The 41,356-nt window shown below is 68.9% G+C and carries 43 protein-coding genes; 20 read left to right on the forward strand and 23 right to left on the reverse strand.

Annotation, left to right across the window (positions count from 1 at the left end):
• Positions 1–213 (forward strand): hypothetical protein (locus tag ACWEJ6_RS36725; protein WP_452429791.1); only part of this gene is annotated, 213 nt, incomplete at its 5' end.
• Here the strand turns inward: ACWEJ6_RS36725 and ACWEJ6_RS36730 are convergent.
• Entirely contained in the window at positions 210–1,226 is a 1,017-nt protein-coding gene (locus ACWEJ6_RS36730) for a hypothetical protein (RefSeq protein WP_452429793.1), read from the reverse strand. The genes ACWEJ6_RS36725 and ACWEJ6_RS36730 overlap by 4 nt on opposite strands.
• Before the next feature lie 410 nt (positions 1,227–1,636).
• On the opposite strand from ACWEJ6_RS36730, the gene ACWEJ6_RS36735 reads away from it, so the two are divergent.
• The 6 genes from ACWEJ6_RS36735 (at position 1,637) to ACWEJ6_RS36760 (ending at position 6,425) form a co-directional block, all read left to right on the forward strand.
• Positions 1,637–2,884, forward strand: coding sequence for a hypothetical protein (locus tag ACWEJ6_RS36735; protein ID WP_452429795.1), 1,248 nt, complete (start codon positions 1,637–1,639; stop codon positions 2,882–2,884).
• A 201-nt stretch (positions 2,885–3,085) separates the two neighbouring features.
• Complete coding sequence (locus ACWEJ6_RS36740; RefSeq protein WP_452429797.1) at positions 3,086–4,090, forward strand: DUF932 domain-containing protein; 1,005 nt, start codon at positions 3,086–3,088, stop codon at positions 4,088–4,090.
• Between the two features lie 209 nt (positions 4,091–4,299).
• Positions 4,300–4,761: a hypothetical protein gene (locus ACWEJ6_RS36745; RefSeq protein ID WP_452429799.1), complete on the forward strand. Its 462-nt coding sequence runs from the start codon at positions 4,300–4,302 to the stop codon at positions 4,759–4,761.
• A 98-nt stretch (positions 4,762–4,859) separates the two neighbouring features.
• A complete protein-coding gene (locus ACWEJ6_RS36750; protein ID WP_452429801.1) occupies positions 4,860–5,390 on the forward strand; it encodes a hypothetical protein in 531 nt (176 codons plus the stop codon).
• A gap of 67 nt (positions 5,391–5,457) precedes the next feature.
• Complete coding sequence (locus ACWEJ6_RS36755; protein ID WP_452429803.1) at positions 5,458–5,967, forward strand: hypothetical protein; 510 nt, start codon at positions 5,458–5,460, stop codon at positions 5,965–5,967.
• A complete protein-coding gene (locus ACWEJ6_RS36760) occupies positions 5,964–6,425 on the forward strand; it encodes a hypothetical protein (protein WP_452429805.1) in 462 nt (153 codons plus the stop codon). The genes ACWEJ6_RS36755 and ACWEJ6_RS36760 overlap by 4 nt, the downstream gene beginning before the upstream one ends.
• 151 nt (positions 6,426–6,576) lie before the next feature.
• Here the strand turns inward: ACWEJ6_RS36760 and ACWEJ6_RS36765 are convergent, their stop codons facing one another.
• Positions 6,577–7,230, reverse strand: coding sequence for a hypothetical protein (locus ACWEJ6_RS36765; protein ID WP_452429808.1), 654 nt, complete (start codon positions 7,228–7,230; stop codon positions 6,577–6,579).
• Between the two features lie 247 nt (positions 7,231–7,477).
• Positions 7,478–7,744, reverse strand: a complete 267-nt coding sequence (locus tag ACWEJ6_RS36770; protein ID WP_452429810.1) for a hypothetical protein — start codon at positions 7,742–7,744, stop codon at positions 7,478–7,480.
• On the opposite strand from ACWEJ6_RS36770, the gene ACWEJ6_RS36775 reads away from it, so the two are divergent.
• Entirely contained in the window at positions 7,739–8,170 is a 432-nt protein-coding gene (locus ACWEJ6_RS36775; RefSeq protein ID WP_452429812.1) for a hypothetical protein, read from the forward strand. The genes ACWEJ6_RS36770 and ACWEJ6_RS36775 overlap by 6 nt on opposite strands.
• On the opposite strand, the gene ACWEJ6_RS36780 is transcribed toward ACWEJ6_RS36775, so the two are convergent.
• The 11 genes from ACWEJ6_RS36780 to ACWEJ6_RS36830 form a co-directional block, all read right to left on the reverse strand.
• Positions 8,167–9,129, reverse strand: a complete 963-nt coding sequence (locus ACWEJ6_RS36780) for a C40 family peptidase (RefSeq protein WP_452429814.1) — start codon at positions 9,127–9,129, stop codon at positions 8,167–8,169. The genes ACWEJ6_RS36775 and ACWEJ6_RS36780 overlap by 4 nt on opposite strands.
• Positions 9,126–10,073, reverse strand: coding sequence for a replication-relaxation family protein (locus ACWEJ6_RS36785; protein WP_452429816.1), 948 nt, complete (start codon positions 10,071–10,073; stop codon positions 9,126–9,128). Before ACWEJ6_RS36785 ends, ACWEJ6_RS36780 begins: the two co-directional genes overlap by 4 nt.
• A 52-nt stretch (positions 10,074–10,125) precedes the next feature.
• On the reverse strand, positions 10,126–10,581 hold the full coding sequence (locus ACWEJ6_RS36790; protein WP_452429818.1) for a hypothetical protein: 456 nt from the start codon (positions 10,579–10,581) through the stop codon (positions 10,126–10,128).
• Positions 10,582–10,687: 106 nt separating this feature from the next.
• A complete protein-coding gene (gene ltrA / locus ACWEJ6_RS36795) occupies positions 10,688–12,475 on the reverse strand; it encodes a group II intron reverse transcriptase/maturase (protein WP_452429820.1) in 1,788 nt (595 codons plus the stop codon).
• Between the two features lie 660 nt (positions 12,476–13,135).
• Complete coding sequence (locus ACWEJ6_RS36800; RefSeq protein ID WP_452429822.1) at positions 13,136–15,247, reverse strand: hypothetical protein; 2,112 nt, start codon at positions 15,245–15,247, stop codon at positions 13,136–13,138.
• A complete protein-coding gene (locus ACWEJ6_RS36805; RefSeq protein ID WP_452429824.1) occupies positions 15,244–17,094 on the reverse strand; it encodes a VirB4 family type IV secretion system protein in 1,851 nt (616 codons plus the stop codon). The genes ACWEJ6_RS36800 and ACWEJ6_RS36805 overlap by 4 nt, the downstream gene beginning before the upstream one ends.
• Entirely contained in the window at positions 17,091–18,053 is a 963-nt protein-coding gene (locus tag ACWEJ6_RS36810; RefSeq protein ID WP_344219852.1) for a PrgI family protein, read from the reverse strand. Before ACWEJ6_RS36810 ends, ACWEJ6_RS36805 begins: the two co-directional genes overlap by 4 nt.
• Positions 18,050–19,513, reverse strand: a complete 1,464-nt coding sequence (locus tag ACWEJ6_RS36815) for a conjugal transfer protein TrbL family protein (protein ID WP_452429827.1) — start codon at positions 19,511–19,513, stop codon at positions 18,050–18,052. The genes ACWEJ6_RS36810 and ACWEJ6_RS36815 overlap by 4 nt, the downstream gene beginning before the upstream one ends.
• A 293-nt stretch (positions 19,514–19,806) precedes the next feature.
• Positions 19,807–20,226: a pilin gene (locus ACWEJ6_RS36820; RefSeq protein ID WP_452429829.1), complete on the reverse strand. Its 420-nt coding sequence runs from the start codon at positions 20,224–20,226 to the stop codon at positions 19,807–19,809.
• A 344-nt stretch (positions 20,227–20,570) separates the two neighbouring features.
• Positions 20,571–21,467 carry a hypothetical protein gene (locus ACWEJ6_RS36825; protein WP_452429831.1) on the reverse strand — a complete coding sequence of 299 codons (897 nt, stop codon included), beginning with the start codon at positions 21,465–21,467 and terminating at the stop codon, positions 20,571–20,573.
• Between the two features lie 265 nt (positions 21,468–21,732).
• Entirely contained in the window at positions 21,733–22,197 is a 465-nt protein-coding gene (locus ACWEJ6_RS36830; RefSeq protein ID WP_344219844.1) for a hypothetical protein, read from the reverse strand.
• Positions 22,198–22,814: 617 nt separating this feature from the next.
• Between ACWEJ6_RS36830 and ACWEJ6_RS36835 the strand changes: the two genes are divergently transcribed.
• The 5 genes from ACWEJ6_RS36835 to ACWEJ6_RS36855 all read left to right on the forward strand — a co-directional run bounded on the left by ACWEJ6_RS36835 (position 22,815) and on the right by ACWEJ6_RS36855 (position 26,413).
• Positions 22,815–23,753: a hypothetical protein gene (locus tag ACWEJ6_RS36835; RefSeq protein ID WP_344219842.1), complete on the forward strand. Its 939-nt coding sequence runs from the start codon at positions 22,815–22,817 to the stop codon at positions 23,751–23,753.
• The gene (locus ACWEJ6_RS36840; protein ID WP_344219840.1) at positions 23,753–24,691 is read left to right on the forward strand and encodes a TRM11 family SAM-dependent methyltransferase; all 939 of its coding nucleotides are present in this window, start codon (positions 23,753–23,755) and stop codon (positions 24,689–24,691) included. The genes ACWEJ6_RS36835 and ACWEJ6_RS36840 overlap by 1 nt, the downstream gene beginning before the upstream one ends.
• Positions 24,692–25,002: 311 nt before the next feature.
• Positions 25,003–25,278 (forward strand): helix-turn-helix transcriptional regulator, encoded by a 276-nt coding sequence (locus ACWEJ6_RS36845; RefSeq protein ID WP_344219838.1) that lies wholly within the window; start codon positions 25,003–25,005, stop codon positions 25,276–25,278.
• Between the two features lie 41 nt (positions 25,279–25,319).
• Positions 25,320–25,646 carry a hypothetical protein gene (locus ACWEJ6_RS36850; RefSeq protein ID WP_344219836.1) on the forward strand — a complete coding sequence of 109 codons (327 nt, stop codon included), beginning with the start codon at positions 25,320–25,322 and terminating at the stop codon, positions 25,644–25,646.
• Positions 25,622–26,413 carry a tyrosine-type recombinase/integrase gene (locus tag ACWEJ6_RS36855; RefSeq protein ID WP_344219834.1) on the forward strand — a complete coding sequence of 264 codons (792 nt, stop codon included), beginning with the start codon at positions 25,622–25,624 and terminating at the stop codon, positions 26,411–26,413. The genes ACWEJ6_RS36850 and ACWEJ6_RS36855 overlap by 25 nt, the downstream gene beginning before the upstream one ends.
• A gap of 100 nt (positions 26,414–26,513) precedes the next feature.
• Here ACWEJ6_RS36855 and ACWEJ6_RS36860 read toward each other — a convergent pair whose 3' ends face one another.
• Together ACWEJ6_RS36860 and ACWEJ6_RS36865 are read right to left on the reverse strand one after the other, a co-directional pair.
• On the reverse strand, positions 26,514–27,602 hold the full coding sequence (locus ACWEJ6_RS36860) for an IS630 family transposase (protein ID WP_452429835.1): 1,089 nt from the start codon (positions 27,600–27,602) through the stop codon (positions 26,514–26,516).
• Complete coding sequence (locus ACWEJ6_RS36865) at positions 27,520–28,056, reverse strand: GNAT family N-acetyltransferase (RefSeq protein ID WP_344219830.1); 537 nt, start codon at positions 28,054–28,056, stop codon at positions 27,520–27,522. The genes ACWEJ6_RS36860 and ACWEJ6_RS36865 overlap by 83 nt, the downstream gene beginning before the upstream one ends.
• Before the next feature lie 140 nt (positions 28,057–28,196).
• On the opposite strand from ACWEJ6_RS36865, the gene ACWEJ6_RS36870 reads away from it, so the two are divergent.
• Positions 28,197–28,694, forward strand: coding sequence for a tyrosine-type recombinase/integrase (locus ACWEJ6_RS36870; protein WP_452429876.1), 498 nt, complete (start codon positions 28,197–28,199; stop codon positions 28,692–28,694).
• Between the two features lie 692 nt (positions 28,695–29,386).
• On the opposite strand, the gene ACWEJ6_RS36875 is transcribed toward ACWEJ6_RS36870, so the two are convergent.
• From ACWEJ6_RS36875 to ACWEJ6_RS36890, 4 genes are all read right to left on the reverse strand, one after another.
• The gene (locus ACWEJ6_RS36875; RefSeq protein WP_344219826.1) at positions 29,387–29,707 is read right to left on the reverse strand and encodes a hypothetical protein; all 321 of its coding nucleotides are present in this window, start codon (positions 29,705–29,707) and stop codon (positions 29,387–29,389) included.
• 31 nt (positions 29,708–29,738) lie between these two features.
• Complete coding sequence (locus tag ACWEJ6_RS36880; protein ID WP_344219824.1) at positions 29,739–29,945, reverse strand: hypothetical protein; 207 nt, start codon at positions 29,943–29,945, stop codon at positions 29,739–29,741.
• A 63-nt stretch (positions 29,946–30,008) separates the two neighbouring features.
• Positions 30,009–30,218 (reverse strand): hypothetical protein, encoded by a 210-nt coding sequence (locus ACWEJ6_RS36885; protein ID WP_452429838.1) that lies wholly within the window; start codon positions 30,216–30,218, stop codon positions 30,009–30,011.
• A 58-nt stretch (positions 30,219–30,276) separates the two neighbouring features.
• Positions 30,277–30,753 carry an ATP-binding protein gene (locus tag ACWEJ6_RS36890; protein ID WP_344219819.1) on the reverse strand — a complete coding sequence of 159 codons (477 nt, stop codon included), beginning with the start codon at positions 30,751–30,753 and terminating at the stop codon, positions 30,277–30,279.
• A 259-nt stretch (positions 30,754–31,012) separates the two neighbouring features.
• On the opposite strand from ACWEJ6_RS36890, the gene ACWEJ6_RS36895 reads away from it, so the two are divergent.
• Together ACWEJ6_RS36895 and ACWEJ6_RS36900 are read left to right on the forward strand one after the other, a co-directional pair.
• Complete coding sequence (locus tag ACWEJ6_RS36895) at positions 31,013–31,843, forward strand: helix-turn-helix domain-containing protein (RefSeq protein ID WP_344219817.1); 831 nt, start codon at positions 31,013–31,015, stop codon at positions 31,841–31,843.
• Positions 31,831–32,046 (forward strand): DUF397 domain-containing protein, encoded by a 216-nt coding sequence (locus ACWEJ6_RS36900; protein WP_033411412.1) that lies wholly within the window; start codon positions 31,831–31,833, stop codon positions 32,044–32,046. The genes ACWEJ6_RS36895 and ACWEJ6_RS36900 overlap by 13 nt, the downstream gene beginning before the upstream one ends.
• A 277-nt stretch (positions 32,047–32,323) precedes the next feature.
• Here ACWEJ6_RS36900 and ACWEJ6_RS36905 read toward each other — a convergent pair whose 3' ends face one another.
• Positions 32,324–33,526 carry a cytochrome P450 gene (locus tag ACWEJ6_RS36905; RefSeq protein ID WP_026215209.1) on the reverse strand — a complete coding sequence of 401 codons (1,203 nt, stop codon included), beginning with the start codon at positions 33,524–33,526 and terminating at the stop codon, positions 32,324–32,326.
• Between the two features lie 31 nt (positions 33,527–33,557).
• On the reverse strand, positions 33,558–34,385 hold the full coding sequence (locus ACWEJ6_RS36910) for a TetR/AcrR family transcriptional regulator (RefSeq protein ID WP_020547430.1): 828 nt from the start codon (positions 34,383–34,385) through the stop codon (positions 33,558–33,560).
• A 152-nt stretch (positions 34,386–34,537) separates the two neighbouring features.
• Here ACWEJ6_RS36910 and ACWEJ6_RS36915 point away from each other — a divergent pair, with 152 nt between their 5' ends.
• Genes ACWEJ6_RS36915 through ACWEJ6_RS36930 form a run of 4 tightly spaced genes read left to right on the forward strand, consistent with a single transcriptional unit; the run spans position 34,538 to position 38,944 of the window.
• Positions 34,538–34,996 (forward strand): (2Fe-2S)-binding protein, encoded by a 459-nt coding sequence (locus ACWEJ6_RS36915; RefSeq protein ID WP_344219917.1) that lies wholly within the window; start codon positions 34,538–34,540, stop codon positions 34,994–34,996.
• Positions 34,993–35,982: an FAD binding domain-containing protein gene (locus tag ACWEJ6_RS36920; protein WP_020547428.1), complete on the forward strand. Its 990-nt coding sequence runs from the start codon at positions 34,993–34,995 to the stop codon at positions 35,980–35,982. Before ACWEJ6_RS36915 ends, ACWEJ6_RS36920 begins: the two co-directional genes overlap by 4 nt.
• On the forward strand, positions 35,979–38,249 hold the full coding sequence (locus ACWEJ6_RS36925; RefSeq protein WP_452429842.1) for a xanthine dehydrogenase family protein molybdopterin-binding subunit: 2,271 nt from the start codon (positions 35,979–35,981) through the stop codon (positions 38,247–38,249). The genes ACWEJ6_RS36920 and ACWEJ6_RS36925 overlap by 4 nt, the downstream gene beginning before the upstream one ends.
• Positions 38,246–38,944 carry a TetR/AcrR family transcriptional regulator gene (locus ACWEJ6_RS36930; RefSeq protein WP_020547426.1) on the forward strand — a complete coding sequence of 233 codons (699 nt, stop codon included), beginning with the start codon at positions 38,246–38,248 and terminating at the stop codon, positions 38,942–38,944. The genes ACWEJ6_RS36925 and ACWEJ6_RS36930 overlap by 4 nt, the downstream gene beginning before the upstream one ends.
• Here the strand turns inward: ACWEJ6_RS36930 and ACWEJ6_RS36935 are convergent.
• Positions 38,937–41,356: alpha-amylase family glycosyl hydrolase (locus ACWEJ6_RS36935; protein ID WP_452429844.1), on the reverse strand; the 2,420-nt coding region annotated here is incomplete at its 5' end. The genes ACWEJ6_RS36930 and ACWEJ6_RS36935 overlap by 8 nt on opposite strands.

Below are 41,356 nucleotides of genomic sequence, written 5' to 3' on the forward strand. Positions count from 1 at the left end.
CTTCCGATCTGGACGGCCACGCGCCTGCTGCGCAAGTGGTTCGGCGACACCGGGCTCAACCTGCCGACCTCGAGGCCGCCCGCCGCCCGCCGCCCGCCGCCCGCCGCCCGCGTGATCGCGCGTGATGGGGCGCTGTACGCGGGGCATGGGCGGGCCCCGGTACCGCTGCTGGGCGGTGCCGGGGCCGTTCCCATGCCGGGGACCGGTTGTTAGGCCGGAGCATGTGTGTCGTTCATGTCGGCGGGGCCTGTGGCGTCCATAGTGGCGGTGGTGTTGTCCTGGCCGGGGTCGAAGCCGCCGAGGCTGTCGGTCAGGTAGGCGGCGATAGCGTCATAGTCCGGGTGGTGACCGGGGTCGCCGGTTGCGCCGTTGGCGTCCGGGTAGTGGCTGCTGAAATTGATCATGTCCTCGTGGGTGCAAATTTCGAGGAGTGAGTCGTCGTCGCGGTCATGGCGGCTGATGACGGGCTGGGTGTGGTCGTCGTGCCACATGAGGGCCCAGCCGGGGCCGTGGGCGGCCAACGCGCGGACGTCGGCCGGTTCCACGGTGATGTAGCGGGGGGTTCCGGGAAAGCCCGTGTCGTGGGCGTGGCGGTAGCCGGGGGCGGTGTGTGGGGGGATGCCTCCGGCGGCGGCAATCAGGGCGGCGACAGCGGCGGGCGGCGTTTGGCGGGGCACGGTCACCGTGAACATGGGCCCGCTGTGTGTCATTTGGCCGCCGGGGTGGGGACCCGTGATGGTGATCGTGATGGGTGCGGTCGAGTCGGCGGCGTACGGCATGGTGATCGATGCGGTCACACCGGTGCGGGTGATCCGGTAGTCAGTGGTGATGTGGCGGCCGTCGGCGTCGGGGCGGCTGGCCTGGTGGCGATGGATGCCGTAGGGGCGTAGCGCGGTGGTGTAAGGGCCGGTGGCCGCCATCATGTGGGCGGTGCGCGGCCATTGCCGCAGGCGGATACGGGCCCGACCGGTGATGACGGCGGCGACGGTGACAGCGAGGGCGGCGGGGCCGTCCGGTTGGCCGTGCCGCGCGTGCTGACCGTGGACGGCGATGAAACCGGTGTGGTCGATGATCTCGAAAACGTCCCCGTGATCAGCCAGGTCGGCGGTGGCGGCGAACACGTCGTGTCCGTCCCACATGAGCGCCCATTCGGGGCCGTAGGCGGCCAGGCCGCGTAGGTGGGCGGCGTCCACCGTGATGTCGTCGGCGGCCATCGTGGGTGCCATGCGGTTTTCCCCTTCGTTTCCCCGGCGCGTCAGCCCGGGTCGTTTTCGGCGGCGATTCACCGCCTAATTCCATGGACGCTCCATCGCGAATGAATGTCAACCCGGAAGCGCATTAGTGTCTGAGATTCCACAACCGGGAATCGGGCAATCAGGGGTCGTTCGCCGTCGTTCGGTGAAATGCGTGAAGAGTCGGGCTGGCTACGGATGTCAAGCCGATAGGGCGATCCGTCTTCGAGATGTTTTCGCAGATCAACGATTGTTTATGAGGGTAGCCTCTCCAGCCGTTCCGGTGACGGAAAATGTTCCCGGATCGGCTTGCCAGTCGTTATCTATGCGAGGGATGGTCGTCGCACAAACAAAAACACCGGCCCGGAACGGGGTCGGGGAACGCGACTGGAAAGGGACGCGGCATGGCTATTACTACGCCGGAAAACACCGGCACCGAAAACATTCCCGCTGACACCGACGCCGCCATCAATAACGCGGACGCCGCCGTCCCGGCCCCCGACGCCGCGCCCCTGACCGCCCCTGACCGCCCCAGCACCGCCGCCCCGGACACCGACCCCACGGCGGGCACCGATACCCGTGCGGAGGCGGTGTGGGCGGCGCTGAACGCCGAGCCGGGCGCGACCGCCACGGTGATCGGGGCGGCGGCCGGGCTGAGCCGGATGGTAGCGGGCAAGATCCTCAACCAGCTCGAAGCAGACGGGCGCGCCCGCCGCGAGCCGGGCATGAACGACGGTCAGAGGCGAGGCCGCGCCGCTGACCGGTGGTACCCGATCACCACCGACACCACCGCAGCGGACACGTCCGCCTCGGACACCCCGGCCACCCCGGATGCCGAAACGCCGGGCACCGCACCCGCCGTGCCGGACGCTGACACCCCCGACGCTGACACCCCGCAGGGTGACACCGTAGAAGCATCGGAGGAGGAGACGCTTCCGGCCGCCAGCGGTACGGCCGCCCCCGCCCCGGTGGCCGAGCCGAGCGACGAAGAGGGGCCGGTTGAGGAGTCACATGGTCAGCCGGACGGGCTGACCGATGACGAAGCGCCCGATGAGGGTGCAGACCAGGACCACGGCGAACACGTCTCGGTCCCCGACGCTGACGCGTCCGAGCCGGTGTCTGAGCCGGTGACGGATGATCCGGCGTGGGCACGCGTCAGGGCCGAACTGGCGGAACTGACCGACCTGCTCGGCGGGGTCCCCCTGGCCAAAGACGACGGTAACGCCCTGATGGCGTTGGGGTGCCTGGAGATGGCGATGGCCAAGGTCGCCTCGGTGCACCGTGACGCCCGGGCGGTGTTGACCGGTATCGACGCCGCCCCGGCCCGCGCCGTGCCGGGTGCCCGGTCGGGCGGTGCCAGCGGCGGGGCAGGGGGCGGGGTGCGGCCGGGGGCGTTGCGGGATCGGGTGCACGCCCACCTGCTCGAGTACCCGGGCAAGGACTTCACCCCGTACGAGATCGGCAAGGTGCTCGACGCCTCATCCGGTGCGGTGGCCAACGCGTTGGACCGGCTGGTCAACCTCGGACAGGCGGAGCTGACCTGTGAGCGGCCCCGCCGGTTCGCCCTCGCCCCCACCGAGAGCGTCACCGAAGCCCGCGCCGAGGCGGCAGGTGGACCCGGCGACACCGCCCTCGACGGCTACGGCGGCTGAGCAGGGCGTGCGGGCGGGCGGCCCTGCCACCGGCCCGCCCGCCCGGACCCCGCAGGCCGGTAGGTCGTCCAACCGACGCCCACAGCAACCTGCCCGCCCCGCACGGCCCGCCCGCGCCGACACCGACCGCACCACCCCAACCGCCATCGCGTCCGCTTCGCATGCCCAACCACAACAACCACACATCAGAAAGGCCCTGTCATGGCTCACGAAATCGAGATCTTCGCCAACGGTTCGGCCGGGTTCGCCGCCGCCGGGAAGCCCGGTTGGCATGGGCTCGGCTACACCGCGCCCGGCCCGATGACCGCCGAGGAGCTCCTGTCGAACGCCCAGCTCGCCGGGTGGAACGTGCGCAAGGTGCCGGTCGGTCAGGTGACCGACCCCGTCACCGGACAGCCGGTCACCACGGACGAGGACTTCCTGGTGGTGCGTACCAACCCGGTCACCGGTGCGCCGGAACGGCTCGGCCGGGTCGGCCGGGAGTATGAGGTGCTGCAGAACGAGGAGGTGACCGCGTTCCTGCAGACGCTGGTGGATGAGTCCGGGGCGGTGTTCGACACCGGCGGGTCGCTGAACAACGGGCGGCGCATCTTCGTCACCATGCGGCTGCCCGAGCCGCTTATGGTCGGCGGGTTCGATCAGATCGATCTGTACCTGGCGGCGTTCTCCCGGCATGACGGGTGGGGGTCGTTCGTGACCGTGGCGACCCCGGTGCGGGTGGTGTGCGCCAACACCGAACGCGCCGCGCTGGCCAATCACGCCTCGAAGTTCACCGTCCGGCATACCGGCAACGTGGCCGGGCGCATCGCCGAGGCCCGCGATGCGCTGAAGCTCACCTGGAAGCACGGGGAAGCGTTCGCGGCCGAGGCCGAGAAGCTTCTGTCGACCCCGATGGATTTCGCCGAGTTCCGCCAGTTCACCAACGTCCTGTACCCGATCCCGCCGGGTGCGAAGGACCTGGCGCGCAAGAACCGCGAGCTGACGCTGCGCCAGTTGGAGCACCTGTTCGCCCACGCGCCCACGCAAGAGCCGATCCGCAACACCCGCTGGGCCGCCTACAACGCGGTGACCGAGCGGCTGGACCACCGCAGCCCGGTGTTCGGCAGCCGCGACGTGGCTGCCGTGCGGGCGGAGCGGGCCCTGCTCGACGACCACGACCACGCCAAGATCAAGACCCGCGCGTTCCGGCTGCTGTCCACCGCCTGACCTGTAGTCCCGGGCATCCGGTACGGCCCCGGCGCGGGGCCGTACCGGGCACCACGCCGCTACCCGGCGGCGTGCCGGGACGCGACCCGCCCTCCGAGAACGGATCGGCGGCCACACCGGCCGCCCGGCCGGGGATCGGACAACCGCGAGCAGCCGATACCCCGCCCCGCGCCGCGTACGTCATCAACCGCTTACCGAAGGAGGTCCTCATGGGACGACTCGAAGATCTGGCCGTTCACTATGCCAACGCCGCCCGCTGGGAACTGAGCGAGGCACTCACCCGCATCGCCACCCTGGACGAGGAGGGCACGTTGCACGACAAGGACCTGGGCCGCATCGCCTACGCCTACCAGCGGATGTCGTGGTGGCAGCAGGTCACCGACCTCACCCACGGCCGAGAAGAGCCGATCGACGGTGCGACCGCGCTGCTCACCGTGCGGCAACGGGCCCAGGACCTGCTGATCAACGCCCGCCCGGTGAACAACGGCGGCTTGTTCGTCCTGGCCATGGCCGAGGCCCGCAGGGGCGGCGCCCGGGCCTTTCTCGACGCGACCGAGAAACTCGCCGACGCGCTGGCTCTCCTATCCGATCACGACATTCACCCGGCCGGGGAACCTTCTCCAGCCCCGTTCACGACCGGGCAGGCCCCGGCCGGGAGGCGTCGTCCGTGATACCGCGCCCGGTGGCTGCCGCATGCCGCCAGCCGGGCGGTTACCCCATGACCCCACCCCTCACTCATGCCTGTCACTCAACGAAAGGACGACACCCGATGGATGACCCCTGCCAGCCCAGCCCGCTGCCCCCGCCCCGTCAGCCGGGCAGCGCCACCGGTCATGACGAGAAGGCGTGGCCCTCGTGCGATCAGCTGACCACCGAGAAGATCACCGCCACCCGCCACGCCTGCTACACGGTGGCCGCCAAGGCGATCTTCGCCTTGCAGAACGGGCAACGGCTGACCGGCGAGCAGCTGTTCGTCACCGCCCACGCCCAGGCAGCACGCGCCTGGTGGGAGCTGGTGCATGAGGAGATCACCGGCAAGAAGCTGACCTCCGATCACGCGCTACGCCGGGTGCGCTCCTGGGCCCGCCACTATCTCACTGGGGAACCTCCGGCCACCCGGCCCGGCACGTTGTTCGATCACGCCCTCGCCCACGCCGCCCGCATGGCCGCCCGTGACTTCCTCAACGACAGCGGCCATCTACTCACTCAGCACCTCATCCACCAGGCAACCAACCCGGCCACGCCCGCCGACCACCCCAACGGTCCGGCCCTGCCATCCACGACGTCTGCAGCGCTATGAGCGAGCAGCCGATCGCCTGCGCGCATTGCGGCGCTGGCGACACCTCCAAGGAAAGGACACCAAGGTCATGAGCAACTCTGAGCAGCTTCCCGCTACTGGCGCACCACCCGAAGGAGGGCCGAGTCGATGGGAGGTGATCATCGAGCAGGCTCGTAGCGCCCGCCAGGATCACACCGACGACATCTTCCGGCGTCTGGGCCGGGGCGAGCGGCTGAGCGCCGAGCAGGTCTACGACCTCCTGCACGCGCACACGCTGTGCACGTGGTGGCTGCTGGTGGCCCGGCACATCGAGCACGCCGACAGCGGCGGCCTGCGCCCTGCCCAGGCCATCGCCAGGTTCATCTCCTGGATCGCCCCCTACGCCAACAACCCCACCCCACCCGAACCCGCGACGGACACACCGAGCCCCGGCGCGGACGTCGAGCGCGCACTGGCTCTGGACCACCTCGAACGCAGCCTGGCGCTGATCCGGCACGACGCCGCTCACACCTTCCTCAGCCAAGCCGAGACACTCGCGCTGGCCTGCTCCCGCCAACAGACCCCCACTGCTTCGACCGGACAGGAGGCCACGGCATGACCCACCCCCACCACGCCGCCACCGGCGACCGCACCGGCCGCGCTCCAGAGCGTCTCCCCAACGGGCCGGAGCCGAAGCGGACAGACAACTCGCGTCTGGAGATCTTCCAGATGCTCGGCTGGAGCTGGGACATCACCGCCGCCAAGAAGCTCACCCAGGGCCGAACCCCGGACGGGCTGATCATGACCGAATGGTGGGCGGCCATGCTCAACCTGATCGCCATCGACGCCGAGCACGCGGCCCAGGTGGATCTGTCCGAGCCGCTGATCGCCGCCACGGTCCCGACCGGCGGCATCCTGATCATCGACGGCTGGCACCGCCTCTGCAAGGCCGTGACGATCGGCCTGCCGGAGCTGCACGCCGTGGTGCTCACCGCCGAGGAGGAACGCGCCTGCCGCATCTGCGGCGGAGAAGAACCGCTAGGAGAGGAAGAAGACGACGTGCCTGATAGCGCCTGAGCCGGTGGCGTAGGTGGCATGCCCCGCCCAGCACAAGTGAAGTGTGCTGGCCGGGGCACACCTCCTGCACCACCGGATCAGGGTCGCCTACTCGAACCCTTCCCCATGACCGGAGGGTGCTTACCCGCCATGATGAGCGCGATCTTCTTCCTCACCTTCTCGGGCGTGGGTCTCGCATCAAGTACGGGTTCGGCCCCAGGCCGAGCGGGCTCACGTAGGGGGCGGGCTGGTCCGGCTCCGGCTCGGGTTCGATCTTCTTGAAGAGCGGGCCGCCGCCGTCAGGGGCGTCGGCCGGGCGCGGGTAGAGGGCGTGGCCGATGAGCCGCAGTACGGACTCGATGGGCAACAGGTAGTCGATCAGACTGGTCTCATCGTCATCGGACAGCGTGGGGTCGCGGGGTCGGTTGCGGTTGTGCAGATCGACTTGCCCGGCCTTGGCGAGATGGTCGTAGAGGCGCCCTTCCAGCCACCCGGCCTCGCTGCTGTTGAGCGTCTCATTCTCGTTGGACTCGTAGCGGACGAGCAGCGCCCGATACCAGTGGGCGCGGTCCCTGAGCTGCTGCAGAACGCGGTGGCGCAGTCCTGGGGTGGCGGCCTTACCGACGTAAGCTCCCCAGCGTCCTTCGGCATCGGGACGGTCGAGCAGAAGGTAGACGCCGGGCACGTTCCAGCCTTGATCGAGGCGGTTGGCGTGGTCGCGGTCGAGCAGGAGCATGCCGGCAACCTTGTGCTTGGCGCGGATCTTCATCGGGTTGTTCAAGTCGTAGGAGAGGCTGACCACAAGCTGGGACGGGGCGAACCGCATCGCACACACCAGGCGTCTCCTTCACCTGCACAACCGCTGCCTGTCTTCCCGGACAGTATCGGTTACATAGCCGTACGTGACTGCGGTTTGAGGAGACAAACGTGCAGCTCACCTACTGGTTAGCCGTCATGGACTCGCATGTTCGAAGGGCGGCATCGGGGCGGGTGCTTGATCGGATGGCACACCGGGTGGGGATGGTGGCGTGGAGGTCGCCATCGTTGGACCATGGGTGAGGTGTTCACGACGGTCACGGTCGGGGAGTGATCGTCTCATGGTGGAGCTGCTTATGTGTAACGTTGAGGAGGAGCGACCGGGGGATCCGGACTGGCGTGATCGGGCTGCGCAGCGCCGTGACCGGCATGCTCGGGAACGGGATCGTGTTGCAGCAGGCCGCGATGAGGCCGGACGGCGGCGGGACAGCGCGGCTGTAGAACGGGATCAGGCTGCTGACGAACGTGGGCATGACGCCGATCGCAGGCAGGATGCGCGGGATGAGGACGATCGGCGTGTGCATGACCTCCTGTGGGCGGCGGAGCTACGCGACCGGGCGGCCGAGCAGCGGGACCGAGCAGCCGGTGAGCGGCAGAGCCGCCTGGCCGATTATGGAGGCGAGGTCGCGCACGAGTTGAGGCTGCTGGCCAGAGAGCGGAGGCTGGCGGCGGCCGAGCGTGCCGAGGACCGTCAGGGCAGAGACGAGCTTCGCAAAATGCTGCTGGGCATGCGTGATGAGCGGTTGGACGCTGAGCGCGATCTGGAGCGGGAGCAGGATCAAGCTGCCGAAGACCGGCAGGCCAGCTCCGACGATCGGAAGGCGTCTGCTGACGATCGGCTGGCCAGCGGCCGTGATCGGCGTATGGCGGTACTGGACCGGCTGGAGGCGAGCACCGACCGGCAGGTCGCCTCCGGGCAGCGCACCCGGAAGAGGATCCGGTTCGACTAGAGACTGGCCGCCAGTCGGGGGCGGGCGAAGCCGATCAGGTCTTCGCGCTGGTACGGGCCTATTTGGACGACGGTGTGCCGGGTGGGGGCGTGGATCATCTGGCCGCCGCCGATGACGAGGCCGACGTGTCCGGGGCCGTCTGCTTGCATGCGAAAGAAGGCGAGGTCGCCTGGTTGTTCCTGTCCGGCGGGGATGGGTGGTGCGTGTCTCCATTGGTCGGCGGCGACGCGGGGGATGGTGATGCCGGCTGCTTGGTAGGCACGCATGGTCAGGCCGGAGCAGTCGAAGGCGGCCGGTCCTTCGGCTCCCCATAGGTACGGCTTGCCGAGTTGGGCGTGGGCGTACGTGAGTACGGCGGCGACTTGTTCGCCCGGGATGAGCGGGACGCAGGTCCCGGTGAGGGTGTCCACGAGGCGTTGGGCGAGGGGCTCCCACTGAGCGTAGGCGTCGGGGCGGCCGGAGCGCTGGACGGCTTGGGCAGCTCGGGTGAGGGGGAGTTGTTCCCAGCGCGTCACCTTGAGCAGGTGGTCGTAGAAGGTGCCGGTGGCGTGGCGGGGGTCGAGGATTTGCTCGGGTGTTCCCCAGCCTTGCGAGGGGCGCTGCTGGAACAGGCCCAGGCTGTCGAGGTGCCCGTAGCGGAGGTTACGGAGCTGGGATTCTTGCAGGGCGGTGGCGATCGCGATGACGGCTGCCCGGGCGGGCAGGCCGCGCTCCTTCGCGAGTTGGACGATGAGCGCAGCGTTGCCCTGCTGCTCGGCGTTCAGGTCGAGCACCGGCACCGCGTGTGGTGCAGAAGGAGCCGCGACCGGGCTGCCTATCTGGCTGCTCGCTGTGCTGGACGGAACCGCGCAGGCGACGCTACCGGGCGTTCCGGAGGTGGTCAGGATGCTGGTGGCGGCTGCGACGAACGCCGAGACGAGAAGCAGCAGGAGGGCGGCGCCGGCCGCGGCGGCCTTCACCTGCTCTGGTCTTGTTGCGGGAACAGGTTGTCGAGGGAGTCGTCGTAGGCATCGTCGGTAGCGGTGGCGGGAGTCTGTGGGCTGCGGCCAAGAACAAGGTGTGGCCACGCCTTGAGGAGTTCAGCGAGTCGCATGCGTGCCTGCCCGGTCTGGCTCGGAAGGGGGAGCCAACAGGGCCCGGCGGGACCGTCGTCGAGTTCGGTCTGGACGGCGGTGGCGATGGGTGTCTCGGTGGCCTTGATGACGGCGCGGAGGTTGGTTTCGCGTTTCCGGCTGGGCAGCCAGAAGAGCACCGGGGTGGTGATCTGGGTGGCCTCGGCGAGGTCGGCGTAGGTGGCGAGTTTGTCGGCGACCTTGGCCAGGGTCATGCTGCCGGTGTCGTGTTCGAGGAAGAAGTCGATCTGGCGGCCGTTTTCGGACCAGCAGCCGAAGGCGTCGGGACGAGCGAGGCCGCCCCAGATGTTGGCGCACTGCTTTTCCGACAGCCACGCCCGCAGACGAGTTCCCGGGGTGTGGCGGGTCAGGTGGTGCAGGTCGGTGAAGAAGTCGTTGACGCCGATCTGGTGGCCGCTCTTGTCCGAGACGGAGATCGACATGGCAAGGTCGGGGTGGTAGCCGAGCTCTTTGACGGTGGTGTGGCTGCGCAGGGCGAGGAGTTCGGCTCCGGCGCGGCCGAGGACCCAGTGGCAGGGGGCGGAGCCGCCGTAGGGGGTCCAGGGCCGGTAGCGGGTGATGGTGTGCAGCTTGTGCAGGATGCCCAGGCGGCGGCGGGTGGGCTGCGGCTTGGTGAAGAACATCCGCTGGAGCTGGTGGGTGGTCAGGACACGGTGGTGCAGGAGGTGTTCCAGGATCTGGTAGTCGCGGGGAGTGAGCCGGGCGGCGACGGTGGCCATGGCGGTAGCGTCGAAGCGTGGCAGGCCGAGCGGGATGCGAGCTGCTGGCATGGCGGAATCTCCTCAAGGTGATCGGTACTGGGCGAGTGGACTGAGTGGCGGGTCAGGCGGGTTCTTCGTGCTGGCCGGGAGATTCGCTGCGCAGGTCGGTGCGCAGGTCGGGTGCGGGGCCGATCTGCCGGCGTGGCCTGCGGGCGGGCCGCTGGAGTGCGCCGTCCGGCTGGGTGAACTGCTCGCGGGATGCCTGCCGGATCTCATCCGCGCGTCCCTCGATCAGGCCGGGCAGGGGGCGGGTGCGCAGGGTGAAGGCGGAGATCTGCTGGCCGTCGATGACGAGGCGGGCGGCCGTCTGGTACGCACCCAGGTGGGTGAGGTCGTGCGGGCTGATCAGCGGCGCGGTGTGGTGCTTCAACTCGTTGGCGTCCTTGGGCGAGGCATTGAAGTAGATCTTGTTGCGCGCGTCGGCGGACAGTGCCTCGCGCAGATCGCTCGGCAACTGGTCGAGGTGCTGGTGGGCGAGCACGAGAGAGAGCCGGTAACCGCGCGCCTCAGCCAGCACGTCGTTGATGTGGCCGGGCAGTCGGGTAGCCCCCGCCCCTCTCGGGTGCGAGGGCCCCCTCAGAACCGGACGTGCGGCTCTCACCGCATCCGGCTCAAGCAGGCCGCTATGGACGCGCATGGTGGGTCTCCCTGGGTCCGTCAGGAATGTTCCGGGCGTGGTTTTGCCGGTGGCATTCCGAGTGGATGAGCATGGGGTTGGCAGAGTTACTGGATCCGTCCTTGGATGTGAGGATCAGGTGGTGTTTTCTGATCGTTCGGGAACTGGCCCAGAACCAGGCCGCCCATTCACGGACGGATTCCGGCTCGTAGCCAGCCCCGGCGATCAGGTCCAATCCGCAGAGCGGGCACAGGCCCTTTTGCTTGGCAGCCAGGGCCAGGTTGTGCTTGTCGGCCTCTGGGTGCTTGCGCTTTCGGACGCGTGCCTTCCAGTACCCTTCGAGCTCCGGGTCATCTTTCGATGCCCGGCCCTTAACAAGGGCGTGGCGCTCGATGTGGGTCCATGCGAATCGGTACAGGTACCGCCCGGTCTCCTTGTCAGTGAAGACCCATTTGTCTTGCCGTTCGGGGTTGGAGCACCCGTAATACTTGGCGCGAGTCCACGCCACTGACTTACTGGAGTGCTTGCGTCTGGCCCACCGGTACATGCGGTAGTGCACGTAGTGATCCAGGGTTGTGAAGGTCTCGGTCGAGACCACGCCCCTGTAGTAGGTGGACCACCCCTTGATCAAGGGATTCAAGGCACGAATCACGTCGTCGCACGGTGCCGTGCGCAACCGTTTCACCGTGTCCCGAATCTTGTCCTTGACCTTTTGTATCGCCGCCTTACTCGGCTTGATCATCAGCTTGTCGCCGTAGCGCCGGACGTTGAACCCGAGGAAATCGAAGCCATCTTCCAGGTGGACGATGCGCGTCTTTTCCTCGTTGAACGCCAGGCCCTTGGGCTCCAGCCAGGCCGCCAGCCGCTCCTTCACCTGCTCGGCCTCCTCCTTGGTGGTGCACAGCACCACGAAGTCGTCGGCGTAGCGGATGAAAGCCGGAGCGCAGGCGACCCAGCGCTGTCTGACCGTGCCGTCTTCGATGTCTCCAGCGGCGGTCCCCATGCCGTGCAGGACGATGTTGAGCAGCAACGGGCTGATCACTCCGCCTTGAGGGGCTCCCTCATCGGTCGGGGCGAATCGTCCGTGCTCCAGCACACCGGCCTTCAGCCAGCGGCGGATCTCGGCTGCTGCCGGGAACCCGCCAAGGGCTTCCATCAAGCGATCGTGGTTGATCCGGTCGAAGGCGCTTGTCAGGTCCGCGTCCAAGGCCCAGCGTCGCCGGGCCTTCTTGCCCGCCGTGAAGTTGTACATCGCGGCGATCGCGTCATGACAGCTGCGTCCGGGGCGGAAGCCGTAGCTGCGCCCTTCGAAGCGTGCCTCCCACTCAGGTTCCAGGGCGTTCTTCACCCTGGCCTGCTGCACTCGGTCCCGGATGACCGGGATACCGAGCGGCCGGGTCTTGCCGTTCGCTTTCGGGATGTGCACCCGCCGCACCGGCCTGGCCGCGGGCCCGGGCTGCTCGGCCAGTGTCCTGGCCAGCCTGCCCCGGTCTTGCGGCCGTAGCGCGAGTTCCCCGTCTACCCCGGGGGTGCGGCGTCCCAGGCTCCGCTGCGTTACGCTCCTGACGCTGGTCAGCGTGTTGGAGCGCGAGCGCAGCATGAGCTTTTGGAGATTGCGGACCTTCTTCAGGTCCCCCTCCTGCGACGCCTTGAAGATCCTCTGGCGCAGTCTCCGTACGTTGCGCTCGGCGTGGGCCCAGTTGATGCTGTGCCAGTACCGTGCGTCGTCCAGCGCTTGGTTCCCCGAAGGCACGCCGGCCTTCTCCGCCGTTGTTGTTTCGACTTCGTCCGCCATTGCTTCCTCCTTCGGTATCTAACTCCGGCGCTGGTTCCGGTTTCTTTGCTTCGGTTCTTCAAAGGCCCACCAGACCCGCGTGGGCTCCCTTTCGGGCCCGGACACTCGGTCCGATATCCGCCGGGTTATGCACGGAGGCTGAGGCGCCTGGTTCCGTGTTTTTCCCTGGGCTTTCGCCCTAGCGGCGTTTGCTTTTCGGGTCTTCCTACTCCCGCAGAGGAGTTCTGCTTTCGTTGCCGTCGGCTTACCAGAACGCATCCGTTCTGGACCTCTACGGGGTTTTCCTGTTCCGCTTGTGCCAGTTGCGATCTGGGAGGACGCCCTCTTTACCCCGGGACCGGTGGTGGTCACGCAAAGAGAGAAAATCGCCTCTCTTTGCCACCTGAGCCTTTCAGCTCCGGGTCCTTCCCGCCGAATGCTCACCATTGACGCGGGTCAACTTTCACGAGGCCTCTTCGAGGGTTCACTTTCGTTCGTCCTTCAGATCTTCTCCTTGCCCTGTTGCCGATGATGGCCCATCGACTCTTGGGGCTTTGTGTCAGGCGGCTTAGCACGGGTCCGTTACCAGTCCCGCACTCGCCTTAGGAGACCCGCCCATATTGACCACTGAGCGGGGAATTACCTTCTCCTCTCCGGTAATTCACTGGCTACAAGCGACTTTCAGGCCGCACGGTTCAAGAAGTTGTGGCACTCGTCGATGACGAGCGAGGCGTCGGGCCGGTCAGTTTCGGGGAGTTCGGAGCGGCGGGTGGCGGCTTGCCAGGTGTGGGCGAGCAGGATGGAGCCGAACAGCCGGGCGGCATCGTCGCCGAGGATGCCCTTGGGGAGCCGGGCCAGGATCAGTCCGCCTCGGTCAAGGAGCCTGCCGATGGGAACTGTGGTGTCCGGGCTGGCCAGCGCCTGCCGGACGAACGGACGTAGCAGGACGGCGCGGAGCTTGTTCATCACCGGGCCGATGACGGTGGCCTGTCCTGCGGGGGTGAGGGCTTCGTAGGAGTCCCAGAATCCGCCCAGCAGCCCGTCATCCAGCTTGGCGATGATCCGCGCGCGGAACGCCTGATCGGTCAGCAACCTCGGTACCTCGCCCAGGGTCGCCCTGCGGCCCAGGACGGAGGTGAGGGTGAGGCAGGTGGAGCGCAGTAGGTCGTCCACGCGTGGTCCCCAGGCTGTGGAGAAGCATCTGTGGAAGATGGTGACGACGGAGTCGACGGCGAAGGCGGGGTCGTGTCCGGCGAGGATGTTGATCGACGGTGGCGGCGCCAAGTCTTGCGGGTCGAACACGACCGTCTTTCCCACGGCCCGTGCTGGAAGGCGGTTGAGGATGTCGGTGATCAGGTCGCCTTTCGGGTCGATGACCAGGGCGCCTCGTCCGGCGTGGGCGTCGGCGAGGACGAGGTTGGCCAGCAGGGTGGATTTGCCGACGCCGGTGCCGCCGAGCACGTGGGTGTGGTGCCGCCCATCGGCCACCGGTAGCGCGACGGGGCGTTGTGGGCCGCTATCGGCGTCGCCCAGGATGCGTGCCGTACCACTGGCCGCGTGGCGGGGAACGGCAGGGGAGGGGGCGACAGGGCGGGCTCCGGCGAGGGTGACGCCGGGGGCGTCGATGTCCCACGGTAGGTGGGCGAGCGCGGCCAGCTCGGCGACCGACAGCAGGTAGCCGTGGTCGAGACGGCGTGAGCTGATCGCGTGGCCGGGTCGCCAGAGGCGTGCTCGGCGCAGGTACTGGTGACTTCCGGTGAACAGGGCGAAGACGCCGGCCAGGGTGTGAGCTTGACCTCGTAGCCACCCGACGGCGTGGCTGGAAGGAGCCGCAGCATCAGGACGAACGTCCATCGGCTGCTGGGCTGCGGTCGCCGCGCTGGGTTGGCGGCTGGTGGAGACGGCATACCGGATGGCCACCTCGTAGCGGGGCTGTCCGGCCTTGGCGAGGATCGCGCGGACCTGTTCGGCGCGTTCGGGATAGTCGCGGGCCAGCTCGCTGGGCCGGTGGTCGCGGCTGTCTGCAGGCATGGGGAGGACGGCGTCGAAGAAGCGGCCGACATGGTTGCGGCTGCCTCCTCCGCGTAGGTGAGCGGCGGCCCGGTAGGCGTGGCGGAGCCGTCGGCCGGTGATGGGGCGGGCGAGGATCTGCACGACGGCGTGCTCGCCCTCGCGCAGGCCGCCCATCGCTTCAAGCAGGGATCGGACGGGGTCGTGGTCGTGGCTGGTGGTGAGCGGGAAGTGCTCGGGCCCGGCCAGGACGAGCCTGCCGCCCGCGACCTGCGAACCTTCGGGCAGGGGCGAGGTGGCGGGGGAGGTGGTGGTGGTCGCGCCGGGCCAGGCTGCTTGGATCGCCTTTTCCACGATGCCGGGCGGTACGGTGCCGGGCACCCACAGCCGGATACGCACCCCGGCGTCGCTGCCGTGGTATTCCCACACCAGATGCGGCTGCCCGTCGAAGAACCGTGCCCAGGCGGGCCGGAGCAGGCCGACCAACTGCCGCCACAGCACCAGCGCTCCTTCAGGGTCGCTACGCGGCGGCGAAGAGATCTCAATCAGCCGAGCCTGCGGGGTCATGTCGGCGTGACGGGCCCAGCCGAGCAGGTAGCGCACCGCGTAGTCCGTCGCCCACACGAGGGCCAGGACGGCGAGCAGATGGGGCCCGTGGGCGAGGGCGAACTCGGGCAGCCGCGCGGGCAGTTCGGCCAGGAAGTCGAGCGCAGCCTTGACGTCGTGCTCGTCGATCCCGCACAGCAGGCACGGGCTCTCAGGATCAGTGATGGTGAAGTTCACAGCGGGTCGCCCTCCTCATCGTCCAGGTGCTCATGGCCGTTCGTGGTCTTGGTGACGCTGGTTGGCTGAGGTGGGGGTGCGGGCTGGACGGATGAGGACTCCTCGAGTCCGGCCAGGAACTGCGGGTCAGTGGTGACCAGCTCCGTCTCGGTGGGTGAGGCGATGACGTGGAAGGCGGCTCGGCTGGCGGGGCCGGCGATGAGGAGCGCCTCGCCTCGCTCGGCGGTGAGCAGGAACTGCCGCTCGCCGTCGGTCAGATCGAAGGCGTCCCCGACCGCGCCGATGGCCTGCGGCGCCTGGCGGAGCAGCACCTGATTGGCGGCGTTGGCGACGATCGCCTGTCCCAGCTCCGAGCCGAGCAGGTCGGCTGCGTCCTGGGTGATGACAGCGAGCCCGGCCCAGTGCTTACGGGCGGCCTTCGCCATCCGGAACAAGAACCGCGCGCCTTCGGGCTCCTTCATCAGCAGCCAGGCTTCGTCCACGACGACGAGGCGCTTTCTGCGGTCGCGGGGGTTGGCCACCCGCCGCCAGATCGCATCCAGGGCGAGCAGGGTGCCGACCGCTTTCATCTCCTCGGGCAGGTCCCGCAGCGAGAACACGGTCAGGTGTCCGGACGGATGGGTGGTGGTGGGGCCGTCGAACAGCTCGCGGTAGGAGCCTGTGACGTAGGGGGCGAGCTGCGCTGCAAGCTCCGCCCCGGTAGAACTGGCTGACTTACCGCTTTCGGTAAGAGCGGATACCAGATCGGTGAGCAGGGGTGCGGGCCGGGTCCAGGTCGCGGGGTCGCGGGTGATTCCAGCAGCGGCGTAGGTGGCGATGATCGCCGAGTCCAGGACGGCGCGCGTTTGCGCGGTGAGCTGGCCTCCGAGCATGGTGGCGATCAGGGTCTGCAGGAACATCGCCCGGCGTGAGAGTGCGTCGTCGCGGGGGCCGTGGTTGGCGGGCAGGTCGAAGGGGTTCCACCGGACTCCGGCTGCGCCGAGGTTCAGGCAGGTGCCGCCGACCGCGCGGGTCAGGCGGGCGTATTCGTCTTCGGGGTCGACGACGGCGACCTCGACCCCTTGGTAGAGCAGGCGGAGGGTTTCGAGTTTGGTGAAGAAGCTCTTGCCCGCGCCGCTTCTGGCCAGGACGACGGAGTTGTGGTTGTCCTGGGCGTAGCGGTCCCACAGCACGATGCCGGAGCCGGTGGCGCTCAGCCCGTACAGCACGCTCGTCTCACTCGCCTCGGTGGCGAGGTCGGGTGAGGTGAACGGGAAGGCCGCTGCGAGCGCGCTGGTGTCGAAGGTGCGAGTCAGGTTCAGAGAGTCGACGCCGAGTGGCAGGGTCGTCGTCCACGCCTGCAGCGCGCGGAACGTGGCTGGTTGCGCGTCGAGCAGGAGCGAGGAGGCGAGCGCCCGCACGCGTTCGACCTCGGCGGCCAGCTCCGGCTCGGTAGGGGCGTGGATGGTGAGGTACAGGCCGACCTTGAACAGGCGGCCGTGGCCTCGGGCGAGGCTGTCGGCCAGGTCGGTGGCATCGTCGGCGGCGGCCTCGGCGGCGAAATCTTGAAGGCGGCCGTGTTGGGCGTCGGCGCGGCTGGCCGATTCCAGGCGGGCGAGCTGGCGGCGCAGCCGCATCGCGGCGACCTGCTGCGGGATAGGTTCGATGTGCAGGGACACGTCGAGGTGGTCGGGGCAGGTGAGCAGGGGTTCGAGCCAGCCCGCGCCGACCTCGCGCGGGTAGCCGGTCACGGCGAACGTCGCGGCCACGGCGCTGGGCAGGGTGAGGGTGCGAACACCTACGCCAACAGCGGCGGGATGGGTCAGTGGGCTCGGCTGCTGCTCTCGGGTACGGCGGCGCAGTCTCATGGCGTGCTCCTGGTCGAGGTGATGAGTTCGTCTGACAGTGCCTGTCCGGCGGGATGACGGGCTCCGGGGTCGAGGCACTCGGTGAGCGCTTGGGCGGCCTCATCGGCGGTCAGGACGCGGGTGGTCACGCCGAGTGAGGCCAGGGCGCGTTCGGTTTCTGCCGCCCGGCGCAAGACCACCGCCGCGGAGGCGTCCCGCCGTACAGCCCGGCGGCCCCGGCCAGAGAGCGCATGATCGCGGAGCACGACGAGGACCTGCCGGGTCAGCAGCTCACGCGTTGAGTTCAGCTCGGCCAGGTAGGCGGCGTGTTCGCGCGCTGCCTGGGCCAGCGCCGGAAGCGGCAGGACCTCGGCGTGGGCCTCGACAGTCTGGACGAGGTCGGACAGGTCCGCCGGCCTGGCCCGCGCAAGGAGCTGGACAGGTGCTTCGAGAGAGTTCAGCCACCTGCCGAACCCGCCGACCAGCGCGGCCTGCTCGCCGGTGGTACGCAGGTGAAACGACAGGGTGCCGGTCTCGACCAGGACGGCGACGCCGCCGTCGGCGAGTTCGAGCGCGCCGTCGGTCCGGATCGCCTTGACCGGAAGCCTCAAAGGGACGGGCAGCTTACCGCGCAGGCGGCACCACCTCGGCGGCCCGCTGACTCCGTCCGGTGCGGCGACCAGCTTCTTGGAGGTCCGGGCGAACAGGACGGCGGCGAGGGCGAACCGGTCCAGGCTCAGCCCATCTCGTCGTCCGAGGGCGATGGCGAGGCCGAGGGCGATGAGCGGGAGCAGGATCGCCGCCAGGATGACGACGGGCAGGAGCTGGTGGAACAGGTAGTAGACGGCGGCGGCGATGCCGCCGGTCAGGGCGACGATGAGGAGCTGGCGGAAGGTGAGCCCGTAGGCGATCTTGTCGGGTTGGTTGATGTCGGCCGGAATGCGGGCCAGCAGCGGCGGCGGCTCTGCCTCGTGCTTCATCGGGTCTCCCCTGGAGGCTGGCGCTGGGCGCGGGTGGTGCGGCGGGGTGGCGGGTCGAGCCGCAGGCGGAGCTGGCCGGGGCGGGGCGGCCGGGTGGGCATGCCGGGTAGCCGGTCCTGCACCCACGGCGGGCGGGGCCGAATCCACGGCATCATCGGCGCCCCCGCCGCCGACGACGGCGCCGATGATGCCGAAGGTGTGCGTGACGGCGCAGCACCCGCTGGTGCGGGTGGGCGTGGAACGCGGGTGACCGGGAACGGCAGCGCGAGCTGCGTGCCCTGCCGGGCCCGCCTCGCCGAGGCGGCAGCCGCTTCGGGCGTGGGCGCGGATGGGGTGGACGCCGGCAGGTTGAGCGGGAGTTCGAGCTGCTGCCAGGACGGCGAACGGTTGGGCATGGCGGCTCCCGTCTTCGGGCCGGTTGGAGGCTTAGGCGCAGTTGGGCTGCCGGGCTTCGGGCTTCGACCGGGGCCGCTCTTGCCATTGCCTGGACGGCCGTGCCGGTGGGCTGCTGCCGTACCGCTTGTGCGGGCAGCGGCGGCCCGGCCGGTCTTGCCGAGGCTGCGGGCGGCGCCGAGGGTCTTGTAGACGATCACGGCTTTGACGAGGCGTTTGAGCATGGTGGGCTGGCCCTGCTGCCAGATCGTCTTGGCGACCCAGCCGGGGATCTTGATCAGGACGAACAGGACGCCGATCAAGATGAGGACGTCCAGCGCCCGGTTGGCGGTAGGCCGGACCATCGCCTCGACCGCGTCCCCGGTGCTGGGGGTGGCGGGGGCGAGCCGATAGGCGGCGGCCGAATCGGTGAGCACCAGCTTGAACGCCAGGATCAGCCCGATGGCCTGCAGGATCTGGATGGCGAGCAGGCCGAAAAAACTACGCCACCACAGGCGCGCGATCCCTTCGGTCTGCGGCAGCGCGTGACACAACAAGGCGAGCGGCGCGGTGATGATCAGGAACAGCAGCAGGGTGACGCGGATGACCCCGATGAAGGTCAGGAGCAGCCCCATCAGCACGGCGGTGCCGATCAGCAGGACGAGGAACAGCACGGTGCCAGTCGGGTCCTTGATCAGAGCGTCGACCTTGGCGGCGATCAGGTTCCCGGCCCGCTGGCCGTCGACGCCGTCGCCGAGCAGCGCCGTCACCATGGCGTTGGTGAGCTCGATCGCGTACTGGCAGATCGTGAGCGAGGCATTCAACGTGATCACTGCGACGATCAGGCGTGGGACGATCTCGCCCGGTGTGGCGGAGTTGCCGGGGCTGGTGCCGTGGGCCATCACGATCACGCCCCCGGCAACCACCATGAGCACCAGCAGCGCGTTGGCGACGAGCCGGACATGCCCGGACAGCTCCCGGACCCGCTCCAGCATCAGCGGCGGCGGAGCGGCCAGCAGGACACTGCCGACCGTGACGAAAGCAGGGTTGATCGCGTCGGTCACGAGGCTGGTGAACCAGCCGTTCATCGCTTGATTGAGCTTGCAGCCGACATCCATCCACCCGCACTCAGGCACCTCACCCGGCGGTGTTGTAGGCGACGTTGTGGGTGGTGTGGTGGCGGGCGGAATCCAGGTCACCTGCGGCGACGGAGCCGGACTCGGGCTCGTGGTGGCCGAAGGCGCCGGAGCGGGTTCGGCGCGGGCCGGCAGAGGCGTGGCGAGCCCGGTTACGGTGGCGGCGAGCAGGAAGCTCACGCAGGCCCGAACCAGCCAGGCCGCCGGCCGCCTTCCTGCTCCGCCCGGTTCATGGCGGCAGAGCATTACGCGCCCACGATGCCTTTGAGGATGGTCACCAGCAGCGGGGCCAGGGCGGCGATGCCGTAGCCGAGAGCGGCGTAGCGCAGGCCCTTCTTGGCGGCTTCGACTTCGCCGGGGTCGCCGCCGGCCAGGATGTAGCGCACGCCTGCGACGGTGAGGAACAAGGTGGCGAGTGCTACGAGGAGGCCGACGATGACGTTGCGCAGGTTGTCGATCACCGCGTTCAGCGAGGACGGAGCCGCTGCCGCGCTGACCGAGTCCAAGCCGGTGACGTCGGCGTAGGCGGCAGCGAAGGCGACGGCATGAACGAGTACGTAGTCGAGCAGGGTGCCCATGACGAGACCGCCGAGAACGACCAGAACGACGAGACAGATCTTGAGACTGAGGGCGTGCGGAGAAGTGGTGCGGCGTGGGCGGATCATGTGCTGCCTCCCAGAGCGGTGGAGCGGAGCGAGCGGCGGTCGCGGTCGCGGGCGAGCGACGGCGCGGGCCGCTGGTGCGGGCCGATGGTGGGGGGAGAGGGCGGCGCGGAGGTGCCGGGCCCGGCGCGGGGCCGGGTGGGCGTCCTCCTTCAAAGTGCGGAGCGTGGGCTGGGCCGGGTGACAGGGACCGGTGACCAGGTACGGGTCCCGCTGCCGGGCTCGGCGATCTTCCGCGCTGCCTTCACCTGTCCAAAGACCAGGTCGAAGCGTCGAGTTAGGACATGGCGGCCAGCGGATTTTGCGTGGTGTTTGCTGACAAACTCGCGCTGGCGCCGGTCCGATCGCTACAGGGTGCGCTTGAGAAACGCCTGGTAGAGGGCGTTCTCGGCGCGCTGACGGCGCTTGAGCGTGGTGCAGTACAGCAGGCCGCGGCGGCGGCAGTAGGAGCTGAGCGAGACGCCCTCCAGCCGGGTCAAGCTGATCAGCTCCGCCTCATCCCGCGTGATGACCCCTTCGGCGACCGCTTGGGCGAGCAGCAGGTCGGGGTGGCCGGCCGGGTAGGTGAGCGGCTGCTGCCCGCTCTCGGCGCGGTCGAGCAGGTCGGGATCGGCCAGCGGACGCGGCGGCTCGACGGCGAGGGTCCGGAGCACGGCGAACTGTGTCAGCCGTGACAGCCGCAGCAGCGGGTGCGACCAGGCAAGGTTCACCCGGACCAGGGCTTCCATGAAGGCGGTCAGGACTTCGGCTTCCAGGTCTTCCTGGTCCATGCGGGCGAGCCGGTCCAGATGGCCGCTCTGTTCGGCGTGGGTCTTGTTGGTCAGGGCGGTGACGAGGCGGCCCAGCATGGGGCGGGCGAGTGCGACGGCGGCGACCATCCACGCGCCGCGGTGCGTGCGGGCCTGGGTGATGAGGTGCCGCCACACGTGGTCGCGGGTGGTGCGGGTGCAGGACGGGTGCAGCAGCAGGTGCCGTAGTTCGTCCAGCGGGATGAGCCGGGCGGGGAGCCCTTCCCCGAGCGCGGCTCCATCGACGGCCAGCGGTTGCGGGCCGCGCATGAGCAGCTCGAACGCGTGCCCGGCCACGTCCAGCGGCAGCGAACTCGTGGTCGTGACGGCCGAGGTAGTCGACGTGGTGGTGGTCGAGGTGGTGTCCGAGGAGAGACGGACCGAGGTGTGGCTGGGCGTGCTGTTGACGGTTGTGCTGGCGAGGTGTGCAGACAGGCTGGTCGAAGGGTGAGACATGGCGACGCTCCCGAGGGACGAGTTCGGTTCGGACGTCGCCATCCCGCCAAAGGCCCTGGGCAAGAACCGGACGAGAAATGATCAGACATCGGGCACGGCAAAGATCACACCAGTTTTGGATCACGTTTCAGAAGCAGGTCTGACCTGCGAAAACGCCGGAAACCTGCGGTCCGTGCCCGCCGATCGGAGCGAAGCCGCATCACGCGATTCTGCATGCGGAAACCGGCCTGACCTGCGGGAACAGGATGAGGTCGAAAATCTCGCGTCAAGATCGCGTCAACCGGTTGGACCTGGCTCGAACCGAGGGATCGCACCTGGCTTGGTCAGGAACCTTCGTCGCGGTCGTCCGGCCGGGTGATGGGCTGGCTGGTGCGAAACATGCGGGCCTCGTGCTGGACGCGGGTGATGACGGCCGAGACGGCCTCGGCCGCGCGACGGCCTGCCAGCTGGCGGGGATCTCCTGGGGCGGGTCCCGGTCGTCGATGATGAAGAGGGTCCCGTTGTCGGCGACGTGAGTGCGTACGCGCCAGCCAAGCCGGCGTCCGGCTGCTCGTGCGGCCCATCGCAGGTCGGCGAGCTCTCCCAGCTCGATCACCGCGTCGTGGGTGAGGATGAGCTGGCCGTAGAAGCCGCGGTACTCCGGTTTGAGACCGGCGGTCATCATCGCCTTGAGCTGGTCGACGAGCTTGGCGAAGCGGCGTTCGGCCAGCTCATCCTTCCGGTCTGCCATGTGAACCACCCCCGATGACACGGCTGGGACCGTGTCATCTCAACCTAGGCCGATGCTGCCGAGAGGTGGTGGCCAACCGGGATGAAGGCGGGCGACGGACACTGCCCGAAGGGTGTACGGCACGTGCACAAGAACGCTGTGACCTGCGGAAACGTCAGATCGAATGCGGGATCATCGGCGATGGTGGGGCGTATGTGCTGGCCCGGTGTGAAAGGCGGCCAGGCCAGCACATCCCCGAACGGACTGGGCCCCTCCAATGTCCAGCCCGCCCGTACGGGCCGGACCCGCCTCGGTATCCGACCCGCAAGCACACCAGTATCAGCGTGACAGGACGAATACGGAAGGTGAGCAGCGGAATTGAGATGCGGAGATGCGCTCTTCCCGATGGGGTACGTCCTCGAAGCCCTGGTGTTCACCGGAGGCTGCGCCCGTCCCTGCCAGAGGACGGGCGCGCAGAGAAGAGCAACCGGAGGTGTTCACGCGCACATGGCGGAGCCACATGGTAGCGGCAAGTACTTGTCGAACTTTTGCTTGACGGCCTGTCCTAACACAGGCTCTCGGGCCGGTATTTGGATCAGTGACAGGGATCGCTGACCCGGTACTCGGGCCACACCCACATGACCGAACCGACCACCACCTCTTCGTCCAGCACCTCCGCCCCAGCTACCGATCTCTTTCGGGAACTGTGCGTAAGCCGCGACGTGCAAGACCGTTCACGAGGGCATCTGCCGCTGACCGTGTGGCTGGCCGCAGCCGACACCGAAACGGCCGCCACCTGCCAGGCGGGTTGCTGCCACCCGGTCTCCGGTCCGCTGGCCCGTCATCTGATCGCCGCCTGCGCCCGCATGGGCGAGAGCGTCATCCATCTGGGCGCCACCGATCACCAGGTCATCTCGGCCGCGCTGACCGCGGGCTGCCTGCCGGTGGCCGTCTTCACCGACGCGGGTCGGGCGGGGGTGATCTGGACCCGGCTGGCGCGCACCCACCCCGGCTACGACCTGGAAGTCACCGACCTGCGCGTCACCGACCCCGCAGACGACGGGCCGTCAATGCTGGCCGACCTGGCGGGGAACGGCAGCCTGGTGGTGGCCGAGCGGCCCTGCCCGCAGCCGCTCGCCGCGGGTGGTCGGCCCGACTCCAGCGCTGAGGCGCAGGTCCTGGACCTCGCCGACGTGGCGGGGCTGGTGAAGCCGGGCGGGCATCTGGCCGTGGTGACCGGCCTGCACCGCGCCGGCCGCGTGGTCGATCCGCTGCCGGAGATCATCGCCCAAGCGTGTGAGGCGGGGCTGGCGTATCTGCAGCACATCATCGCCCTGCACCAGCCCGCTCGCGGCGAGCACATCGAACCGGACCACCTGCGTCACGGCCTGGCCACCCTCCAAGAACTTCCGGCATGTGCCGGACTGCCTGCCAGCACCCGCGTCCACTCGGACGTGCTGCTGTTCACCCGCCCACGAGGGCTCGCCGAGCCGCCAGAACCGACGACACCTCCGGCGGGCAGTACTGCTTCGCCAGTCGCTGCCAGGGGCGTTGCCCCGGTGGGAGGTGGTCGTTGATGGCCGAGGTGACGACGTCGGTGTGGACGACCGGGCAGCAGCCGTCGCGGGTGCAGCGGCGGGGCCGGTATCTGCCGGAGTCGATGGGGCATCCGGGCAAGATGCTTCCCTCGATCGCCGCTCGGGTGATCGGCACCTACACCCGGCCGGGGGAGCTGGTGGTCGATCCGATGTGCGGGATCGGTACCACCCTGGTCGAGGCCGCGCATCTGGGCAGGCACGTCGCGGGGGTGGAGTACGAGGAGCAGTGGGCGCGGCTGGCGGTCGCCAACCTCGCCCACGCCAGGAAACAGGGAGCCGAAGGGTTCGGCCGGGTGGTGGCCGGGGACTCACGCAACATCGCCCGGCTGCTGCCGGACCTGGCCGGGCGGGCGGCCCTGGTGCTCACCTCCCCGCCCTACGGCGCTCACACCCACGGGCACATCCGCTCCACGCGCGATACCGGCGAGCCGGGCGTGCGCAAGTGGAACCACCACTACTCGGCCGATCGTGGCAACCTCGCCCATCAGCAACTTCCGGCGCTGCTGGAGGGGTTCGGCCGCATCCTGGCCGGATGTAAGGAACTGCTGCGCCCCGGCGGGGTGGCGGCGATCACCGTGCGGCCGTATCGGGTGCGGGGCGAGCTGGTCGATCTGCCCGGCCACGTCCACCAGATCGCTCAGGAAGCCGGGCTGGTGCTCGCCGACCGGATCGTGTGCCTGCTGTGCGGGCTTGGCGACGGCCACCTCCTCAACCGAGCGTCGTTCTTCCAGCTCCACGAGGCACGCAAGGCATGGGCGCGCGGCCTGCCGATCCACGCCATAGCTCATGAAGACCTGCTCATCTTCCGCGCGCTTGCGGAGCCCGCGGGTTCACGGAGACCGAAGGATCTTCAGCAGGAACTCCAGGGTTCGTCGGGGGACATCTCGGGCCTGCGAGACGGCGGCGAGCCGGAGTAACACGTCAGTCGTCCCTGTTCCCGGCCCGGATTCGGGCCAGGAACAGGGGTTCGTGCCCTGACCTGCGGATTTCGCTACACGGGCCATGAAGGTGGGCGTCGATACCGCCGCCACCAACCCCGCCCCGCACCCCGGCATGCCGGGGCTGTGACCGCCCCGTCGTCCACGGGACGGCCGCCCCCGGCTCCGCGACGGGACGCGGGCGGGGCGGCGGCGTAGCGCCCACCACAGCCCGCACCTGCCGGACGGGGCCGCGCATCCCCGCGCGGTACGGATCGGCCCCTGTCCATCAACGCGCATGGAGGTGACACATGACCAGCACAACCCCGAACCAGCCCCTGCCCGCCGAGGCGATGGAGCGGCCGGAGGTGGTGAGCCTGCTGAGGGCCGGGCGGCTGCTCGGCATGGGCCGCACCAAGGCATACCGGCTCGCGAAAGCGGGCGAGTTCCCCTGCCGGGTGCTGCGCATCGGCGGCAGGTACGCCGTGCCGGTGCGCGGGCTGCGGGCGCTACTCGACCCGCCAGCAGAGCAAGTCGATCACACCGGGCCGGACAGCAGCAGCCACCCGGCAGGAAAGGAAGGATGACCACGATGGGCGCAACCTCAGACATCGCGTCTCAGACAGCCATGACGGCAGGGAGGGAGGCGAAGGTCGCCAAGGGCACCACGTTCAAGATCTGCGCCTGCGTCGACCCCGAGACCGGCAAGAACATCAGCAAGACCTGCCCGAAGTTGCGCACCGGCCACGCCAGTGGCGGCCGACGGTGGAGCTCAACGCACGGCACGTGGGCCTACCAGCTCGAGCTGCCCGCGCACGCCGACGGCAGGCGGCGCACCCCACTGCGGCGGCGCGGGTTCGCCACGCTGGAGGAGGCGGAGGCGGGCTGGATCACGCCCGCGGCCTGCTCGCCCTCGACCCCGACCCGGCGGTGCGCAGGCAGATCACCGCGCTGATGCTGTCGATGCTCAAGGACACCAAAAGCCTGCCCGACACCGAAGAGGTGCGGCGTAAGGTCCGCACTCGCCAAGACCTCAACCGGCACGTCACGGTCGCGGAGTGGCTGGAGGAGTTCCTGGGGCGCAAGCGCGCCATCGAGCCGACCACCAAACGCGCCTATGAGTCCCACATCCGGCTCTACCTGAAACCGTACCTGGGCGACGTCCGGCTGGACCGGCTGCGGGTGTCCGACATCGCGGGCATGTTCGATGCGATCGAGGAGTTCAACGACATCATCGCCACCGAACGCGCCAGCGGCGACCCCGCCCGCGTGCAGGCGGTGCGATACCGGCGTCCGGTCGGCCCGACGACGATGCACCGTATCCGGGCGACGCTGCGGCACGCGCTCAAAATCGCGATCCGGCAGGATCGGCTGCTGGACTTCAACCCCGCCGCTGTTGTCGAGCTCGCCGCGGTGACCCGGCCCAAGCCGGTCGTCTGGACGGAGGAGCGTGTCACTCAGCGGCGTGCCGACCATGCCGGCCATCTGGAGCGGCTCAAGCGGCTCAAGCGGGCCACGGGAGGCAAACGGGTTGACCCGGTCGCCGCCTACATCGGCGCGCCCCGCCCCTCACCGGTGATGGTGTGGACACCTCAGCAGCTGCAGCAGTTTCTCGCCTACGCACGCAACGACCGCCTGTTCGCGCTCTACCGGCTGTATGCGATGTGCGGGCTGCGGCGAGGGGAGGGCGTAGGAATCCGCAAGCCGGATGTCAACTACTAGTGCCGCATCAGGCAACGTTCGCCCTGTCGACTACTTCGCGGAGGCGTTCGTCGGCGGCGTGCTTGTTCCGCCAGATGATGTAGCGGCGGATCATGCTGCCCTACTCCTTGTGGCTGGCATGGTCGGTGCCGTCGAGGGCGAAGTAGCGCAGGGCGGTGAACTGAGCCTCGATGCGGTTGAGCCAGGAGCTGTTGGTCGGAGTGTAGGCGAGCTCGACGTTGTGGGCCGCGGCCCAGTCGCCGACCCGGGTGTCCTTCGTCGTGGTCAGGTGTGGGGAGAAGTTGTCGAGCACGATCGCGATACGGACCTCCGACGGGTAGAGGCTGCGCAGGTAGCGGCAGAATTCCAGGAACCTAGCGCGGTTCTTCCTCGGCTTGATGTGCCCGTAGAGCTTGTCCTTGCCAAGGTCGTAGGCGGCGAACAGGTGCCGGACCCCGTGCGGGCGGGTGTACGTCGCCCGCCGACGGGGCCGGGGCTCACGGTCGGGATCCTTGTGCTTCCCTCCGCGCTCGGCCCACTGCCGCCCAGGATGGGGCTGGAGGTTGAGCGGGCCGAACTCGTCCAGGCACAAGACGACTTTGGGCTCGCCGTCCTCGGGTATGACCTCGCCGTCGGCGATCGCGTAGAGGTGCTCCACGCGGGCCTTCTTGGCGGCGTAGTCCGGGTCACGGGAGGTCTTCCAGGTCTTTACGCGTTGAAAGGAGACGCCCTCCTCGCGGAGCAGGATGCGCAGGCCCTGGTGGCTGATGTCGTCGATCACCCCCTCGGCGACCAGGAAGTCGGCCAGCTTGGCCAGACTCCAGGTCGAAAACGGTAGGCCATGCTCGGCCGGCTTGGACTTGGCGATCTTCTTGATCTCGCGTCGTTCGGGGAGGGTGAAGGTCCTGGGCCGTCCGCCCTTGTACTTCGGGTAAAGAGCCTCGAAACCGTCGTCATTGAAGTTGTGGATCACATAGCGGACCCGGTCCGGACTGGTGAACGTCACCTCGGCGATCTTCGCTACCGACATGCCCTGTGTGGACAGCAGTACCATCTGCGCGCGCCGCCAAGTCACGACCGAGCCGGTGCGTCTGCGGATGATCCGCAGCAGCCGCCGGCCCTCGTCGTCATCGATCGCACGAACCCCTACTCGTTCCGCCACCCGCACAGCCTGGCGCTTCCCGATTGGGCGCACCAGCATTCTGCGCATGCGGCGTTGCAATGGCGCGGCCGCGCAGGGCCGCGGGGTGGCGCAGGGCCGCCCCGGGCAGGGGGACCATCCCGAAGCGGGCGTAGTAGGGCTGCAGCGGTGCGTCACACAGCAGGTCCACCGAGTAGAACCGTTCCGTGCCTTCCAGGATGCGGCGCATCAGCTCGGTTCCGATCCCCCGGCCCTGGTAACCGGGGAGGACCTCCAACCAGGGGATCGCCGCGGTGAGCACGCCATCACTGATCATGGTTACGAAACCGACGACGCGACCAGCGGTGCTGTCGATGGCCACCACCGCACGGAAGCTTCCGTGCAGCACCGCCAAGTGCTGCGCAGGCGAGGCTGGCCGCGGCCAGCCGACGAAGAACCCGCGCAGCATCCCCTCACCGACCTCGGCGATGTCATCGGTATAGCGGATCACGCCCAGCCCCCACGAAACGACCCTGATGATCAAGCAATACCTTACGCGTCACACGGGGCAAACATTGCCTGATGCGGCACTAGGCATCGCGGATCGGGATTCACTGGCAGATCACCCAGCTCGGCTGGGACCCGATCCAAGGGACACCGAAGACGGACTCCAGCGACCGCGAGATCGCCGTCGACGCCGAGAGCATGGCCTTGCTGAAGGAACACCACACGCGGCAGGCGAAAGAACGGCTGGCCGCGGGCGAGGACTGGGCCGAGTCGGGGTTCGTCTTCAGCGACGAGCTCGGCCGGCCGCTGCACCCCCAGCATGTGACCGATCGCTTCTACCAGATCTGCTACCAGGCCGGGCTGCCGCCGATCCGGCTGCACGACCTGCGCCATCTGGCGGCCACCGCGATGCTGGCGGCCGGGGTGGACATCAAGCTCGTGCAGGAGGCTCTGGGGCACAAGACCGCGTCCTTCACCCGCGATACCTACACCAGCGTCTACCCCGAAGCCGCCGCAGCCGCGGCCGAGGCGACCGCCGCGTTCCTGACCGGATCGCCGGTGCCCGCGCCCCGGCCGGTCTCACCCCGGCCGAGCACAACCCGAACCCGGTCCAACGCCGAGGTGGGACAGGCCGGTGGGTCAGTAGTGCCCCTGCCGACCAGGCCAACCAGCTAGCTGTATCGCCTCATCAGGGCAGGAAGGACGAGATGTAAGCGGAGGCCGGTCAGCCGCACAGGGGGAGCGGCCTCCGCTCTCTTCCACTTCTCATCGCAAGTCGGGTCCTTCGGGCGGGGATGATGCGCCCGGCCGCTGCTCGTGACCCACGGCGGACGCCTTCCCGAAGGCCGGGTCCGGCGGCAGCATCCTTGGGAAGGCAGGCGCTTGCCGCCGGACGATTGCGGGGGTGGGCGGCCCCTCGCGTCACGGCCTCCGCTGCCGCGACGCTCTCCTCCCCGTAAGGGGCCGCCCTGGCGACGATCAGGCGGACGGGGGAACCCGCCGTGATCGCCTTCGGGAGGTGGCTGGCCGTTGTCCTCTTCCGGCCGGCCACCTTGAGGCGACCGCGTCCGCGCTCGCGCGTGAGGCGTTCGCGGTCACCGCTATCTCGGGAGCGCACCGGCCCGCCTGGGCCCGGTCCGGCATGCTCGCGAGAAGTCGGGGGTACCCTCACCCGGCTTCTCGGACGTGGCCGGGTAAGGGCGCTGTCAGCCACAGGGATCCGCCCGCTCAGCTGCTGTGGCTGACAGGGCTCGGGACCGTCCGGCGCCGGCCGGTCGGGTCGGGGGTGCGTGCCCTGACGCCGTACGGCGGCGGCGAAGGACGCCTCCCGGGCTCGCGCCCCGGGTGGGCCACGCGCCCTGGGGGGTCTAGGCCTGTGGGGTCAGGCGGGCGGCCGGTACGGCCGGGGTCAGCACGTGGCCGATCCGTTCGACAGCGGCGGCCATGTCATCGACACCGGTGATCTGTTCGGCCCAGGACCACCACAAGCTCCACTCGCCATCGAGCGGCGCGGCGGTGACCATCTCACACAGCGAGGCGCAGTCAGGGTTGATGACCCGTAGGCGCGGCATCAGCCTCGCAGGGGTAAGGAGGCGGGCGTGCAGGCCTCGTTCCTTCAGCAAGACTCGTAGCGCGGCGAGGTAGGTGGCGGCCTGCTCGGCCACGTCGGCGGGGACGGGTTCGGGCATGACGATCTCCCACGAGGATGGGCTGGAACGGTCAGGATTCGGGGGGCTGGTTGCGGCTGGTCGAACGCCGAGCGAGGTAGACCTTCCGCGCGATCACTGCGACGAGGCCGAAGAGGATGGCGCCGAGTACCGCCTGGGACACCGGCCGCGTCAGGCTGGCGGGAGCCAAAAGAGCGAAGGCAACGAACCCGCCGGTCAGGAGCAGTGCCAGCGCGGAGAGCATCTTGTCACGGGACATGGGAGAGCCTTCCTGTACGAGAGATGGGAAGAAGCGTGAGGTGGGGATCGTGGGCCGAGGCGATCACCGGCTGAACAGGGAGCGGTCGTTGCTCTGTCGGCGGCGGGCCCACCACTGGTGCCCGAGCACGGCGGCGACGAAGACGCTCGGTCCCAGCACGAGCACGGCCACGATGACCGGGAGCGGCACGCTTTCGGGGGAGGCGGTGATCCAGCCGCCGAAACCGGCGGTGACGAGCAGCGGTAAGAGCACGATCAGGTGATGGCGTCGCACAAAAGCTCTTCCCTTCTCTGATGTCAGCCAGAACTCCAGGGCGAGGCTCGTCCGCCGGTTAGATCGGGGCGTGGAAGAGTTCCTCTAGCTGCGCCGGGGTAGGCTCCCGGTCGAGGTGGCACCACACGCAGCGGTGTCCACCACTGGGCAGTCGGTGGCTTCCCCACCGGCCGCGCGACAGGTTGTCCACGATCGCCAGCCCACGCCCGTGCTCGGAATGCAGATTCGGCCCCTGCATCGGGATGCGGGCCGGTGCCGAACAGCGTGAACCGGGATCGGTCACCACCAGCCGCAGGATGGACTCGTCCTGAGACAACTTGAGCGTGATCTGCCCAGGGGGGCCGTCAGCAGTGGTGGCGTCGGCGTACTTCACGGCGTTGGTGACCAGCTCCGAGGTCACCAACATTGCGATCTCGAAGGCGGCATGTTCGGTTCCCAACCATGCGCGCACCGTCTGCCGTGCCAGGTATGGTGCTTGATCGCTGCACGGCAGCTGGGTGACACCGAGTTTCTCAAAGTGGATGATGGGAGTCATGGGATAGATCACCGGATTTGCCTCGCTACTTCCCGATCACCGGCTGCTTCTTTTGGTGAAGAATGCGCGCAATGATTAACACGTCTGCTAGCCGTTTTGTGTGGTTGGACGGCGTGGTCCAAGCTGGCCTGAGGAGACCATCTCAGAAAACACCTGCGTGATGGTCGCAATGCAAAGCACTTCCCAGACACGAACCAGGTGTGCTACTACACACGACTGTGCGTTTCTCGTGTGTTCTCGGGAAGGAAAGTTCTCTACCTTGGATAACAGCGAGCCGGAAGCCGAACTGAAGGCGCCGAGGGTTGAATTTGGTACCCATCTTCGTGATTACCGCATAGCGGCAGGGAAGCGGCAAAAGGAACTCGCTGCAAGGCTCGGCTGGTCGGTATCGAAGATCAGCATGGTCGAGCGTGGAGAGCGCCCAGCGCATGAAGACTTCGTCCGCGCCGCCGACTCTGCACTTGGAGCAGATGGCGGGCTGCTAGCCCGTTGGCGCGAGACCGTCGAATACGCCACCCGATGGCCCATCTGGCTGGCTCAACTGGCGGAGATCGAACAGCAGGCAGACACCCTGCAAACCTGGCAGCCACTGATCGTTCCTGGCCTGCTCCAGACTCCGGAGTATGCACGAGCCATCTTCAGCGGCAGACCCGCCATCACCCCTGACGAGGTCGAACACAATGTCGCCGCACGCTTGGAACGCCAGCGTGTACTTCAGCGTGACAGGGGGCCTACCCTTTGGGCGATACTGGATGAAGGAGTCCTGACCCGACCGACCGGCAGTGAGGCGGTGATGGCCGAGCAGATGGCTCACTTGGCCGCCCTGGATGAGCACCCCCGCATCAACATCCGCGTGCTCCCGCACAACTCCTGGCTGACCACCGGCTTGCAAGGAGCTTTCATTCTCGCTGGCGGGCCAGGGATGCCAGATATGGTCTACCTCGAGTCCATCATCACAGGCCAGATCACGGCCGACAGCGAACGCGTCCGCGAGGTCAGGCTGAAGTACGAGATGCTGCACAACGAAGCCCTGCCCCGTCGAGCTTCGCTGCAGCTCATAAGGGAGATGGCAGAGAAATGGACGAACTGACCGAAGAACTTCTCAAGAACGCTGCATGGCGGAAGGCCACCCGCTCTGGCGATAGCGGTGACTGCTTGGAAGTGGCGCCCCTGCCTGACGGCCGGGTGGGCTTGCGCGACACGGAGCGCCTCGATCTCGCTCCGTATGTGGTCTCACCGTCGGTCTGGGCAGCGTTCGTCGATGGTGCGAAGAAGGGTGAGTTCGACTTCTAGTACATGCCGTCACGGGAGACGGCCGGAGGCTCTTCGGTACTAGCCGAAGACCCTCCGGCCTTCCACGCGATCGTGGCCATCTTGCGGGCGGCCTGCCGCCGACGACGACCGTGTGATCCGCATCCCCTCCACCTGACACGGCACGTGCCACCGCCGACGTCGTCCCTGGACGCGGCCTCGCCGATACGCCGTCCCGCCGATCATCACGTCTTCTCTTAACGCCTGCTCACAGCCCGTTGATTCAGACGCGAAAAGAGTTCCTCCCGCGCCTGCCTCGTCACCAGGTGAGCATCAGTGACTTCAGGCCGAAGATGGCGTTGAAGGTGCGGTACTCGATCTCCTCGAACGGGTCGGCCAGGGCGAGGCGGGGGAAGCGCCGGAACAGGGCGGGGAAGGCGATGCGCATCTCCGCGCGGGCCAGCGGCGCGCCCAGGCAGTGGTGCACGCCGTGGCCGAAGGCGAGGTGGCCGAGGTCTCCCCGGGTGATGTCGAGGCGGTCGGGGTCGTCGATGAAGGCGCGGTCGCGGTTGGCGGCAGGCAGGGAGGCGGTCACGAGTGAGCCCGCGGGGATGGTCTGTCCGGCGATCTCCACGTCGGTCGTGGTGATGCGGGGCGGCATCGTGTGCAGGATGGACAGCCAGCGCAGCAGCTCCTCCACGGCCGGTTCGATCCGGGCGGGATCGTCGCGGACCATGGCGAGCTGGTCGGGGTGGCGTAGCAGGGCCAGGACGCCCAGGCCGAGCATGTTGGCGGTGGTCTCGTGCCCGGCGATCAGCAGCAGCCCCGAGATGCCGACGAGCTCGTCGGTGCTGAGGTCGTCGCCGTGCTCGCGGACCAGCATGCCCAACATGTCCTCGCCGGGTCGCGCCTGCGCCTCGGCGACCAGGCCGGCCATGTACGCGCGATTCTCCTGCGATGCCGCGAGCCGCTCCTCCATCGGTGACGACATGTCCAGCATGCGGGCCGAGCGGGCCTGGAACTCGCCGCGGTCGGAGTAGGGCACGCCCAGCAGTTCGCAGATCACCAGGGACGGCACCGGCAGCGCGAAGTGCGCGACCAGGTCGGCGGGCTTTCCCGCGTGCTCCAGGTCGTCCAGGGCGGCTTCGACGATCTCGGTGATACGTGGTTCGAGCCGGCGCATTCTGCGCATGGTGAACTCGGCGGTGAGCATCTTGCGTAGCCGCGTGTGCTCCGGCGGGTCGAACCCGATCAGGTTGCCGGCCCGCAGCCGGGCCTGCTCCTCCTGGCTGATCTCGCTGCCGGCGCGCAGGGTGAACGGGGCGGGCCTGTTGCTGCTGAACCGGATCGGGTCCGACAGCATCTGGCGGACGTCGTCGAAGCGGCACAGCAGGTAGGCGGGCACGCCGAACGGTGTCATCGTCTGCACGACGCCTTCGCTGTCGCGGATCCGGGTCAGCTCCTCGACGGGGTCGAACCCGTCGCGTCGCATCTGGATCGGCAGTTGTGGAGCTTCGGTCATGGTCTGCTCCTTGCGAGGTGGTGGGTGGGGCCTACGTATGCTCGATCCCGGCTGCGGGGGTGGCGACGGCGCGTAGGAACGCCTCGGAGAAGACCGCGCAGGTCTCCTCCACGCTGGGCAGGTCGAAGCCGGGGACCTGGTCGATGGCAGGGCGCAGCACGAAGTGCATCACGGCCGGGGCGATCAGTTGCTGGATGAGCAGCGGCAGCGGTAACGGGCGGATGCGTCCGGCGGCCATTTCGCTGGCCAGCCATCCGCCGAGGCCGAGGCCGGTGAGCTTGCGGGGGGTGAAGTGCTCCAGCAGGCGGCGCAGGGCGGGCTCGCCCGGGCGGGCCAGCGCTTCGGCGAGCATGGCCGGCATCACCCTGGGCTCGCGGGTGAGCGCTTCGGCCAGCAGCAGGTAGATCCGGTTCACGGTCTCGCTCAGGTCGGCGGGCGTGCCGGTGATCACGTCGTCGATGTTGAGGAGCGGCATGTGGCGTTCGAAGATGGCCCGCAGCAGCTCGTCCCGGCCGCCGAAGGTGACGTACAGGCTGGGCAGCGAGCAGCGGGCGGCGGTGGCGACCGCGTCGAGGGTGAGCGCGGCCAGGCCGTGCTCGCCGATCAGGCGGGCACCCGCCTCGATCGCGCGTTCGCGCACCGGGCGCTGCCCGCCGGGGTCCACCCCGGCGGCGCGCACCGCCGCGTCCAGGGCCTGGCGGGAGCCGCCGACGCGGCGCAGCAGAGTGCTGCGGGAGACGCCGGCCTCCTGGGCGATCGCCAGGACGGGCACGTCGGCCACGTCCTTTCCCAGCCGTTCGGCGGCCCGCAGGGCGGCCTCCACGACGTCGACGGGAACGCGGCCCTCGGTGTCCGGCATCCGCGCCTCCTCTGGACCTCTATAACCTCAACATGACACACTGATAATCATAACATCAAGTGAAGTATCATAGCTTGGTGAAGGTCGCGAAGGACTGAGCAAGGACCGCGATTGACAAGGATCGGCAGGAGAAGCGCGTGGCCGAGATACGGATGAAGGTGAACGGCTCCGTCGCCTCACTCGAGGTGGAGCCGTGGGTCAGCCTGCTGGACGCGCTGCGCGAGCGGCTCGGCGTGACAGGGCCGAAGAAGGGCTGCGCCCAGGGCGCCTGCGGCGCGTGCACGGTGCTGGCCGACGGCGTGCGGATCAACTCCTGCCTGGCGCTGGCCATCCAGTACGACGGCCGCGAGATCACCACGATCGAGGGGGTGGCGCATCCGCTGAAGGAGGCGTTCATCCGCCATGACGGCTTCCAGTGCGGCTACTGCACCTCGGGCCAGATCTGCTCGGCGATCGGCATGCTGGCCGAGCACGCCGCGGGGATGCCCAGCGCCGTGGCCGACTCCGGCGCCTTGAGCGAGGCCGAGGTCAGGGAGCGGATGAGCGGCAACCTGTGCCGCTGCGGCGCCTACAACGGCATCGTGGACGCGATCATGGAGGTCTCGGGATGAGACCGTTCGCCTACATCAAGGCCGCCGACGTCGAGTCGGCGGTCCAGGCCGCCGCCGAGCCCGGCACGAAGTTCCTCGGCGGCGGCACCAACCTGGTCGACCTGATGCGCGAGGGCGTCGAGCGGCCCGACACCCTCGTGGACGTCACCGGCCTGCCCTACGACACGGTGGAGGAGCTGCCCGGCGGCGGGCTGCGGATCGGCGCGCTGGTGCGCAACAGCACCCTCGCCGCCGACCGGCGGGTGCGCACCCGCTACCCGGTGCTGTCGCAGGCGCTGCTGTCGGGAGCCTCCGGCCAGCTGCGGAACATGGCCACCGTGGGCGGCAACCTGCTGCAACGCACCTGCTGCCCCTACTTCTACGACACCGCCTCGGCCTGCAACAAGCGCGAGCCCGGCAGCGGCTGCGACGCGCTGGAGGGGTTCAACCGCGGCTGCGCGATCCTGGGCGTGAGCGAGCACTGCATCGCCACCCACCCGTCCGACATGTGCGTGGCGCTGGCCGCGCTGGACGCCGTGGTGGAGGTGCGCGGCGTGGGCGGCACGCGGCGCGTCCCGCTGGCGGACCTGCACCGGCTGCCCGGCGACACCCCGCAGGTCGAGACCACGCTGGAAGCCGGCGACCTGATCACGGCGGTCGAACTGCCGCCCGTTCCCGCCGCGGCCCGCTCCCGCTACCGCAAGGTTCGCGACCGCGCCTCCTACGCCTTCGCCCTGGTCTCGGTGGCGGCGGCGCTGGAAGTGCGCGACGGCACGGTTACGGACGTCCGGCTGGCGCTGGGCGGCGTCGCCCCCAAACCCTGGCGGGCCCGCGAGGCGGAGCGGATCCTGCTCGGCGGCCTCGCCGACGAGGCGGCCTTCCGGCGGGCGGCCGAGGCCGAGCTGGCCGCTGCTGCCGTACGGCAGGGAAACGCGTTCAAGACCACCCTGGCCGTCTCCACCATCGTGGCCACGCTGCGCGAGCTGAACGAGGAGGCAGCTCGATGAGCATCAAGTACGCCGAGACAGAGCCCGCGACCGGTACATCCAAGTACGTCGGCCAGGGTGTCGACCGGCGCGACGGCCCGGCCAAGACGACCGGCCAGGCCCGCTTCGCCGCCGAGTTCCCCTACCCGGACCTGGCCTACGCGGCGCTCGTGCACGCCACGATCGCGCGCGGCCGCATCATCGCCCTCGACACGGCGGCGGCACGGGCGGTGCGCGGCGTGATCGACGTGCTCACCCACGAGAACGCCCCGGCCATGAAGCCTGCGCCCAAGATGAGCTTCCTCGACCTCAGCTCGATCGCCTCGGGCACGTCGGTCAACTACCTGGCCACCGATGAGGTGCACTGGAACGGCCAGCCGATCGCGGTCGTGGTCGCCGAGACGCCCGAGACGGCACGGTACGCGGCGTCGCTGGTGCGGCCGTCCTACCAGGAGCTGCCCGCCACGGTGGACTTCGCGGCCGGAGAGCCGAACGCCGTCCCGGAAAAGGGCATCCCGATCATGGAGAGCGGGGCCGACAAGGGAGACGCGCGCGCCGCGCTGGCCGCCGCGCCCGTCTCGGTGGACCTGCGCTTCAGCACGCCGCCGTACAACCACAACGCGATCGAGCCGCACGCCACGACCGCCGTGTGGGACGGCGACCACCTGACGCTGCACGAGGGCGCGCAGAACATCCCCTGGCTGCGCAAACACCTGGCGCAGCGGTTCGGGGTGCCGGAGACGTCGGTCCGGATCCTGTCCCCGCACGTCGGCGGCGCGTTCGGCGGCAAGTCGCGCGCCTGGGCCGGCACCCTGCTGGCCGCGCTGGCGGCACGGGCGACCGGCCGCGCGGTGCGGCTCGGGCTCACCCGAGCGGGCGTCTACCACACCGTCGGCGGCCGCACCCCCAGCACCCAGCGGGTCGCGCTCGGCGCCGACGCCCAGGGACGTCTGACCGCGCTCATCCACACCAGCGTCTCCAGAACCGGCCGGATCGGCGGCATGCCCGAGCCGATCACCGCGGCCTCCCACCACCTGTACGCCGCCCCCAACATCCACCTGGCCCAGAACGTCGTCCAGCTCGACCTGCTGCCCAACACCTTCATGCGCGCCCCCGGCGAGTCCATCGGCACCTTCGCCGTGGAATCGGCCATGGACGAACTCGCCTGGCAACTGGGCATGGACCCGATCGAACTGCGCATGCGCAACGAGCCCGAGCGCGGCCCGGTGGGCGGCCAGCGGTTCACCCACCGCATGCTCAAGGAGGCGTACGCGCTGGGGGCCGAGCGGTTCGGCTGGCGCGAGCGCGACCCCCGGCCGGGCGTCATGCGCGACGGCCGCTGGCTGGTCGGCATGGGCGTGGCCACCGCCTTCCACCCCTCCATGCGCATGCCCGCGCAGGTCACCGTCCGGCTGGGCGCCGATGGCACGCTCGTGGTGCGCAGCGGCATGCACGAGATGGGCATGGGCACCGCGACCGTGCAGGCCCAGATCGCCGCCGACGAGATGGGCGTCCCGCTGGAGTCCGTCCATGTGGAGTACGGCGACTCCGACTTGCCGCCCGGCCCCGGTGCGATCGGCTCGGTGCAGACCGCCAGCGCGGCGGCGGGCGTGATCGACGCCTGCGCCAAGCTGAAGAAGTCCGCCCTCGCCCTGGCCCGCCGCGCGCCCGGCTCACCCCTGCGCGGCCACAAGCTGGAGGACTTGGTGGCCCGCGACGGCGGCCTCCACCACGCCGGCGGCGGCCAGACCTACGGCGAGATCCTGACCGCGGCCGGCCGCGACCACCTGGAAGCCGAGTCCAAGGCGGGCATGCTCGGCTTCGTCGCCCGCACCGTGCTCGAACGCCGCCGGAAGGTGCGGGCGGCCACCGGCGCGCAGTTCTGCGAGGTCCGGGTGGACCCCGACACCATGGAGGTACGCGTCTCGCGCTGGCTCGGCGTCTTCGACGTCGGCACCGTGATCAACGCCAAGACGGCGACCAGCCAGCTGCGCGGCGGCATCGTGATGGGCATCGGCATGGCCCTGTCGGAGCAGACCCTCGTCGACGGCCGCGACGGCCGGATCGTGAACCCGAGCCTGTCAGAGTACCACGTGCCCGTGCACGCCGACATCCCCCACATCGACGTGCACTACCTGAACGAGCCCGACCCCACCACACCGCTCGGCCTGCTCGGCATCGGCGAGGTCGGCATCACCGGCGTCGCCGCCGCCGTGGCCAACGCCGTACGGCACGCCACCGGCAAACGCGTCCTCGACCTGCCCATCACCCTCGACAAACTGCTGTGAATCGCGACAGCCCGGGGGCACATCCCCGGGCCGGACGCCGCCCCGGCAACCCCGGCACTCGGGAGGCGATCCTCGCCGCCGCCCGCCATCTGTTCGCCGACAAGGGTTACGACAGCGCCTCCATCCGTGCCGTCGCCACCCGCGCCGAGGTCGACCCGGCGCTGGTTCACCACTATTTCGGCACCAAGGACAAGCTCTTCCTGGCCTGCGTCAGCGCCCCGTTCGACCCGGCGGACCTGATGCCGAAGGTCCTGGCGGCACCCCGCGCCGAGCTCGGCGACGCCTTGGTGCGGGCCGTCCTGGACATCTGGGACTCTCCCGCCGGCAGCGCCGCCGCAGCGTTGCTGGGCTCCAGCTTGAACAACGAGTGGATCGCACGGCTCCTGCGCGAGTTCCTCACCACTCAGGTCCTGCGGCCGGCGATCGAGCACCTCGGCATCGACGAACAGGAGGCCCCCGCTCGGGCCGCCCTGGCCGCCACCCAGCTCATCGGCCTGGCCGTGATCCGTCACGTCCTCAAGCTCGAACCCGTCGCCTCCGCCCCGCCCGACCACCTGGTGGCCGCCACCGGCCCCACCGTGCAGCGCTACCTGACCGAAGACCTGCCCGCCGCACAGCTGAACGGGCCGGGACCGACGAAAGCGGGGAGCGCACTACCGCGCGCTCCCCGTTCCATCTCTCAAGGAACTACTTGAGGTACGGCCCGTCCGCTCCGACCTTGCCCGGAGCCGGGCTGCCGGCCTGGTCGAGCACATAGGCGCGGACGTTGCCCTTGCCGCTGGCGGCGATCGACAGGGTCTGGTCGGTGACGGTCTTGACGTCCCCGGTGACCGCGTCGACGTACTTCCCGTTGGGGATGCCGGTGAACGTGGCGCCGGAGGAGACGGTGACCAGGACGAAGCTGTCGGTGGATCCGCTGGTGTAGCGGCGCTTGTAGGCCATCTGCCCGGTCACGCCTTCGGTCGAGTACTGCCCCATCTGCAGGGCCGGGATCGACCGGCGGATCTGGTTGAGCCGCTGCAGGTGCTTGACCAGCGGCTGGCTCAAGGTGGTCGCGACGGGTCCCGACGCGCTGGAGACCACCCCGAAGTCACTCGCGTTGACGGAGCCCTCGATCTTGTCGCCGTAGTAGGCGCGGCCCGTCGTGGCGAGCGGGCAGGTGGGCCCGCAGTCGATCTGCTTGCCCTTCTGGAACTCGATCTCCGATCCGTAGTAGAGCGTGGGGATGCCGCGGAAGGTCCACATCAGGCTCATGTTCTCGGCCCAGGCGTCGGTGCCGCCGGCGTAGCGGTTGGACGACTTGTTGGGTCCGTAGTCGTGGGAGTCGACGTAGACGGTGTTGTAGGTGGCGTCGTTGGTGCTGTCGTCGGAGTCCTTGCCGTTGTTGAAGGCGTTCTGCGCGTCGGAGAAGTTCATGTGCATGCGCATGTCGATGATGTTCATGCCGGAGAACTTCGAGTGGTCCGGCGCGTGGTAATCGTTGCCGTTCAGGCGGGCGTTGGTGCTGGTGGGCTGGTTGCCCGTACCGAGCTGCTCCTCGTAGTTGTACTGCTCGATCGCGGCCTTCTCGTCGTCGGCGCTGTACTCCTTGCGCTCCTTCCAGGTGTAGAACTGCGCGGAGTGGTTGACAGAACCGCGGTTCCACTTGTCGTTGACGAAGGCGGCCACCTCGCCGAACACGTAGAAGTTCTTGGCCTTCTCCTCGCCGAACTTCTCCTTCACCCGGTCATAGATCGCCGGCAGGAAGCGGCGGTTCCAGGTGACGCGGGGGATGTGAATGGCGGTGTCGATGCGGAAACCGTCGACGCCCATGTCGATGTACCGGTTGTAGGCGTCGATGAGGTACTTCTGCACTTCGGCGTTCTCGGTGTTGAAGTCGGCCAGGTCATCGTGCAGCCAGCAACTGCGCGAGTCCTCGCCCTCCCAGTTGCCGATCCAGCACTGGTGGTAGTACTTCGCCGGGAACATGCCCGAGGTCGGGCTCGGCCACTGGCAGTTGTATATGGTGTAGCCCTCGGGGCTGAACCACTGCGTCGGGGTCCCCCAGTTCTTGCAGGTGTTGCCCGCGGGCTCCTCGGTCGACCACAGGTCGCCGTTGTACGGCCGTCCCTTGGCCATCTCGTTCTGGGCGGCCGTCATGTCGGGGTCGTCGCCCTGGTGCTCGACCATCGGGTCGTACTCCTGGCCCGGAACCTTCTTGCTGTACAGCCACTTCCACTGCTCGTCACGGATGCCGTAGACGGGCGGGACGAACAGGCCCTTGGCGCCCCAACGGGAGCTGTGGTTGTAGACCACGTCCTGGTAGATCTTCAGGCCCTTGGCGTGCGCCTTGTTGATCAGGTCCTGGTAGGTGTTCCCGGGCGTCTCCAGCCGCGTGTCCACCCGGTAGAAGTCCCAGCCGTGGTAGCCGTGGTAGTCGTAGTCGGAGCGGTTCAGCACGACCGGGGTGATCCAGATCGCGGAGAAGCCGAGGGCCTTGATGTAGTCGAGCTTGTCGACGAGGCCCTTGAAGTCGCCGCGGAACATCGGGTCGTTGTTCGTCGCGTTACCGGACCTGATGTTCTGGCTTCCGCCCCTGTCGTTCGAGGTGTCGCCGTCATAGAACCGTGCCGTCATGACGAAGTAGATGGAGTCCTTGCGAGGATCGCCGCCGAGCGGAGTCCCCGGGGACGCCGGCGGCGGCCCGTCGCCCGTCTTCACCGAGACGGCACCGGTGTACGCGGACTTGTTGCCCGCGGCGTCCAGTGCTCGCACCTTGTACGTGTAGGACGTCTGGGGGTCCAGCCCGGAGTCCTTGTACGTCGTGCCGGACGTGGATCGGACGACCGGCGTCTCGTCGCCCTTGGCCCGGCTGATCTCGTAGCCGGTGACGCCCACCTTGTCGGTCGACGCCGTCCAGGTCAGCGTGACGTTCGTGCCCGACGCGGTCGCCGCCAGGCCCGTGGGCACGGTCGGCGGAGTCGTGTCCGGCGGCGGCTCGGCCCCACAGGGATCCGACGCCCCCGCGCTCACGACGCCGTTCTTCACGGTGGTGGTGCCGGTGCCGAGGGTGTAGTTGTTGCCGTGGTTGTTGTCCCAGGTTCCGCTGTTGTTGTTGAAGGTGACCT

The organism is Nonomuraea sp. NPDC004702, from assembly GCF_053601695.1.

Excerpts from the sequence above, each read along its gene's own strand:
- ACWEJ6_RS36730 (WP_452429793.1), bottom strand. The coding sequence starts at position 1,226 with ATGGCACCCACGATGGCCGCCGACGACATCACGGTGGACGCCGCCCAC.
- ACWEJ6_RS36735 (WP_452429795.1), top strand. The coding sequence starts at position 1,637 with ATGGCTATTACTACGCCGGAAAACACCGGCACCGAAAACATTCCCGCT.
- ACWEJ6_RS36740 (WP_452429797.1), top strand. The coding sequence starts at position 3,086 with ATGGCTCACGAAATCGAGATCTTCGCCAACGGTTCGGCCGGGTTCGCC.
- ACWEJ6_RS36745 (WP_452429799.1), top strand. The coding sequence starts at position 4,300 with ATGGGACGACTCGAAGATCTGGCCGTTCACTATGCCAACGCCGCCCGC.
- ACWEJ6_RS36750 (WP_452429801.1), top strand. The coding sequence starts at position 4,860 with ATGGATGACCCCTGCCAGCCCAGCCCGCTGCCCCCGCCCCGTCAGCCG.
- ACWEJ6_RS36755 (WP_452429803.1), top strand. The coding sequence starts at position 5,458 with ATGAGCAACTCTGAGCAGCTTCCCGCTACTGGCGCACCACCCGAAGGA.
- ACWEJ6_RS36760 (WP_452429805.1), top strand. The coding sequence starts at position 5,964 with ATGACCCACCCCCACCACGCCGCCACCGGCGACCGCACCGGCCGCGCT.
- ACWEJ6_RS36765 (WP_452429808.1), bottom strand. The coding sequence starts at position 7,230 with ATGCGGTTCGCCCCGTCCCAGCTTGTGGTCAGCCTCTCCTACGACTTG.
- ACWEJ6_RS36770 (WP_452429810.1), bottom strand. The coding sequence starts at position 7,744 with ATGCACACGCCGATCGTCCTCATCCCGCGCATCCTGCCTGCGATCGGC.
- ACWEJ6_RS36785 (WP_452429816.1), bottom strand. The coding sequence starts at position 10,073 with ATGCCAGCAGCTCGCATCCCGCTCGGCCTGCCACGCTTCGACGCTACC.
- ltrA (WP_452429820.1), bottom strand. The coding sequence starts at position 12,475 with ATGGCGGACGAAGTCGAAACAACAACGGCGGAGAAGGCCGGCGTGCCT.
- ACWEJ6_RS36805 (WP_452429824.1), bottom strand. The coding sequence starts at position 17,094 with ATGAGACTGCGCCGCCGTACCCGAGAGCAGCAGCCGAGCCCACTGACC.
- ACWEJ6_RS36810 (WP_344219852.1), bottom strand. The coding sequence starts at position 18,053 with ATGAAGCACGAGGCAGAGCCGCCGCCGCTGCTGGCCCGCATTCCGGCC.
- ACWEJ6_RS36815 (WP_452429827.1), bottom strand. The coding sequence starts at position 19,513 with ATGAACGGCTGGTTCACCAGCCTCGTGACCGACGCGATCAACCCTGCT.
- ACWEJ6_RS36820 (WP_452429829.1), bottom strand. The coding sequence starts at position 20,226 with ATGATCCGCCCACGCCGCACCACTTCTCCGCACGCCCTCAGTCTCAAG.
- ACWEJ6_RS36825 (WP_452429831.1), bottom strand. The coding sequence starts at position 21,467 with ATGTCTCACCCTTCGACCAGCCTGTCTGCACACCTCGCCAGCACAACC.
- ACWEJ6_RS36830 (WP_344219844.1), bottom strand. The coding sequence starts at position 22,197 with ATGGCAGACCGGAAGGATGAGCTGGCCGAACGCCGCTTCGCCAAGCTC.
- ACWEJ6_RS36835 (WP_344219842.1), top strand. The coding sequence starts at position 22,815 with ATGACCGAACCGACCACCACCTCTTCGTCCAGCACCTCCGCCCCAGCT.
- ACWEJ6_RS36840 (WP_344219840.1), top strand. The coding sequence starts at position 23,753 with ATGGCCGAGGTGACGACGTCGGTGTGGACGACCGGGCAGCAGCCGTCG.
- ACWEJ6_RS36845 (WP_344219838.1), top strand. The coding sequence starts at position 25,003 with ATGACCAGCACAACCCCGAACCAGCCCCTGCCCGCCGAGGCGATGGAG.
- ACWEJ6_RS36850 (WP_344219836.1), top strand. The coding sequence starts at position 25,320 with ATGACGGCAGGGAGGGAGGCGAAGGTCGCCAAGGGCACCACGTTCAAG.
- ACWEJ6_RS36860 (WP_452429835.1), bottom strand. The coding sequence starts at position 27,602 with ATGCGCAGAATGCTGGTGCGCCCAATCGGGAAGCGCCAGGCTGTGCGG.
- ACWEJ6_RS36875 (WP_344219826.1), bottom strand. The coding sequence starts at position 29,707 with ATGCCCGAACCCGTCCCCGCCGACGTGGCCGAGCAGGCCGCCACCTAC.
- ACWEJ6_RS36880 (WP_344219824.1), bottom strand. The coding sequence starts at position 29,945 with ATGTCCCGTGACAAGATGCTCTCCGCGCTGGCACTGCTCCTGACCGGC.
- ACWEJ6_RS36890 (WP_344219819.1), bottom strand. The coding sequence starts at position 30,753 with ATGACTCCCATCATCCACTTTGAGAAACTCGGTGTCACCCAGCTGCCG.
- ACWEJ6_RS36900 (WP_033411412.1), top strand. The coding sequence starts at position 31,831 with ATGGACGAACTGACCGAAGAACTTCTCAAGAACGCTGCATGGCGGAAG.
- ACWEJ6_RS36905 (WP_026215209.1), bottom strand. The coding sequence starts at position 33,526 with ATGACCGAAGCTCCACAACTGCCGATCCAGATGCGACGCGACGGGTTC.
- ACWEJ6_RS36910 (WP_020547430.1), bottom strand. The coding sequence starts at position 34,385 with ATGCCGGACACCGAGGGCCGCGTTCCCGTCGACGTCGTGGAGGCCGCC.
- ACWEJ6_RS36915 (WP_344219917.1), top strand. The coding sequence starts at position 34,538 with ATGAAGGTGAACGGCTCCGTCGCCTCACTCGAGGTGGAGCCGTGGGTC.
- ACWEJ6_RS36920 (WP_020547428.1), top strand. The coding sequence starts at position 34,993 with ATGAGACCGTTCGCCTACATCAAGGCCGCCGACGTCGAGTCGGCGGTC.
- ACWEJ6_RS36925 (WP_452429842.1), top strand. The coding sequence starts at position 35,979 with ATGAGCATCAAGTACGCCGAGACAGAGCCCGCGACCGGTACATCCAAG.